We start from the raw sequence: 56,632 nt of genomic DNA on the forward strand, positions 1-56,632 counted from the left end.
CCGTGATGTCGGTGATGTTGACGAAACGGCAGTTCGGGTCATCGCGGAGGTATTTGACCACCTCGACGATCCTGGCGGCTTCGACGTCCACGGTGAGCTGGTTGAAGGCCACCGAGTGACCGGTCGCGGCGCCCGGAAGCGCGCTAACGATCGTCTGCCCCAGGGCGTCGAGCTTGGCGTCGTCCATGACGTAAAACCTTAGCGTTCGATGGTGCCGGTGCGCCGGATCTTCTTCTGCAGCAGCAGCACGCCGTAGAGCAGCGCTTCCGCCGTGGGCGGGCAGCCCGGCACGTAGATGTCGATCGGCACGATGCGGTCGCAGCCGCGCACGACCGAATAGGAATAGTGATAGTAGCCGCCGCCATTGGCGCACGAGCCCATCGAGATGACGTAGCGCGGCTCGGGCATCTGGTCGTAGACCTTGCGCAGCGCCGGCGCCATCTTGTTGGTCAGCGTTCCCGCAACGATCATCACGTCGGACTGGCGCGGCGAGGCACGCGGCGCGAAGCCGAAGCGCTCGACGTCGTAGCGCGGCATCGAGACCTGCATCATCTCGACCGCGCAGCAGGCAAGACCGAAGGTCATCCACATCAGGGAGCCGGTGCGCGCCCAGGTGATGAGGTCGTCGGTCGCGGCCACGAAGAAGCCCTTGTCGGACAGCTCCGAATTGACCTCGAGGAAGAACGGATCATTGGCCCCGACCGGCTTGCCGGTGGACGGGTCCAGAATGCCCTTCGGGGCCGGCGCGATCACCGGACCTGCGGACTGCGTAGCTGGGTTCAATCCCATTCCAGTGCTCCCTTCTTCCATTCATAGGCGAACCCGACCGTCAGCACGGCGAGGAACACCACCATGGACCAGAAGCCGGTCGCGCCAAGCTTGCCGAACGCCACCGCCCAGGGAAACAGAAACGCCACCTCGAGGTCGAAGATGATGAAGAGGATGGCGACCAGATAGAAGCGGACGTCGAACTTCATGCGGGCGTCGTCGAAGGCGTTGAAACCGCACTCATAGGCCGACAGCTTTTCCGGGTCCGGCTGCTGGAACGCCACGATGAAGGGCGCGATCAGCAGCACGAGGCCGATGAGGCCCGCTACCCCTATGAAGACGACGAGTGGAAGATAGTTCTGCAGAATGCCGCTCATTGGCGAGCCCTTTTTCCCGCAGCCTCGGGACAGCCACGGATTCGTCCGATTTGGAATTATTCTGAGCCTTAGCGCAGTGCACCAATGGGCGCAAGACACGCTCTTTTCAGGCCCTTTGCCGCCCCCAGAACGGTGAAAATCCCGGAATCACCCCGCGGCTGGTATGGAGCAGATCGCCATGGCCAGCAAGGGCCGCCACGGCCTCGCAGGTCAGCCGTTCGGAGATTGCGGCGCTCGGGCCGAGCCAGTTATTTGCTGCGCGATGACCGACCAAAATGCTCAGGTTTTTGGTGCGGCAGCGCACTCAGCCCCGGCAATCGCCGCCGCAGGGGCTGCGACCGTCGTTCCGGCGACATAATTTGCCGACGCTCCCTCCCAAATCGGCGCGGCCGGAGGCCAACGATGGTATCGCCTCATCAGGCGCAGGAAAGACACCTTTCCACAGCCGCGAGTGATCAGAACAGCCATGCCGCACGACGGGACCGCTGGTCTGACGAATGCGCCGGCGGTCGGCTTCAAGCCGGCCGCGAGCGCGGCGGCGGCGACCTGCTGGTCGCGCGCGCCGCGCTCGGATGAGCTTCGGGCCGGGGGGCATGGCCCGCGAGCTCATCGTGACGGCGGATCAGCGGTCGTCCGGGCGGAGGCGACCGAACATCACGATCAATTGCTCCAAGCCCCGGAGCCTTCCGGCCCTGCCCTCGCCTGTCCTCACCATTTGTAGGAGACGCTGGCGGTGACGCGGCGGCGGTCGCCGTAGAAGCAGGACGTGGCCGACGCGCAGCTTGCGACATAGATCTTGTCGGTCAGGTTGATCACGTTCAGCGCCGTGCGCCAGTTCTGCCATTCGTAGTGGAGCGCGAGATCGCCGAGCACGACTGCGGGAACCTCGAGCGTGTTGGCAGTATCGGCCCAGGACGGGCCGATATAGCGGACGCCACCGCCGAAGCCGAACCCTGCGAGCGGTCCGTCCTTGAAGGTGTAGTCCGCCCACCCCGACACCAGGAGTTCGGGCGTGTTGGTCGGTGTCTTGCCGACCAGCGCCGGATCCAGGTCCTTGCTGTTGAAGAGATGATAGGCCGTGAAGGCGCCGATGAACTTCAGCTCCTTCGTGGCATTGGCCACCGCTTCCAGCTCGATGCCGCGCGACGTTACCTCGCCGGTCTGGTTCTGCAGCACCGGAACGATGCCCGCGCCCGTGGTCGTCGTCACGTTCTGGCGAACCAGATCGAAGACCGAGACGGTGAAATAGCCGTCGAAGCCGACCGGCGCGACCTTCACGCCGATTTCGGCCTGCTTGCCGGTCTCCGGCAGGAACAGCCGGTTCGCCGCATTGAGGCCGATGATCGGATTGTAGCTCGTCGAGTAGGAGACGTAGGGCGCGATGCCGTTGTCGAAATTGTAGATCAGCCCGGCGCGACCGCTGAACCTGCTGTCGTCGCGGCTGGCGACGGTCGCCCCGGTGTCACGAGCTTCCTGCGTCGTCTCGACCCAATCATTGCGGCCGCTTAGCACCAGCGTGAAATTGCCGAGCTTCATCTGGTCCTGAAGATAGGTGCCGGCCTGCTTCTGCGTGATCAGGAAGTTGCGGAACGGCGAGCCCGGCAACGGAACCTCAGCTCCCCCATAGGCCGGATTGAAGACGTTGATCGAGGGCACACCGAACCCGAAGGCCTGATAATCGTCGATCTGATAGCCCCGCAGATCGACACCGAACAGCATCGTGTGCCTGACTGGACCGGTGTTGAAGCGATACTCGAGCTGATTATCGAGATTGGCCTGATTGGCCGTGTTCTTCGCGTACCAATTGTAGCGATTGAGCGTGGCCGTATTGATGCTGGCCCAATCGTTGCCGACATAGCCGCGGTAGCTGATGTCGACATGCGCGAAGCGAGCGTTCTGACGGAACGTCACATCGTCGGTGAGATGGCGCTCGAACTGATAGCCGAGCATCTCCTGCTCGCGCGTGAACTTGTCGACGCTGGGATCACCGACGAAGAAGCTGGTCGGAATCTTCCCGAACGGCGCGTTGGTCACCGTGCCTTGGTAGGGCAGGAAGTTGATGCCGCGGGTATCCTGCTTCGAGGCCGAGGCCAGCACCGTGAAGGTGGTGTCGGAATCCGGCTTCCACGTGAATGACGGCGCAATGAAGTAGTTGTTGTCAGGTGTGAAGTTGACCTGCGTGCCGCCGTTCTGGACCTGGCCGACAACGCGCGCGAACAGCTTGCCGTTCTCAGGACTGGTCGCGACCGGGCCGCCCATGTCGAAGCTGACATAGGCGTTGCCGAAATTGTTGACGGCGGCCTCGATGTAGCGGATCGGCTCTGCCGGCGGCATCTTGCTGATGACGTTGACGATGCCGCTCGGGCTCGATCCGCCGTAAAGCACGGCTGACGGACCGCGCAACACCTCGACCCGCTCCATGTTGGGAGTCTGCAGCTTCCAACTGGCATAGGACGTGTAGAATAGCTGCATGCCGTCGAGGAACAGACCGATATCCTCGGACTTGAAGCCGCGGATCAGCCACCAATCGTTGCGGGTGTCCGTGCCGAAAGTCCCTGCCCGGACGCCGGCGGTGTAGCGCAGGACCTCGTCGAGCTTGTTCGGCTTCTGGTCGCGGATCTGCTCGGCACCGATGACGGACACCGCCTGAGGTGTCTCCATGATCGGCGTGTTGGTCTTGGTGCCTGATGAGCTGCGGCCGGCGACATAGCCGTTCACCGGCCCGCGCGGCGTCTCCACGAAGCCGACTTCGCGCCGTGGCTGCGGCTTGTTGCGCTCGGCGGTCTGCACCGACGATCGCGTCGCGCGGCGCTGTGGGGCCGCGGCAGCACGTCTGCGTGTTTCCGGCGCGGTGACGGTCACGGAGGGCAGATTTTGCGCGCCACTCTGCGCGGAAGATTGTGCAAGCGATGCCTGCGGCATCAAGACCCAAGCGGATGCGGTCGCCAACACGGCCGACCGCAGCATTCCAAGACTGTTCAACGCGCCACCCCAAAGCTGCATCTTCGATGCGTCATGCCGCCTGTCCCCGGAACGGCATGCGCTTGGGGTGACGCTTATGTGAGGGCGCGCGATTTCCCTAATTGAAAGCTTCTTAGAACGAGTCTTAGAAGCGATCCACAAATCGGCAGGTGCGTATGAGCTTAGCTTCCTCAGGTCGCATTCGGATTTCCCGAGCTTGCGCCACTGGTCGTCGCAATTGGCCCCCGCCGGCTCACCGGGCTCCGCGCCAATCCGGATCGACATCCTCGTCTTGGAAAAGCCGGCCGCCTCCACTCCCTCCAAAGGGGAGATGAAACCATTTTGCGGAACCCGCGAAACCATCCGGAAACAGATGGCCCCTAGAAGATGAGCCCATAGACGGCGGCAAAGCCCGCCCGGAGGCTCAGATGAACCACTCAATTCATTCTGCTGATCGTGCGACCCACCTGAAGATCGTGGTGGTGGCGCTGGTGGCCGGCATTGCCGTGGCCGGCTTCGGGATCGCGGCCCGCACCAATGCCGATTACAGCCAGACCGCCCAGTCCGCCCATGTGATCAAGGCTGGCAAGCCGGTGGTGGTGACCAGCGCGGGCACGTCCGAGATTCGCTGATTCATGCCCTTTGGGCTGACCATTGGCCGCCGCCGGGCGGCCTTTTTCGTTTTCCAGAGCAATGCTTAGCGGGGACGCCCGGGGGAAGCGCAACGTCCTTGACTTCACCATGTCCCCCCTTTAAGTCCCCCCTCGTTCCGCGCGCCTTCAGCGAACCACGCGGGAGTAGCTCAGTTGGTTAGAGCGCCGGCCTGTCACGCCGGAGGTCGCGGGTTCGAGCCCCGTCTCTCGCGCCATTTTTGGCAATCCCCTCATAAGCTTAGCCCGAACGCTTTTCGCGGCTCTGCGCGCAATTTCAGGCGGCTGCCGGGAACTCTCGGCATAGTCAGCCCGCGTCCGAATCGTCTACGCCTAGAAGGGCTTGGAGGGACCCCACATATTCTCGGCTTTTTTCGGGACTCCCTGTCATTGGACGATGAGGAGGCCAGACATGGCTAAGAAGGATCCGGCCAAGAGGGATTCGGCGAAGAAGACAGCCGTGCCCGCCACGATCACGCTCAAGCACCTCGCTGCCGACATTGCCGACCGCCAGGATGTCTCCAAAAAGCACGCCGAGGCGGTCCTGACCGACATGGTCGATCTGATCGCCAAGCACCTCAAGAAGGGCGACCGGGTCCGCATCGTCGGCCTTGGCATCCTCCAGGTCCGCAAGCGCGCCGCCCGCACCGGCCGCAATCCGACCACCGGCGAAGCGATCCACATCAAGGCCAGCAGGAAGGTCGCGTTCCGCCCGGTCAAGGAACTGAAGGAGGCGATCTGAGGCCACCAAAGCCTGGCCCGAGCCCGTTCCGGCCGCTTCACGGCCCGCTTTTCTGATATACCGCCTGCTTCCCGAACCCGGCGGTTTGACCAGAAATGTCCTCCCTCTCCTTTTCGCATACCGTGACCGAGCGCTTCCTGCGCTACGTCACCATCGACACCCAGTCCGATCCGGCATCGCCTCACTCGCCCTCGACCGAGAAACAGAAGGATCTCGGCCGCGTGCTCGCTGCCGAGCTGAAGGCCATGGGCGTTGCGGACGCGCATCTCGACGAATACGGCTACGTCTACGGAACGATCCCGGCCAACACCGACAAGAAGGTGCCGGTGATCTGCTTCTGCTCGCACATGGACACCTCGCCCGACGTCACGGGCAAGGGCGTCAAGCCGCAAGTCGTGAAGAACTATCGCGGCGGCGACATCATCCTGCCCGGCGACACCAGCCAGGTGATCCGCTTCAATGAGCACCCCGCGCTGAAGAACCAGATCGGCAACGACATCATCACCACCGATGGCACCACGCTGTTGGGGGCCGACAACAAGGCCGGCGTCGCCGAGATCATGGATGCCGCGCATTTCTTCCTCAACAACCCCGACGTGAAGCACGGTACCATCAAGATCCTGTTCACGCCGGACGAGGAGATCGGCCGCGGCGTCGACAATGTCGACCTGAAGAAGCTGGGGGCCGATTTCGGCTACACCATGGACGGCGAGAGCGCCGGCTGTGTCGAGGACGAGACCTTCTCGGCCGATGGTGCCACCATCACCATCAACGGCGTCAGCGCCCATCCCGGCTACGCCAAAGGCAAGATGGAGCACGCGATCAAGATCGCCGCCGCCATCGTCGAGCGTCTGCCGAAGGAGGGCTGCTCGCCCGAGACCACCTCGGGCAAGCAGGGCTTTCTGCATCCGATCGGCATCGAGGGCGCGCTGGAGCAGGCGACGCTCTCCTTCATCGTCCGCGACTTCACCGAGGAAGGGCTGAAGGAGAAGGAGGCGCTGCTCGAGGACATCGTCAAGGACGTGATGAAGGACTATCCGCGCTCGACCTACGCGTTCGAGGTCAAGGAGCAGTACCGCAACATGAAGCAGGTGATCGATCGTCACCCGCACGTGCTCGAATACGCCATCGAGGCGATCCGCCGCGCCGGCCTGCGGCCGATGCGCACCGCGATCCGCGGCGGCACCGACGGCTCGCGCCTGTCCTTCATGGGCCTGCCCTGCCCCAACATCTTCGCCGGCGAGCACGCGTTTCATTCGCGGCTCGAATGGGTCAGCCGGCAGGATATGGAAAAGGCGGTGGAGACCATCGTGCATCTGGCGATGATCTGGGAAGAAAAGGCCTGAGCCTTCCTGCAGACGTCGACGATGGCCGGGCTTCCGCCCGGCCATTTTCATTTGATTGAGAGCCTACGGCACCGGCATTGCGCGCGGATTGCGATGGAAGCGGTTGGCGCTCGCCATCCAGTTCGGCAACGGTGCGCCGTCACGATGCCGGCCGCCGGCAACGGCTGCAGCCCAGGCCACTGCGGCGCCGATCAGGGTCGCGGCTGCGACCGAGAACGCCACGATGATCGAGTTACGCCGCGCGCGGTTGATGGCCGTCTTCGAGTCTGCGATCAGCGCATCGACCCGCCGCTCGGATTCAGGGGCCGCCAGTCCGGTGACAGCGGCGACCTGCTGCACGAGGTAGGCGCGATCGTCGGTGCTGACGCCGCTGTGGCTGGACGAGGTCATCAGGATACGTCCAGCTTCGGCGCGCGGTTCCCTCAGGTCAGCGTTCGGCGCGCGGCGCGGCGCGCGGAACAGCTTGTCGAGCTCATAGCTCAACAAGGGCTCGGCCGCCGAGGTGTTGCTCGCCGAGCTGCGCATCGGCGAACGGTCGATCGCGGCAGCGCCGAGGAGCGCGAGCAGAGCTGCGCCGGCCAGGACCGCCAGCGCCCAGGCGGTCAGGCCATGGAGTCCGTCCCGCCGCTCGCCGTCATCCTCGATCGTTACAAGCACGGGCTCGGGCCGGGTCGTTCGGCCGGCGATGTAGCCGCCGAAGCCGAAGCTGACGATCGCCTGGATGATCAGATAGAGCCCGGAGAGTAGCGCCAGCGCTGCCGAGGCATCGCGCCAGGTCGGCGAGGCCGAACTGACACCGAGGCCGACCGCGACACCAAAACCGATCAGGATGAACGACATTGCGCTCGCAGCAAGCGCGCCCGCGAACACCGAGCTCCACTGGATCGTTCGAGGCGCCTCGACTGCCAGGCCGCTTTCCATGACCTCTTCCCGCATGAGAGTTTCCACGGTCATTGCCGCGCTCTCAGCGCAGGCCGAAGAACGACAGGATCGCCATGATGACGACGATCAAGCCGATCAGATAAATCAATCCGTCCATTGTCCGTCCTCCTCAGATCTTCTGATCGCTAATCGCGAGGTATGAGGAACGTTCCTAATTGGACAGATCGGATGGAACGAACTTGGAAGATGCGGGTTATCCGCCCAAGTCCTAAGGATATAGATTGTGAGCACATGAGGCCTCAGCCGGCTCGTCCGGCTGGGGCCTTTCCGCGTTGCGGCCGGCGCGTCTCCTCCTGTCGTATGTTAACGACGCCGGGGCCGGGATCATCAATGATGCGATCAGGCGGAACCTGCAGATCAGGAGAGGCGCGTGGACCGCAGAACGGCGTGCCTGCATCAGGCGAATGCATTCCGGGAGAAAGCCCTCGCCGATCCCGAGCACCACGACCAATGGATCGACGAGGCCATCAAGTGGCTGGAACGGGCGATGGAAGCGAGCTGTCGGGCCGCCATCACCATGGAAGGTGACGACGGCAGCGGAGCTTCGGCCCCCACGATCAAAGCCATGGTGCCACTTCGGCGCGCCATCGTTCGCCAGTGAGAGGCGCTGGCACCGCATACGCTGCTGCGGCAATTGTTCCAGGGACGTAACAATGTTGCGGGTCGACACTGTTCCCGCGCCCATGCTAGGCCGAGCACAGACCGCAACCAGAGTGACGTCGTGCTCGCAAACCGCCAGCCCTCAGGATCCTGCCGCTCGCGCGCCCGGCGCGGGCTGCTGTCCGTGCTGATCGCGGCTGTCTATCTGCTCGCGGGCGTGCTGCACGGCGCACACGATATCGACGTCACCACGCCCCGCGGTGGCTCGGAGATCGCCGCGGTCCTCGATGGCGCCGGCGGTAGCGACCACAAGGCCATCGGGGGACATCATTGCCACGGCTGCTTCTCGCTGACCGTGGCACAGCCGATGCCATCGACGGCAGCGACCGCGCTTGCGTCGGCGCCGAGCCCGCAACGGGCCCCCCGGCTCGCCGGAATTATTCCCGATACCGACTCTCCCCCTCCCAGACCTATTGCCTGAACGGATTGGTCGGGCGCCCCGCGCCCATTAAGCTTCATCCTTCACAGGTCGGTTTCATGTTTCGCAGGGGAATGGCCGCGCGCCTGGCGTGCGCGGCGGCGTGTCTGATTGCAGCATCGGCGCTTGCACCATCGCACGCCCAGACTTTGACGATGCGGAGCGCCCTGGCGCGCGCGCTGGCGGCGAGCCCGCGGCTGACGGCGGCGGAGCGCGACGTCGGCATCGCCACGGGCCAGCGCATCCAGGCGGGCGCCCTGCTCAATCCGGAGCTGTCCTATGAACAGGACGATTCATTCGGCTCCGGCAGATATCGCGGAACGCGCTCGGCCGAGACCACGCTGCAGATCAGCCAGGCCTTCGAGCTGTTCGGCAAGCGCGAGGCGCGGATTGCCGCAGGCGCAGCCGGCATCGAGGTCGCCGCGATCCAGCGCAAAGCCGTCAGGCTCGAGGTGCTGTCGGAGACCGCGATCGCCTTTCTCAGCGTGCTCGGCGCGCAGCGGCGCATCCAGATCCTCGACGAGCAGATTGGCGCCATCGATCGCCTCACGCCGCTCCTGCGCCGCCGGGTCGAAGCCGGCGCCTCGTCGCCGGCCGAGACCGGCCGCGCCGAGGTCGCCTCCGCCCTGGTGAAGGCCGACCGCGAGCGCTTCAAGGCGACCTTGGCGAGCGCCCGGCGCGAGCTTGCAGTGCTGATGGGCGATGCGTCCGCAAAATTCGGCGAGGTCTCCGGCCGGCTCGAGACCACCGGACGCCCGCCGACGTTCCAGGCGGTTGTCGCCGCCATCGACGCCAATCCGCAGCTGGTGCGCTGGACCGCGGTCCATGCCCAGCGCAATGCCGAGCTCCTGCTGGCGCGGCTCAAGCCCTATCCGGACGTGCGGATCGCGGCCGGATGGCGTCACTATAACGAGACCAATGACGACGCGGTGCGTCTGTCCGTCTCGGTGCCGATCCCCGTGTTCGACCAGAACCAGGGCAACATCCTTTCGGCCCAGGAAAGCCTCGCCAAGACCAAAGCCGAGCGCGAGGCCAATCGCAACGCGCTGATCGTGATCGCCGGACGCGCCTACGATTCGCTCCAGGGCTCGCTGCGCGAGCTCGCGGTGCTGCGCGAGACCGCGATCCCCAAGGCCGTCGAAGCGTCCGAGGCGATCTCGCAAGGCTATGGCCAGGGCCGCTTCACCCTGCTCGAAGTGCTGGACGCCCAGGCCAGCGTGACCCAGGCGCGGCTGCGCGAGCAGGAGGCGCTGCAGAATTTCCACGCGGGCGTCGCGACCATCGAAGGCCTCGTCGGCAATCCCTTCACGCTGGCGCGGGAGAGCGCACGATGAAAACGTCCTCGACCATCCTGATAGCCATCGTTGCCGCCGCGCTCGGCGCTTACGGCTATTCCCTGCTCGCGCCCGGCAAGGTCGCGCCGGCCGAGCACGCTGCGCATTCCGAGCCGAAGAAGCCGAACGACCATGTCGAGCAGGACGAGCACGGCGCCGACCGCATCCGCATCTCCGACGTGAAGCTGGCCGCCGCGGGCGTCACCCTGGCGGAAGCCGCCAGCGCCACACTGACCGACACGCTCGCCTTCAACGGCATCCTGCGCGCCAACCAGGAAACCGTGGTACAGGTGACGCCACGCTTTCCGGGCCTCGCCAAATCCATCCAGAAGCGGATCGGCGACAAGGTCGGCAAGGACGATCTGCTCGCCGCGATCGAAAGCAACCAGAGCCTCACCGTCTATGAACTGAAGGCGCCGATTGCCGGCACCATCATCGAGCGACAGATCTCGCTCGGCGAATACGCCTCCGAGCAGAAGCCGGCCTTCGTCGTCGCCGATCTCTCCACCATCTGGGTCGATCTGTCGATCTACCGCCAGGACTTAAGGCGCGTCCGCATCAATGACGAGGTGCTGATCGATCCAGACGACGGCCGCGGCGAGATCAAGGGCACGATCTCCTACATGGCGCCGATCGGCAGTAGCGAGACCCAGACCGCGCTGGCGCGCGTGGTGCTGCCCAATCCGGACGGCCGCCTGCGGCCCGGCCTGTTCGTCACGGCACGGCTGATCCTCGCGGCGCGCAATGTCGCGGTCGCGGTGCGCCGGAGCGCGATCCAGACGCTGGAGAACAGGACCATCGTGTTCGTGCGCGAGGACGGCGACAAGATCGAAGCCCGCCCGGTCGAGCTTGGCGATTCCGATCCGCGCCACGTCGAGATCAAGGCCGGCCTTGCGGCAGGCGAGCATTACGTCGCCGAGAACAGCTTCGTCGTGAAGGCGGAGATGGGCAAGGGCGAGGCCGAGCATGATTGAGCGTGTCATCGCCGTCTCGCTGCATCAGCGCTGGCTGGTGCTGGTACTCGCACTCGGCGCCGTCGCCTTCGGAGTTTGGAATTTCCAGCGCCTGCCGATCGACGCGGTGCCCGACATCACCAACGTCCAGGTCCAGATCAACACCCGCGCCCCCGGCTATTCGCCGCTGGAGACCGAGCAGCGCATCACCTTCCCGGTCGAGACCGCGATGGGCGGCCTGCCCAAGCTCGACTACACCCGCTCGCTGTCGCGCTACGGCCTCAGCCAGGTGACAATCGTCTTCAAGGATGGCACCGACATCTACTTCGCCCGGCAGCTCGTCGGGGAACGCATCCAGCAGGTGAAGGACCAGCTGCCGGCGGGCGTCGAGGTCGCGATGGGTCCGGTCTCGACCGGCCTCGGCGAGATCTTCATGTACACCGTGGAGACCAAGGCAGGCGCAAAGACGCAGGGCGGCCGCGACTATTCGCTGACCGATCTACGCACCGTGCAGGACTGGATCATCCGGCCGCAGCTTCGCAACGTGCCTGGTGTGATCGAGGTCAACACCATCGGCGGCTTCGAGCGGCAATTCCACGTGCTGCCCGACCCCGGCAAGCTGATGGCCTACCGGCTCGGCTTTCGCGACGTGATGACCGCGCTCGCCGCCAACAACGCCAATGTCGGCGCCGGCTATATCGAGCGCAACGGCGAGCAGTACCTGGTTCGCTCGCCTGGCCAGGTCGGCAATATCGGCGAGATCCAGGACATCGTGATCGGCTCGCGCGGCGGAAATCCCGTGCGGATCAGGGATGTCGCGACCGTTATCGAGGGGCGCGATCTGCGCACGGGTGCCGCGACACGCAACGGCGAGGAGACCGTGCTCGGCACCGCCATGCTGCTGATCGGCGAGAACAGCCGCAGCGTCGCCCGCCGTGTCGCGGCCCGTCTCGAGGAGATCGCAAAATCGCTGCCCGAGGGCGTCGTGACGCGGACCGTCTACGACCGCACCGACCTGGTCGAAGCCACCATCCGCACGGTCAAGAACAACCTGCTTGAGGGCGCGGCACTGGTGGTGGCCGTGCTGTTCCTGATCCTCGGCAACATCCGTGCCGCGCTGGTCACAGCCTGCGTCATTCCGCTGTCGATGGCGATGACCATCACCGGCATGGTCGAAACCAAGGTCAGCGCGAACCTGATGTCTCTCGGCGCAATCGACTTCGGCATCATTGTCGACGGTGCCGTCATCATCGTCGAGAATTGCCTGCGCATGCTGGCCGCGGCCCAGCGCGAGAAAGGCGGCCTGCTCACGACTCCGGAACGGCTGCGCGCGATCCTGCACGGGTCCAGCGAAGTGATCAAGCCGAGCCTGTTCGGAACGCTGATCATCGCCGTGGTCTATCTGCCGGTGCTGACGCTGACCGGCGTCGAGGGCAAGATGTTCACGCCGATGGCGCTGACGGTGCTGATGGCGCTCGGCGCGGCCGTGCTGTTCTCCATCACCTTTGTGCCGGCATCCGTTGCCATCTTCGTCACCGGCAAGGTGTCCGAGCACGAAAACCTGTTCATGCGGGCAGCAAAGCGCGGCTATCTCCCCCTGCTCCGTTTTGCCATCGACAATCGGGCCGCGGTCGCGATCATGGCCGCTGTCATCGTGGTCGCAAGCGGCATCGCCGCTTCGCGGATGGGAGGCGAGTTCATTCCGAGCCTCGACGAAGGCGACGTCGCGCTGGCTTCGATCCGGATTCCCGGCACCAGCCTCACCCAGTCGCTGGACCTGCAGAAAGCGCTGGAAAAGCGCATCAAGCAGGTTCCGGAGGTGAAGGAGTTCTTCACCCGCATCGGCACCGCGGAGATCGCCACCGATCCGATGTCGCCGGCGCAGACCGACGGCTACATCATGCTGAAGCCGCGTGCCGAATGGCCCGACCCGGGCAAGTCGAAATCGGAGCTGGTCGAGGCCATCGAGCATGCTGCAGACGAGATTCCCGGCAGCGCCTATGAAATCTCCCAGCCGATCCAGTTTCGCGTCAACGAGCTGATCTCCGGCGTACGCACCGATGTCGGCGTCAAGATCTTCGGCGACGATCTCGACATCCTGCAAGGCGCCGCCAAGCAGGTGGAGGCCGCGATCCGCGGCATCCGCGGCGCCAGCGACGTCAAGATCGAGCAGGTCGCGGGCCTGCCGATCCTCACCGTCCGCCTCGACCGCCAGGCGCTCGCCCGCTATGGCCTCAGCGTCGCCGAAGTGCAGGGCATCGTCGAGATCGCGGTCGGCGGCAAGTCGGCGGGCAAGCTGTTCGAAGGCGATCGGCGCTTCGACATCGTGGTCCGCCTGCCCGAGCATTTGCGCGGCAATCTCGAGGCGATCCGCGCGATCCCGATTCCACTGCCGCCCGCCGAGGAGGCCGGCTCCGGCACGGCCGTTCGAACGGCGCTGGCCAGCTCTTCCCTCGCCCAGATGCGTTACGTGCCGCTCTCGTCGGTCGCCACCGTCGATGCGACGCCGGGGCCGAACCAGATCAGCCGCGAGAACGGCAAGCGGCGGATCGTCGTCACCGCCAATGTCCGCGCGCGCGACCTCGGCTCCTTCGTGGCCGAGGCCGAGGCGGCAGTGGCGGAGAAGGTCAAGCTGCCGGCGGGTTACTTCATCGGCTGGGGCGGCCAGTTCGAGCAGCTTGTCTCGGCCACCAAGCGGCTGACGATCGTGGTGCCCGTGGCCCTGCTCCTGGTGTTCCTGCTGCTGTTCATGGGCATGGGATCGGCGGCCGATGCGGCGCTGGTGTTCTCCGGCGTGCCGCTGGCGCTGACCGGAGGCGTCGCCGCGCTGCTGCTGCGCGACATTCCCTTGTCGATCAGCGCCGGCGTCGGCTTCATCGCACTGTCGGGCGTCGCCGTTCTCAATGGCCTCGTCATCATCGCCTTCATCGAGCGTCTGCGCAGCGAGGGACACTCGGTCGCGGAGGCCGTGCGCGAAGGTGCGCTGACGCGGCTGCGCCCGGTGCTGATGACGGCCCTCGTTGCCTCGCTCGGCTTCGTGCCGATGGCACTCGCCACCGGCGCCGGCGCCGAGGTGCAGCGGCCGCTCGCGACCGTGGTGATCGGGGGCATCATCTCCTCGACCATCCTGACGCTGCTGGTGCTGCCGGCGCTCTACGTGCTGTTCCGCCGTGACGTGGCAAATGAAAGGCCTACAATGGCGTCTGATTTGGCGGCGTCCGCGGAGCGCTAGAATTGGGCAGCCACGACCACCACGGTCATCACCACCATGATCATGCGGGCCACTCGCATGCGCATGGCCACGATCACGGTCACGGGCACGGCCATGTCCATGCGCCCGCCAATTTCGGCAAGGCGTTCGCGCTCGGCATTACGCTCAACACCGCGCTCGTCGTGGCCGAGGCGATTTACGGCTATGTCGGCAACTCCACCGCCCTGCTCGCCGATGCCGGCCATAACCTGTCCGACGTGCTCGGCCTCGTCATTGCCTGGGGCGCCTCGATCGCAGCCCGCCGCGCACCCAGCGGCCGCTTCACCTACGGTTTTCGCGCCTCCACCATCCTGGCGGCGCTGGCCAATGCGGTGTTCCTGCTGGTCGCAACCGGCGCCATCGGCTGGGAGGCGATCCTGCGCCTGCGCGAGCCGGAGCCGGTCGCAGGTGTCACCGTGATGGTGGTCGCGGGCATCGGCATCCTCGTCAACGGTTTCACCGCCCTGCTGTTCGCGAGCGGCCGCAAGGACGACATCAACATCGAAGGCGCGTATCTGCACATGGCGGCCGACGCCGCGGTCTCGCTCGGCGTCGTCGTCTCAGCCGCGCTGATCATCTGGACCGGCTGGCTCTGGCTCGACCCCATCACCAGCCTCGTCATCTGCGCCACCATCCTCTGGAGCACGACCAGCCTCTTGCGCGGCTCCATCGACATGTCGATGGCGGCCGCGCCCAAGGGCACCGACCTCGCCGCAATCAGGGCATTCCTGCTGGCGCGGCCGGGCGTCTCAGGGATTCACGATCTCCACGTCTGGCCGATCTCGACCACCGAGACGGCGCTGACCTGCCATCTCGTGATGCCGGCCGGCAGCGACGACGCATTCCTGATGCAGACGACGCAGCTCCTCAAGACATCCTTCCGCATCGGCCACACCACGCTTCAGGTCGAGACGCATCCCGACAATGGCTGCGCGCTCGCGCCGGATGATGTGGTGTGAAAACCTCCTGGCGTCATGACCGAGCCGCGGCGTCAGTCACGCGCCCGCCTTGCCCCTTGCCGCTATCGGACTTGCCGTCGTGGCCCCTGATGCTTTCGAACAGCAGCCAAAGCAGCACGGCACTCGAGCCGCCGAGGAAGGGAATGGCGTAGTAGCCGTAGCGATTGAAGCCATAGACGAGGAAGGCCGGAAACGCGGCGCTGACCAGCGCGAGCAGGATCATCAGGGCGCCGACCGCAACAAGGCCGCGCGGAAGGCGGCGAACGAAGCCCGCATAGCTCGCGGGGACGCCGATCAGCAGAACGAGTGCCAGCCCGAGTGTCGCCGAGGACAGCCACACGATCGGTCCCGCGCGGTCATCGTATTCGGTGGAGACTTTCACGCCGCAGCAAACCGGCACCAGGTCCGAACTCGGCGCGTAGCCATGCCGCATGACTTCGCTCAGGTAGCCCTGCAGCCGATCCGCAGTCGGCAAGAACCGCGCTAGCGGCCAGCCGGGCTTGTAATAGTCCTGAATCAGCTGGCCGCGTTTGAAGCCGGTGGGACTGCCAAAAAATGGATAGGGCTCGCGCTGAACGAAGGCCTCGTAGCCCTGCGGGCTCGGCGCCCGCCGCGCAACCGAATTCGCATCGAACAGCAGGAAATGCATTTCCCGCAGGAAGTGCCTGGTCAGATGCCGATACAGCGTCGAAGGCGTCGTCAGCGTCTCGATGAAGATGTCACGTGCGATCCTCTCGAGATCCGCATCGTTCTCCCCGGCCATCTTCAACCGGTGCACTGCGCCGAACGGCCATTGATATTCACCGACGTCGGGCCAACCAAGGCTGGTGTCGGCGGCCCGCATCTTCGCAACGTACTCGCGTGCCTGTGCCTTATGCTCGAGATGGATGCCGTGATCGAAATCTCCGGAATAGCCGATCACGAAGGAGATCACGGCAAGGATCTCGTTGCCGGTGGACCGCTTCCCTATCACGGCGTTGATGGCCGTTGGGGTGAGGTAGACCGCCGAAGCCAGGACGGCTGCCAGTCCAAGCGCGCCGAGGCGACGCAGCAAGCGGGCATCGAGCACAAAAAGCAACCACAGCAGAATGACGACGGCCTGGCCTATCGCCGCCGACCGGCACACCATGAGCGCCCCGAGCGTCAAGCCCACGCACGCCGAAGCGAGAAATGGCGGCCAGTTCCTGAACGCTGCGCCAGCGGCAATGAAGGCCGCAAGGCTCACCAGGAAGTTGGAAATCGTCTCGGCGCCCACCGTATTGTCGTAGTGGATGATGCGGCCATGCAGCGCCGCGAAAAAAAAGGCCAGGAGCGCGAAGAAGCGGGGCGCACCGGCCAGGCGTACGGTCGCGGCAACGAGAAGAGCGGTGCCGACGCTCATCAGGTGCTGGGCGATGACGAAGACCAGGATGTGTGGGCCAAACAGCTTCGAAAGCAGCACAAGGAAGACCGCCACACCGTACGGCCGCTTGATCGCATCCTCGATATATTGCCCCTTCAGGATCGATTCCGCCTGAATGATGTAGGCGCCGCCATCCTCATGGATGAAGTGATCAGGCCAGGCCACCAGGAAGGCGAGGTGAACGGTCAAGACAAAGCCGATCGCACCGACCCAGATCCAGAACCACGCGATGGAATTTGCCCATCCCAGCAATGCAGGCAACAATCCAGGGCGACCGGCGCGTGCCTCGTTCATCTTCAATGCAAGCCCTTGGTATGTTCGGTCGCGGATTGAGCGTGCGGCCCCGCCGGGCGGGTGCCGGACACCGTCCAGCTATAACCATGCCGGTGATAGAGCTGAACATCCGCAAATCCCGCATCGGACAGCAACGCCTCCGCCTCGGCGCGGGTATAGTATTTCGCATAGGCGGGGTTGAGCTGATCGTAGATGGTCAGGCGGCGAACCGAGCGCGGAAACTTCGCCAGGACGGAACGCATGTAGCTGCGCATCGGAAGCGGAATAATCCGGCAGAGCCAGATATAGCCAGTCAGGGCGAACTCCAGCAGATGCGACAGCGCCACGAGCATCCGGTGCGGCATCCGCACCGTGAGCTTGCGCAGCGGGATTGCGATCGACAAATAGGTCTCGTTGCCTTCAACGCCGTAGAGCCACACGATGCAGCGTCCGCCCGGCCGAAGCGCTGCGAACGCGGCGCGGACGACCGGCTCCGGCTCGGGGATATGGTGTAATACGCCCATCGAGACGACGTAGTCGAGCCCAAGACCGGGCGGCAGTTGATCGCCTGGCACCTGGAGATACTCGATGCGGTCCGCCTTGGCGGTGGTGTTGGCCTTCAAGACCTCGAATGCAGCCGATGGTTCGACCGCAACGACGCGATCGGCCCCCGCATCGAGCAGCATGTTGACGATACGTCCGGTGCCGCTGCCTATGTCGGCGACCCTCGCGCCCTTGATATCGTCGAGCGTCAACAGCGGGCCGAACAGGTCGCCGAGCAGATCAGCCGACCCGTAATAGCCGGGGTTGTCCCGGAAAGCAGTCCACTGCTCTCCGAAATCGCTGATCGTCTGTCCCTTCAGATCCGGCATGCGCGCGTCCAGCTCGCTCAACGCGGCCGGGGGGCCGCGAGCCCCGTCAGCCATATCCCCAACGTCAGAATGGGCCATAGTGCGAAGGCGTTGTCGCTGCGCCGCTCCAGATGTTCGTTCCACAGCATCCGGATCGCATCCGGCTTGAGATAAGGCACGAAAACGTCCGGCTCCTTGTTGAAGACGCGATCGCAAATCGCTTGCAGGCCACCGCGCCTCATCAGTTGCGCAATGGGCACGTTGAACCCGCGCTTGCGCGACCATGCGGCTTCCCTCGGCATACCCAGGCGCTCGGCGAGCTTGCGGAGCACGTATTTCGGGGCGCCCTTCGGCCAGGGATTGAGAAGCGCGACATCGATCGTACCCGCGAGGTCCATCACCCGCCGATCGAGGATCGGAACGCGTACCTCGAGCGAATGCGCCATGCTCATCGCATCGACCTTCGTGAGCACGCTTTGGAGATGAAAACGCTGGTCGGCGATCAGTGCCCGATCCAGCACGTTTTCGTGCGGCTCCGCATAATATTCCGCATATTCCGCGAACGGATCGGCCGCGGCGACATCGACCATCTCCGGCGCGTAGATCTTCGCGGCAAGGAATCGGGGGACCAGCCGCCGCCATTGCAGATGCGGGCTGTCGCCCTCCTCACTGAGCCCCAGCGCAAAACGGGCCAGTTGTGCCGCCGCGGGAAGACGTCTCTCGTTGCCGCGGACGGCGGCATAGGCAAACCGGCCGGTCATGCCCGCAACGCCGCGCGGCACGACGCGGCGCAAGGGCTCCGCCATGGCAGTTGCGGCGTAGGTCTCGTATCCGGCGAAGAACTCGTCGCCGCCATCGCCGGACAGAACGACGCTGCAATGCTGCCGGACTGCGCCGGCCAGACGGTAGAAGCCAAGCGCACCCGTATCGGCGCACTGCCCGTCGAAATGATGGACGACCGCGCGAAGGGCCGTCTCGGCATCCTCGCCCCCTTCCCCATCGACCACTCTGACCGACAGGCCCGCAGCTGCGGCGATCTCTTTTGCCGCGGCGGATTCATCATGGCTCTTCTCGGTGAAGCCTGCCGTGAACAACGGCGGCTTCAATCCGAGCTGCTTCAGCGTGAGCGTGATGAGCGAGCTGTCAACGCCTCCGCTTTGCAGCACGCCCAGCGGCACGTCACTCACCATCTGGCTCTCGACGACCGTTTGAATCGTCGACCGCAGGCGGTCGACCGCTTCATCCAACCGGTCGACCCTCGGCGCGCGAACCGGACGCCAGAACCGGCGCTCGGTCCGTTCGCTGGCGGCAAAGCTGATCACCGTGCCTGGAGGCACCTGCCTGATCTCGCGGAAAAGACTCTGTCGGGTCCCGGTGTGCCCGGCGGCCAGGAACGTGTGCAGAGCAGCGGGATCGATATGCGCCGCCACGAGCCCGCTCGCCAGGATTCCCTTCACCTCGCTCGCGAACACGACATCGCTGCGGTCATCGAAGTAATAGAGCGGCTTGATGCCGATGCCGTCACGCGCGAGGATCAGGCGACGCTCCTGACGGTCCCAGAGACCGACGGCGAAGAAACCCTCCAGCCGTTCGAACATCGCCTCTCCCCATGCGAGATAGGCATAGGGCAGAATTTCCGTATCGCAGTGCCCGCGGAACTGGAAGCCGAAGGAGCGTTCGAGCTCCCGGCGCAGCTCGCCATCGTTGTAGATCTCGCCATTGTAGGTCACAACGATGCGTCCGGAAGGATCGAGCATCGGCTGGTGGCCGGCATCCGACAGATCCCGGATGGCGAGCCGACGGTGAGCGAAGCCGACGGACTGGTCCAGCCAGAAACCGTCTCCGTCCGGCCCGCGATGGATCAACGCCGCAGACATCGCCGCGACCGTGCCGCGATCAGCCGGGCGGCCGTCGCGATGGAAGATTCCGGCTATGCCGCACATCGCGCTATGGCATGATCGATGGTCATGGTCGCTGGTTCATGATCTGCTTCAGAAGCACCGCCAGCAGCCCCATCGCCACGACGAGAATGCTGAGGAGGATGGCTCCGACCCCGAGGACGAAACCGCTGACGAGCTGAAGAATGATGCCGCCGACCAGCGAAACCACGGCGAGCAGCATGCACAACATCGCCAGCAGCACGAAGATCTTCAGCGGATTGTAGTAGGTGCAGGCTTCGAGGACGTATTGAAGCGTACGAAGGGAATCGCGGAACAGATTGACCTTGGACCGTCCGATCCGCTCGGCGTAATTGATGGGAATGTAATCGACGAACTTCGCGTTCATCATGTACGCGAGGGTCAGGGAGGTGGTGAAGCTGAAGAGGTCGCTGACGTGGTCGAAATAGGAAATGGCCACCTGGCGGCGGAAGGCGCGGAGACCGGAATTGATGTCCGGGATCTCGCGGTTGGCGGTGAACTCGACGATGACCTTGAGCACCGCGCGCAGCGGCGACTTCAGCATCGACTCCCGGTAGTTCGGACCGGTCCGGGCGCCGACCACCATGTCGAAGCCTTCATTGAGGCGTGCGATCAGTGCCGGTATGGCCTCGATCGGATAGGAGCCGTCGGCATCGCTGATGACGATCACTTCAAAGGACGCCATGCGAATGCCGTCCTTGAGCGAGCGCCCGTAGCCGATGTTGTGGGCGTGCCTCAGAACCTTTGCGCCGGCCTGCTCGGCCAGGGCACCGGTCCCGTCGGTCGATCCGTCGTCGACGACGATGATTTCATAAGGAGTGAGCTGGGCTCCGTCGAGAACCGCCTTCGCGCGCGTGATCGTGTCGACGATGCCATTACGCTCGTTCAGCGCTGGAATGACGACCGAAATCATACGCGCCGTGCGATGCAGGTGACGGATTGCCCGAAAAAGCTTCGCGACAGCGGATCGAGTGCCCGCGACAGGGGAACCATGTACCTGTCGAACAGCGCGATCTGTCCATTCACGGCGTCGTCGTTCAACGAGTCGTGCCGCTTCAACCGGTTAGCCAGCCACCCCAGTCCGCCGATCGGGTTGAAATAGCTCAACCGGACGAGCTCGACAGGCTGGCCCGCCAGGATATCGCGCAACCGCGCGGTGCTGTAGCGACGGAAGTGCCCCGCAAGCCGGTCGAGATCGTTGTAGAGCAGCATGAGAGCCGGAACGCTGATGAGAAGATGTCCACCCGGCTTGAGCACGTCGACGAGATTGGCGACCGCCTTGGCATCGTCTTCGATGTGCTCGAGCACGTTGACGGTGAACACCGCATCGATCCCGTCGGGAAACAGCGCGTGGAGCTGTTCGGCAACCAGAATGTCGCAGACGGCGAAGCTGCGGTCCGGCATGGCCCGACTGGCCTGCTCGACGCTGTCGCGGTCGTGGTCCACCCCGCAATAGTCACCGAGTTCCCCGAGCACCCTGCTGTAGAGCCCATGACCAAACCCGACTTCGACGATCCGTCCCTTCAGATACGGGCGGAATTGCTCGATGACCCAGTTCATGTAGTTCTGCGCATCGGCGATGCCGCTCGAATACGTCGCCGCTCCCGTCTTGAGACGGTCGGCCTGCACCGGCTGCGGCAATCGAGAGACCTGAGCCATGAATCCTGAACCTCTGTTCGGCTCGGGATTAGCAGCAAGAGCGGGGTTTCTCAAGCCGTTCGGCGTCCGTTCACCCATCAGTTGCAATCAGGCTGCGAGGTTATTTCCTCGCATGCCGCGCGTCCTACCGAGCCGGTGCGGTACGCATCTGATCGCCGATCGCAGCTCTAGCCTCTCACATCGGAGCTTGCGGCGCCGGCCACGACGGCCGTCTTCGAACGTCGCGCCAACCAACCCGCCGCCCAGCGGTTGATCGGGCGCTCGAACCAGATCCACGACGCGGACGCGACGAGGACGAGAATCAAGAGCAGACACCAGCGCCAGATCTCGCCGCTTCCGGTGTCGAGCCGCAGCCAACGCGCCAGCCATGGCGAGAGCATGAAGAGGGGCCAGTGCCACACGTAAAGGCCGTAAGAGATGTCGCCAAGCCATTCGACCGGGCGCGGCGCAGATGGCAGGAGCGCCATACCGGATACGGCCAGGCAGCACGCCACGGGCGTCATCCAGGGTGTCAGTCGCAGCCCATACACGTAGGCTCCAATCGCGGCAGCCAGCAGCACCAGACTGAAGCTCCAGCGGGGCGAAAGTCGCGAGACCATCATGTAGGCGAATACGCCAGCGGCAAAGTTCGCATAGTGTCCGTGCACGAAACGCGCAATCATCGGAGGCTGCGGGTCGATCTCCGCCCCGATCGCAGCGGCAGCAACGCACCAGAGCAGCAGCAATCGGACACCACCGAGGGGAATCAGGATGGCGGAGACGAGGTAGAAAATCACCTCGTATTCGAGCGTCCAGCCGACCGCATTCATCGGAGCCTTTTGCGGCAAGATCAGGAGCGAACGTAGCACACGGTCCAGCTCGATCTCATGCGGCGGCCCGCCAATGCTGCGGCTGAACAACACGACCATGACGATGGTCGCCACTGCATTGAGGGGATAGATGCGAAAGAAGCGCTTGGCGAGGAAGTTGAAGGGCGTATAGCCCGGCGCCGATGAGACGTAGCAAACGATGAAACCGGAAATTGCGAAGAAGAGATCCACTCCGGCAGCACCGCGGTCCGCCAGAAACTGCCAGGTGTGAAGCCGTGCTGGATCGAAATAGCCGAGCGCAAGGTGCGTGTGAAAGTAGAAAACCGCGAGAGCGGCGACAGCACGCCCGACCTGAACGCCGGGCAATCGGCCATGAAGTTGATTTTGTGTCATTCCGTGCTCGGGCGAGGACTGTAGATGGCAAGGGCATATCGCGCAACTTCGACTGTTTGCACCGGAAGCCCGGTTCCAACCAGATAGACTTGCGCTGCGGCTGCGACCGTGCGGCACGGGAGCACCAAGCTTTGGCGTCTGCCGATGGGGCAACGTATCTCGCCTCTACGTTACCCTTGCCGTCACGATCCAGATCGCGCCCTGCAGAACCACGCTCTGCCCCTTCAGGAACGGCGTGAGCATCTCGCGGATCGAGGCTTTGGCGGCCTCGTACGTTTGCGGCGGATGGCCCTGCAGCGCGCGGCTGGCCGGGCCGATCTGCAGCGCGCCGTCGACGGCGGCATCGAGGCCGCCGCCGATCGCGACGTCCATCGCAAGATCATGCGGCTCCATCGCCACGTCGACGAAGCCCGCGCCTTTGAGGATGCGCGTCACGCGCTCTTCCGAGGCGAAGGCGAACGGGCCCGGCTCCTCCGGCCCGACCGGCGGCATCTTCGGCACGTGCTTGTAGACCGCCATCAGCGGCGCCATCATCCACGGGTTCTCCTTCGGCTCGCGCCAGCAGGCGAAGGCGAGCCGTCCGGTCGGCTTCAACGCACGCCGCAGATTGACGAAGGACGCAATCGGATCGGCGAAGAACATCACGCCGAAGCGTGAAGCGAGCAGATCGAAGCTCGCCGGCTCGAACGGATGCACGGTCGCATCCGCCTGCACGAAATCGAGCGGCAGTCCCTTTGGCGCAAGCGCCCGCGCCTGCGACAGCATCGGCTCGGAGACGTCGAGGCCGAGCGCAAAGCCATCAGGCGCGACAGCCTTCGCGAACGCAAAAGTCGTGGCACCGGAGCCGCAGCCGACATCGATCACGCGCTCGCCCGGCCTCGGTTTGGCGCGGTCGATCAGCACGTCGGCAATGGGTCCGAGCAGGTTCTCTTGCGCCGCATGGCGATCGGCCCAGCGCTGCCCGCTCGGGCCGTTCCAATAAGCGATCTGGTCGGCATTTTCTGCGTGTCCACCCGGCTGCTGCATCAACCTCTCCGCGACCATGCCGATCGCTCCCATCGGCCCAAAGAGGCTTAGCCGCATGTCCTTCGCCGCCGCAAGGCCGATTTCGGCACGATGCGGGATCGGCTGCCGGGCCATGCTACCCCAGGTTGACACAAGCGTCGGGTGCTGTGTTAAGTAGCCCGGAGAGGAGAAAGCCCCTTGAAATCGGAACGATCGGTCGGCATCGATTGCCTGCGCGCCATTTCCATCATCTGGGTGCTGCTCTATCACTTCGTCCCGGTGCAGGCGTTCAACCGGGGCACGTTCGGCGTCCTGCTATTCTTCATCATCAGCGGCTACTGCATCGCATTCAGTGTCGAGACGTCGCAAACGGCCTGGCATTTCTCCGCGAAACGGCTCGGCCGCCTTCTTCCCGCGCTGATCGTCTGCGGCCTGCTGACAACGCTGTTCAAGAACTTGATGCCCGAGCTGGTCGAACACGGCCGCGAGGTGAAATGGGTCCACTACGTCTATACGTTGATAGCCCTTCCGACGCTCAACGTCCTCCAGGCCAACTATAATCTGCCCGATGGCGCCTATTGGTCATTGCAGATCGAGTTTCAGTTTTACTTCTTCTGCTTCCTGACGATGGCATTGGGCCTCAAGCAGCGCCTGCTGGCGTTGCTGTGCGCGATGACCGTCTTCCGGACGCTGACGACCAGCACCGATTACTACACCTCAAACGATTTCTTCCCATTCTTCATCGCCGGTGTGAGCGTAGCGGCTCTCGTCAGGGGACGCACCGGCAAGGGGATAGCGGGAATCCTCGTGGCGTTCGCCGTCGAGCTCTATCATCTGAAGTTCAACGTCAAGCAGCCCTCGGTCCCGATCGAGATGTACCGGTCCCTGCTGCTCTGGTCCGGCACGGCCGCCGTCTACCTGGCAGCGCGGTATGACCACGTCCTGCCGCGCTCCTTCCGCGCCCTCGCCTTCATCGGCGTCATCAGCTATCCGCTCTATCTGCTCCATCAAGACGTCGGGAACATGATCTTGCGCTGGGCGCAGATCGGCCGTGACACGACGTCGGACTTGCTTGTTCGGACCTTCGTGCTGCCGGCCTTCCTCGCCGCGATCGCCTGGCTCGTCTATGCCTTCGTGGAGAAGCCTACCATCAAGCCGCTCACCGTGCTGATAGCCGATCCGCTCGCCTGGTTCCGACAATGGCGGCCACAAGGGTCGGACCGCGGCTATCCTGCCGCCGAGCGCAGCGGCGAAATCGCGCGCCAGTAGCCGGCCGGATGAGCCCGATCCGCATGCTACGCAAACGCGTGACCCAGATGCAGGTTGGTGGGCGGTCACGGATTCGAACCGCGGACCCTCTCGGTGTAAACGAGATGCTCTAACCAGCTGAGCTAACCGCCCTCGCCGCCTCTTTAGCCCTAGGGGCCCCGGACGGGCAAGACCCCAGCCCAACGACATGAGCCCAACGACTTGGACCGACTTGGACCGACTTGGGCCTCAATCCTGCGGCCGCCCCGGCAGCAGCGGCACGGCGTCGATCCACACCGCCGCAGACTGGCACCAGATCTGTCGCGTGGGCCTCAGCGCGTCGCGCTGGCGGATCGAACCCCAGCGGATGCCCCAATCGTCGGCCTGGTCGCCCTCGCCGCTGGTGAACAGCGGGGAACCGCAGTCGGCGCAGAAATGCTGGAAGCGCATCCGGCCGTTGTCGCCGCGCTTGCCGTAGATTTTGGGCGTACCGCGGGTCAGGCGGACATCAGCCTTGGTGCAGATGGCCGTCACCCGGAACGGCGAGCCGGTCAGCGACTGGCAATCGGTGCAGTGACAGACCGAGATTGCCTCAGGATCGACCTCGGCCTCGAAGGTGATCGCCGCGCAATGGCATTGCCCTTCGATGTGCATTGCCTCCTCCCTATCCCCCCAAACAAAAACGGCGCCCGAAGGCGCCGTTTTATCATCATTCCGAGCTGCGATCTCAGTGAGCGGTCAGGCCGCCGGCGGCTTCGTCGCCGTCCGGCTTCACCGTCACCTTGGTGTCCTCTTCCCAGACGATCGGCACCGGCTTCTTCACCAGCGCCTTGGCGACGACGTCGTCGAGGCGGGAGACCGGGATGATCTCCATGCCGCCCTTGATCGCATCGGAAATCTCCGTGAGATCCTTGGCGTTGTCCTCGGGGATCAGCACCGTCTTGATGCCGCCGCGGGCCGCAGCCAGCAGCTTCTCCTTCAGGCCGCCGATCGGCAGCACGCGGCCGCGCAGCGTGATCTCGCCGGTCATCGCGACATCATGGCGGACCGGGATGCCGGTCATGACCGAGATGATCGCAGTGGCCATGGCAACGCCTGCGGACGGACCATCCTTCGGCGTCGCGCCCTCCGGCACGTGCACGTGGATGTCGCGCTTGTCGAACAGCGGCGGCTCGACGCCGTAGTTGATCGCGCGCGAGCGGACGTAGGACGCCGCCGCGGAGATCGACTCCTTCATGACGTCGCGCAGATTGCCCGTGACCGTCATCTTGCCCTTGCCGGGCATCATGACGCCTTCGATCGTCAGCAGCTCGCCGCCGACATCGGTCCAGGCAAGGCCGGTGACGATGCCGACCTGCGGCTCGCTCTCGATCTCGCCGAAGCGGTACTTCGGCACGCCGAGCAGCTCTTCCAGCGTCTTCTCGGTGACCTTGACCGACTTCTTCTTGGAGATCATCAGCTCCTTCACCGCCTTGCGGGCAAGTGTGGAGAGCTCACGCTCCAAATTGCGCACGCCCGCTTCGCGGGTGTAGCGGCGGATCAGAAGCAGCAGCGCCTCGTCGTCGATCGAGAACTCCTTGGAGTCCAGGCCGTGCTTGGACACCGCGTTCGGGATCAGGTGCTTGCGCGAGATCTCGACCTTCTCGTTCTCGGTGTAGCCCGCGATCCGGATGATCTCCATGCGGTCCATCAGCGGCCCCGGAATATTGAGCGTATTCGCGGTGGTGATGAACATCACGTTGGACAGATCGTAGTCGACCTCGAGATAGTGGTCGTTGAAGGTCCCGTTCTGCTCGGGATCGAGCACCTCGAGCAGCGCCGAGGACGGATCGCCGCGGAAATCGGCGCCCATCTTGTCGATCTCGTCCAGGAGGAACAGCGGATTGGACGACTTGGCCTTGCGCATCGACTGGATGATCTTGCCGGGCATCGAGCCGATATAGGTGCGGCGGTGACCGCGGATCTCGGCCTCGTCGCGCACGCCGCCGAGCGAGACGCGCACGAATTCGCGCCCCGTCGCCTTCGCGATCGACTTGCCGAGCGAGGTCTTGCCGACGCCGGGAGGTCCGACGAGGCACAGGATCGGCCCGGTCAGCTTGTTGGCGCGCGACTGCACCGCGAGGTACTCGACGATGCGCTCCTTGACCTTCTCGAGCCCATAGTGATCGGAGTCCAGGATGGCTTGCGCCTGCTCCAGGTCCTTCTTCACCTTGGACTTCTTGTTCCACGGGATCGACAGCAGCCAATCCAGATAGTTGCGCACGACGGTCGCTTCCGCGGACATCGGCGACATCTGGCGCAGCTTCTTCAATTCATGCTGCGCCTTCTCGCGCGCTTCCTTGGAGAGCTTGGTCTTGGAGATCTTCTCTTCGAGGTCGGCGAGCTCGTCGCGACCATCGTCGTCGCCGAGTTCCTTCTGGATCGCCTTCATCTGCTCGTTGAGGTAATACTCGCGCTGGGTCTTCTCCATCTGGCGCTTGACACGCGAGCGGATGCGCTTCTCGACCTGCAGCACCGAGATCTCGCTCTCCATCAGGCCCAGCACCTTCTCCAGGCGCGTGGTGACGGACAGCGTCTCCAGGATGCCCTGGCGATCGGCGATCTTGACGGCGAGATGCGAGGCAACGGTGTCGGCGAGCTTGGCGAAATCGGTGATCGCCTGCACGACGCCGACGACCTCGGCCGAGATCTTCTTGTTGAGCTTCACATAGCTCTCGAAGTCGGACACGACCGAGCGCGCCAGCGCTTCCGCCTCGACCGATTTCGCATCGGTGTCGGCGAGCGCGACGGCGGTCGCCTCGTAATAGTCGGCGCGATCGGTGTACTTCGCCACGCGCGCACGCTCGAGCCCTTCGACCAGCACCTTCACGGTGCCGTCGGGGAGCTTCAAGAGCTGGAGCACGCTGGCAAGCGTCCCGGTCTCGTAAATGGCATCGGGCGCCGGATCATCGTCGGACGCGTTCTTCTGCGTCGCGAGCATGATCAGCGCATCGTTCTTCATCACCTCTTCGAGCGCGCGGATCGACTTCTCGCGACCGACGAAGAGCGGAACGATCATGTGCGGGAAGACGACGATGTCGCGCAGCGGCAGCACGGGATAAGCGTGCGCTTCGCCATGGACGATGGTTGGCCGGGGTTTGGGATTGGTCATGGCCTTTTCCTTTTGCTTTGCCCCCTTGCACGCAGCCCGCTGATCATGCGCAACCGCCACAAGGTGCCGAGGTGATCCGCAGAACCGGTCGGTCCTCTACAAGTTGGACCGGCTCGCCGGAACGGAACAGAGGCGAATCTTGAAGAGAATTTTCGCTCGCCGCCGACATTAGGTGGCTATCGACCCAGGGGGTGTCAAGTCATTGAAAGACGCGCGCCATCAGGCGCTTACGCACGCAATAAGCGATGCAACACCGGCTGCGGAAATATCAGTTCCGCAGCCCACTTTGAGAAGACGATTGGAGCGTTCCAGCGCCGTCAGATCAGGCGCTGGCGTTCTCGACGGCGCGATCGGACCGATCAGCGTAGATGTAGAGCGGACGCGCCGTTCCTTCCACGACCTCGCGGGAAATCACGACCTCTTCCACACCTTCCAGACCCGGCAGGTCGAACATGGTCTCGAGCAGGATCGCCTCGAGGATCGAACGCAGGCCCCGCGCGCCGGTCTTGCGCTCGATCGCCTTGCGGGCGACCGCGCCAAGCGCCTCGTCGGCGAAGGTCAGCTCGATGTTCTCCATCTCGAACAGCCGCTGGTACTGTTTCACCAGCGCGTTCTTCGGCTCGGTCAGGATCTTCTTCAGCGAGGTCTCGTCGAGGTCCTCGAGCGTCGCCACGACGGGCAGACGGCCGACGAACTCGGGGATGAGGCCGTACTTCAGGAGGTCCTCAGGCTCGACGTGACGGAAGATCTCGCCGGTGCGGCGATCCTCCGGCGCGAGCACCTGGGCGCCGAAGCCGATCGAGGTCGACCGACCGCGTGCCGAGATGATCTTCTCGAGGCCGGCGAAAGCGCCGCCGCAGATGAACAGGATGTTGGTGGTATCCACCTGCAGGAACTCCTGCTGCGGATGCTTGCGGCCGCCTTGCGGCGGGACCGAAGCCACCGTGCCTTCCATGATCTTCAAGAGCGCCTGCTGCACGCCCTCACCCGACACGTCGCGCGTGATCGAGGGGTTGTCGGACTTGCGGCTGATCTTGTCGATTTCGTCGATGTAGACGATGCCGCGCTGGGCGCGCTCGACGTTGTAATCGGCGGCCTGGAGCAGCTTCAGGATGATGTTCTCGACGTCCTCGCCGACATAGCCGGCTTCGGTCAGCGTCGTCGCATCGGCCATCGTGAACGGCACGTCCAGGATGCGGGCGAGCGTCTGCGCGAGCAGCGTCTTGCCCGAGCCGGTCGGACCGATCAGCAGGATGTTCGACTTCGCGAGCTCGACGTCGTTGTGCTTGGTCTGATGGTTGAGGCGCTTGTAGTGATTGTGCACCGCGACCGACAGGACCTTCTTCGCATGGCTCTGGCCGATGACGTAATCGTCCAGCACCTTGCAGATTTCCTTCGGCGTCGGAATACCGTCGCGCGACTTGACCAGCGAGGACTTGTTCTCCTCGCGGATGATGTCCATGCAGAGCTCGACGCACTCGTCGCAGATGAAGACCGTGGGACCCGCGATCAGTTTGCGGACTTCGTGCTGGCTCTTGCCGCAGAACGAGCAATATAGCGTGTTCTTGGAGTCGCTCGTGCCGACCTTACTCATTCATGTCTCCGTCCGCGGTTCGATCCCGTTCCGCTCGATCGCTCCATTCCGACACGATGGTCGGCATGAAGCTTAAGTAGAGCAAATTCCGTACCAAAAAAGACCCTACGCTTTACTACATCCCGTGCGAATCACGGTCACTCGATTCCCCCGCGATCATAGCCGACCAATCGTAGCCAACCATGCTGTCACCCGACTATCAAGAATTCGCTAATCGGGGGTCGCCGGCTACCCGTGACAATACCGTGATTTCCGGTCTTGGCACGAGCGAAGTGATCGAAAACACCCCGGCGTTGCTGGATTGCCACGAAAAACAAGCACGAAAGCGGAACTTTCTGCTTGCCGCAGGGCGCAAAACCGCGTTTTGCGCCGCGCGCACGCGCACCTAACGTGAACGCCGCCCTGACGGGTCCACGGCAAACTGAGGGGTCGTCTTGACGCCCCAGTAGTGCTACGGGGCCTTCGCCGGCGCCGGCTCCTCGGCGCGCTTGTCGATCACCTTGTCGACAAGGCCGAACTCCTTGGCGTCGTTCGCGGTCAGGAACTTGTCGCGTTCCAACGCATCCTCGATCGACTTGTAGGTCTGGCCGGTGTGCTTGACGTAGATCTCGTTGAGCCGCTTCTTCAGGTTCAGTATTTCCTGGGCGTGCAGCATGATGTCGGTGGCCTGGCCCTGGAAGCCGCCGGAGGGCTGGTGCACCATGATGCGTGCGTTCGGCAGCGAGAAGCGCATGTCCTTCTCGCCGGCGGCGAGCAGCAGCGAGCCCATCGAAGCCGCCTGACCGGTGCACAGCGTCGAGACCGGCGGGCGGATGAACTGCATGGTGTCGTAGATCGCAAGGCCCGACGTCACCACGCCGCCCGGCGAGTTGATGTACATCGAGATTTCCTTCTTCGGATTTTCCGCCTCGAGGAACAATAGCTGCGCGACGATCAGCGTCGACATGCCGTCCTCGACCGGGCCGGTCACGAAGATGATGCGCTCCTTCAAGAGACGCGAGAAAATGTCGTAGGCGCGCTCGCCACGGTTGGTCTGCTCGACCACCATGGGCACGAGGTTCATGTAGGTTTCAACCGGATCGCGCATGAGTCACCTAGTGTTTCGGAGACGGACATCGCCGGGCAGGCTTGCCACTTTGGCTGAATTTGCCGGAAGGCGAATGGACGTCCTGTGATGCAGGAACTTGGGTAAGAAGTAGAAGGCGTAGCGACAGATATAGCCCAATTCGCTTCTGACAAGTGCGGAGCGCATTAAGGCTTAACCCGAGGGGCAGTTGAAGCTGATTCGCGCAAAGAGGCCCAGCCGGCCACCTGGCTAGCTGGGCCTCTTCGCTGATCATCATTAATGGAAGGCTGCCTCAAACCCTTCAGGCTGCGGTCTTTTCCGCCTCGTCGTCCTTGTAGAGGTCCTCGCGCGAGACCTTCTTCTCGGTCACGTTGGCGAGCTCGAGGATGAAGTCGACCACCTTGTCCTCATAGATCGGCGCACGAAGCTGGGCCAACGCCTGGGCATTGTTGCGGTAAAAGTCCCAGACCTCCTTCTCGCGGCCAGGCATCGAGCGCGCACGCTCGATCACGGCACGGCCGACCTCGTCGTCGGTCACGGTGATCTTGTTCTTCTCGCCGATCTCGGAGAGCACGAGGCCGAGCCGCACGCGGCGATCGGCGATCTTGCGATACTCCTCCTTCGCCTTGTCCTCGGTGGTGTCCTCGTCGGCGAAGGTCTTGCCCGCGGAGTCCATCTCGGCCTTGACCGAGTTCCACATCAGGCTGAACTCCTCGTCCACCAGCGAGGGCGGCGCCTCGAAGCGATGCGCCTCGTCGAGGCGGTCGAGCAGCGCGCGCTTGACGCGCTGGCGCGTGGCGGTGGCGAACTCGGCGGTCAGCCGCTCGCGTGCGGCCTCCTTCAGCTTGTCCAGCGATTCCAGGCCGAGCGACTTGGCGAACTCGTCGTCGATCGCGAGGTCCTGCGGCGCCTCGATCAGCGTCGCGGTGGTCTCGAACTCTGCCGGCTGGCCGGCGAGCTTGTCGTTCATGTAGTTCTTCGGGAACGACACTTTCAGCGTGCGCGTCTCACCCGCGCCGATGCCGATCAGTTGCTCCTCGAAGCCCGGGATGAAGGTGTTGGAGCCGATGACGACCTGGATGCCCTCGCCGGTGCCGCCCTCGAAGACTTCGCCGTTGATGGTGCCCTTGAAGTTGATGGTGACGCGATCGCCCGACTCCGCCTTGGTGCCCTCGCCCTTGGCGGCATAGGTGCGGTTGGAATCGGCGATGCGCTTGATCGCCTCGTCGACGTCGGCGTCGGTGACCTCGGCAACGGGCTTCTCGACCTGGAAGGTCTTGAAGTCGGCGAGCGCGATCGCCGGCACCACCTCGATCGCGACCGTGTAGGTCAGATCCGTCTTGCCGCTCAGCAGCTCCTCGACGTCCTTCTGCTCCGTCGGCATGGTGATCTTCGGCTCGGTCGCGAGACGGAAGCCGCGCTCGGAGAACAGTTGCGTGTTGGTGTCGCGGATGGTCTGGTCGATGGTTTCGGCCATGACCGAGCGGCCATAGACCTTCTTCAGGTGCGAGACCGGCACCTTGCCCGGACGGAAGCCGTTGATGCGGACCTTGTCCTTGAGGTCGACGAGCTTGGCACCGGCCTTGGCGTCGAGATCAGACGCGGGAACGCTGATCTTGAACTCGTGCTTCAAACCTTCCGAGAGGGTTTCTGTGACCTGCATGGCGTCCAATCTTCTTTTCGTTCGGCCCCGGCACGTCGCGCGTCGGGACGCTGTCGTTAATCGATCCGGCGCGAGGCAAACGCCTCCACGCCGGTGGTTCATCGGACCCGCTCCAGGCGGATGATCATCCGCTTGGAAGCAGGCCTCGTAATCCGTGCAAACGCGATAAGCGCTTGGTGCGGGCGGAGGGACTCGAACCCCCACAACTTTCGTCACTGGAACCTAAATCCAGCGCGTCTACCAGTTCCGCCACGCCCGCGTGAATTTGCATCAAGACCGGCCGCGATGCCGCGGGCGGCCGGGCTTATAGCATGCGCCTGACTGTTCGCAGCAAAAAAATGGCCTGATGGAGGCAGGCTTCAAATAGGCACGATGGCTGGACTTATCCAGCACGGCGTGGTCCGGATCGTGCCATGACAACGCGGATTTCTGACCCTACCCGGCGCGAGGTTTTGGCAGGCCTCGGAGCCTCGGCAGCCGGGCTGATCGCAGGGGGTGCGGGCCCGTCCGTGACGGCCCAGCTCGCGCTGCAGGCGAGGCTGGCAACGCTGGTTCTAAGATCGGGTCAGCCGGCTACCCCGATCTGGGAGCTGGCCGCCGTAAGCCATCTCAGGGATGTCCGTCTCAAGCGCGGCGACCGCTGCGAGGTGGTGTTCCGGAACGATCTGCCTGTGCCGCTTGCGCCGGTCTGGTACGGCCTCCAAGGCCCGGCCGCTTCCGATCCCCTCCGGGGGCGCGCGCCGGCAGCGCCAGCTACAACAGAAATATCAAATATTTCAATGCCAAGCGCGGGAACCCTGCTGGCGGACTTCCGCCTCTTCGAGGGCAGCTTGAAGCAGCCCGCGCGCCCGCTGCCGATCATTGCGGCCGAGACCAGCCACGTTGCCGTCGACCGTGACGAGATCCTGTTGATCGAGGAATGGCGCCTGCGGCCGGATGGCACCGCGGTCCCGGCGGGCCAGGACCCGAAGGACACGACGCCGCTCTACACCGTCAACGGCAAGACTTCATTCGAACTCTCAGCCGCAGCTCGTGAGCGGCTGCGGCTGCGCTTCATCAACGGCTCCCAACGTACTGTTCTGGCAATCAAATTGGAGAGCCACGAGGTCCGTGTGATGGCCTTGGACGGCCAACCGGCCGAGCCGTTCCCCGCGCGCAACGGCGCGTTGGTGCTGGCGCCCGGCGCACGGGCCGACGCCTTCGTAGATGCGGCCGCCTCGGCCCCATTCCTGCTCCATGACGGCAAGGAGGCGCGCCAGGTCGGAAATCTGACCATCTCCGGGAAGCTGGAGCGCGCCCCGCTGTCGCCTCCCCAACCGCTCCCGTCGAACGATCTCCCCGAGAAGCTCGATCTGAGAGGCGCCCTGCGGTTCGATGTCGCGCTCGGCGCCGCCGATTCCGGCTGGGCACGGCCGGCGACATTCTCCACCGAATCTGCCCCCGCCTTCCGCGCCAGGACCGGCCGCACCGTGGTGCTGGCCCTGCAGAACCCCGCCCCGATTCCCACGGTGTTTCACCTGCACGGCCACCCGTTCCGCCTGCTCGACAAGCTCGACGACGGCTGGAAGCCCTATTGGCTCGACACGCTCGCGATCGAGCCCGGCCAGACCCAGCGCATCGCCTTCGCCGCCACCTCGCCCGGACGCTGGCTGATCGAATCCGTCGTGACCGACTGGGCCGCGCCGCGCCTGGTGCGCTGGTATGGGGCGGAGTGAGATTTTGTAGGCTGGGTGGAGCGCAGCGAAACCCATCCTGCCCCCGTAGCGAACAGCTCAATACTCCACGCCGAGCGCATCGTAGATCCGCCGATGCACGGCCGGCAGCGTCTCGGTCAGGTCTTCCGCGATCAGACCCGGCCCGGCTTCGCTTGCCGCCTCGCCATGCATCCAGACGCCGATGCTGGCGGCCTCGAACGCCGGCACGCCTTGCGCGAGAAGACCGGCAATGATTCCGGACAGGACGTCGCCGGCACCCGCCGTGGCGAGCCACGGCGGCGCGTTGGCGGCAATGGTGGCGCGGCCATCGGGCGCGGCGATTGTGGTGTCCGGGCCCTTCAGCAGCACGACGGCGCCGCAGCGCTCGGCGGCGGCGCGGACGCGCTCGAGCTTGGAGCGGCCGGGATGCTTGTTGCTGAGGTCGGAGAACAGGCGCGGAAACTCGCCTTCATGCGGGGTCAGCACCACCGCATTGTCCTGCGAGGACTTGATCGACTCGAACAGGCGCTCGGGGGTTGCGGCAAAGCTGGTCAGCGCATCCGCATCGAGCACCAGATGCCGCTGCGCGGCAAGCGCGGTATGGACGAAATCGCAGGTGCGTTCACCGATGCCCGCACCGGGACCGATGATGCAGGTGTTATAGCGCTTGTCGCCGAGCAGCTCGCCGAACTCGATCGCGCTGTCGACGGGGCGCACCATGACCGCGGTGAGCGCGCTCGCATTGATCGCGAGCGCATCGCGCGGGCTCGCCAGCGTCACCAGGCCAGCGCCGGCGCGCAGCGCGCCGCGCGCGGCGAGCCGTGCCGCGCCGGTCGCGGCCGCATCGCCCGAGACCGCGAGCACGTGCCCTCGCGCATATTTGTGGCCGTCGATGCGCGGCACCGGAAAGGCTGCGCCCCAGACATCGGGATCGTTTTCGAAAATCTGCGGCGCGATCTCGTCCAGCACCTGCGCATCGATGCCGATGTCGGCAACGCGGACGCGGCCACAATGCACACGTCCCGGCAGCAGCAGGTGCGCCGGTTTCTTGCGGAAGAAGGTGACGGTCTCGGTGGCGTTCACCGCCACGCCCATCACGGCCGCGCTGGTGCCGTTGATGCCGCTCGGCAAATCGACCGCGAGCACCGGGGCCCCGTTGACGTTGATCGCCTCGATCATCTCCCGCGCCTCGCCGTCCACGGTACGACTGAGGCCCGCACCGAACAGCGCATCGATGATCAGCGCAGGTCTGCCGATCGCCTGCGGGTTGAACGGCAGCACCGGATGCTTCCAGCCGCGCGCGGCGGAGGCGGCATCGCCCTGGAGCTGGTCGCGCTCGCACATCAGGATCACCGAGACCTCACGCCCCTGCGCGGCGAGCTCGGCGGCGGCGACGAAACCGTCGCCGCCATTGTTACCGGGTCCGGCCACGATCAGGATCGGCCCCTCCTCCACCAAGCCCTGGGCGGCCTCGGCGACCGCCTGGCCGGCGCTGAGCATCAGCTTGAAACCGGGCGTGCCGGCCGCGATGGCGAGCTGGTCGGCGCGCTGCATTTCGGCGTTGGTCAGAACTTCCATGCCACTTCCTAGTACAAACGCCTCTTGAACAGGCATCTTTGGCGCCGATCCGGCGGCGGGAACGTCGATCTGCACACATATTGAACCGTTTGCCTATTCTGTAGTCTTCGGTATTTTGTGCAGGTCGGCACACCACTCAGAGATGCTCGTTAAAAGGCTGATAACGCTCCGATAATCAGGGCATTTGCAACTTGGCATAGACCCTGCTTTCGAGGAAGCCGCTTCGGTTCGTCGTGCTCACTGGCGTCTTCAAGGGTGTGGCTGGCCGTTGTTGCCGGACCGGTCAGGGATCCCGGCATAGAGAAGACAAGATCGTGCGTTGAGAAATGCGCGCCCTGACGAAGACGTTGCTATTGGATCGAAAGGCCGGGAGTCGCGCAGTGAAGAAAATCGAAGCCATCATCAAGCCATTCAAGCTCGACGAGGTGAAGGAAGCGCTTCAGGAAGTCGGTCTCCAGGGCATCACCGTCACCGAGGCCAAGGGCTTTGGCCGGCAGAAGGGTCACGCCGAGCTTTACCGCGGCGCAGAATACATCGTCGACTTCCTGCCGAAGGTCAAAATCGAGATCGTGATCGGCGACGATCTGGTCGAGCGCGCCATCGACGCGATCCGCCGCGCCGCGCAGACCGGCCGCATCGGCGACGGCAAGATTTTCGTCTCCAACATCGAAGAGGCGATCCGCATCCGAACCGGCGAATCCGGGCTGGACGCTATCTGAGCCGGGTGCTATCCCGCATTTTGCGACACTCTGACAAGAAATAAGGCTGCTTCGGCGGCCTGATTTCGTTTGTGCGGTCGCGCGCGAACTCGCCAAAAGCGAGAACAATCTTGCTCACCTGGAAACCGACCCGCAGAGCCATAAGGGGTATGCATGAAGACCGCCAAAGACGTCCTGAAATCGATCAAGGACAACGACGTGAAGTACGTCGACCTGCGCTTCACCGATCCGCGCGGCAAGTGGCAGCACGTCACGTTCGACGTCAGCATGATCGATGAAGACATCTTCGCCGAAGGGACGATGTTCGACGGCTCCTCGATCGCCGGCTGGAAGGCGATCAACGAGTCCGACATGTGCCTGATGCCCGATCCGGTGACCGCGACGATCGATCCGTTCTTCGCCGAGACCACCATGGTCATCACCTGCGACGTGCTCGAGCCGACCACCGGCGAGCCCTACAACCGCGACCCCCGCGGCATCGCCAAGAAGGCCGAGGCGATGGTGAAGTCGATGGGCGTGGGCGACGCCGTGTTCGTCGGGCCCGAAGCCGAGTTCTTCGTGTTCGACGACGTGCGCTTTTCCTCCTCCCCCTACAACACCGGCTTCCGCCTCGACTCCTCGGAACTGCCGACCAACACCGACACCGAATATGAAGGCGGCAACCTCGGCCACCGCATCCGCACCAAGGCCGGCTACTTCCCCGTCCCGCCGCAGGACTCCGTGCAGGACATGCGCTCCGAGATGTTAGGGGCCATGGCCAAGATGGGCGTCAAGGTCGAGAAGCATCACCACGAGGTCGCTTCCGCCCAGCACGAGCTCGGCATGAAGTTCGACACGCTGACGCTGATGGCCGACCACCTGCAGATCTACAAATACTGCATCCATCAGGTCGCCCACATCTACGGCAAGACCGCCACCTTCATGCCGAAGCCGGTCTACGGCGACAACGGCTCGGGCATGCACGTGCACCAGTCGATTTGGAAGGACGGCAAGCCGGTGTTCGCCGGCAACAAGTATGCCGACCTGTCGGAGACCTGCCTCCACTATATCGGCGGCATCATCAAGCACGCCAAGGCGATCAACGCCTTCACCAACCCGTCGACCAACTCCTACAAGCGTCTGGTCCCGGGCTATGAGGCCCCCGTGCTGCTCGCCTATTCCGCGCGCAACCGCTCGGCCTCCTGCCGCATCCCCTACACCGCTTCGCCCAAGGCCAAGCGCGTCGAGGTGCGCTTCCCCGATCCGCTCGCCAATCCCTATCTCGGCTTCGCCGCGATGCTGATGGCCGGCCTCGACGGCATCAAGAACAAGATCGATCCGGGTCCGGCGATGGACAAGGACCTCTACGATCTGCCGAAGGAAGAGCTGAAGCAGATCCCGACGGTGTGCGGCTCGCTTCGCGAGGCGCTCGAAAACCTCGACAAGGACCGCGCCTTCCTCAAGGCCGGCGGCGTGTTCGACGACGACTTCATCGACGCCTATATCGAGCTGAAGATGACCGAGGTCGAGCGCTTCGAGATGACCCCGCACCCGATCGAGTTCGACATGTACTATTCGGGCTGATCGGCCTGAACCGTCTGCGACAAGCTAAAGGCGCTTCCGGAAGGAGGCGCCTTTTCGTTTGCAACTGTAAGATCGTCCGCCCGCCTGCGGCTCACTTGCGCATGCGAATATCGGACGGGGACGCACCGTAAGCACGCCGAAAGCTGCGGTTGAAGTACGAGATGTCGTTGAAGCCTGACCGGTGTGCGATTTCGCTGATCGAGCGGCCTGCGAGGCTTGGATCCGTCAGCATCTTGTAGGCAGAGGCCAGGCGCTGGTTGAGGACGAACTCGGTAAAGCTCGTGCCTTCGGCTTCGAAGAGCCTGCGGACGTAGGACTTCGAGATGCCCTGCTTGGCTGCGACGGAATCCAGGCTCAAGCCAGGATTGCCGAACTGGGCGCGAATGTGGGTCTTGATGCTCCGCATTCGGGCGGCTGCAACGCCGCGCATGTTCGCCAGCTCGACGGCATCCGGAGTCGCGCCGAGGACCAGGGCGCCGAGATCGATCATGTGGTTCACAACCGCCCGCCGCATGGCGGCGTTCGCAAGCGTCTGTCTCTCATTGACGATGCCGAGATAATCCAGAAACAGCGAAAGCGCGGGATTGCCTCTGTCGAGTGGTCTGCCGATCGCGTCGTCGAAATTCCTGACCAAGGGCGCAATCAGGGCGCGGCTGATCCGCCAGGTGACGACACGCCTCGTCGTGGGATTGGTTGCCGTCCCCGGCAATCCATTCGTGGTCAAAACCGCCTCCCCGGGGCCGAGGCACGTCTCGTGACCATTTTGATTGTGGATCGCCGTACCATCGAGGTTGAACACGAGCACGGGATCGTCGTTGTCGATCATCGCTTCGGTGTGCCGACAGAAAATCGGAGAAGCGGTCGCGGCCGCGACGGACATTCCAGGCAACGCACGCAGCTTGATGTCGATCTGGAGCGCCGTATCGGGCAACGGCTCGATTTCCAGCTTGAGAATTTCGCGGCCGTAGATCTGGTGAAATGCTTCGGTCCTCTCGCGATCGGCAAATGCGGAGCTGGACAGTTCCAGCGCAATCAATTCGTCGCCAGTATCCAACACACCTCTCCATAAAAGTGAGATTGCCCGGCACTCTTTTGTCGCAGGAAACTGGCGGCGTTCAAAGGCCTTTCATTGCAAGGTCCAACTCGGATCACACGCCACTTCAACTGCGGCTCGATACGACGTTGGCGCTGGACCAGCGCGCCGGCTGATGTGGCAATGCGATCACAGGTGATGGCAATCGCCAGATTTGTGGTGATCCGTCCAAGTAGGTGTGGCGCGTGCCCCAAGCCGAAGCAGCGCCGCTCCCAGTATAGCTACCTGACGTCGCTTTCGAATACGCGCGCCGGTTGCAGGGGGCTCAATGGCAATCACGGGAAGATTTCTTTCGACCGCTGCGTTCGGTCTTGCACTGACGCAGGCGGCCTCAGCCGCGGATCTGCCCGTCAAGGCAGTTGCGCTTGCGCCTGCCGCTGTCGACTGGAGCGGCGTCTATGTCGGCGTGCATGCCGGCTATGGTGGCGGCATGAAGGACTGGTGGGTCGGTAACGTGTTTGGACCGAACAATGATTATGCCGCGAGCGGCTTCCTCGCGGGCGGACAGATCGGCATCAACAAGCAGATCGCAAGTCTGGTTTTCGGTCTTGAGCTGGACGGGTCATGGGCCAATATCCGCGGCTCTCAGAACATGCGCCTTGAAGAGCCATTCTTTATCGATACGACCGCCACGGTCACTTCGAGAATCGAGGCATTGGCAACGGCGGCGGGCCGCGTCGGCTTGGCGGCCGATCGCTGGCTGGTGTTCGCAAAGGGTGGCATCGCCGGCGCGTGGGAAAAGCACAGTAGCAACGCAGCGAGCAACGACCTCTTCGCCGGCACCGCGTCATCGAGCTTCAGCGGGAATGAATACCGTTGGGCACCGATGATCGGCTTTGGCGCCGAATATGCATTGGAGGGGAATTGGTCGGTCAAAGCCGAATACGACTACTTGCACTTCGGCACGCGGTCGGTGCGGATGAGCGGTAGCTCCACAGCTCTTCCGACTCCTTTCTCGGTTGATGTACCGATCACGCAGGATTCCATCCACCTGATCAAGGTGGGCGCGAACTACCGAATTTCTGATCCTGCGGTCGATCCCAAATATCCGCCCGTCAGGGCGGTGCCCGGCACGAACTGGACCGGCGGCTTTGTCGGCGTGCAGGGTGGCTATGGCTTTGGTCGCGAGTGGCGGAGCCAAGCTCCCGCACCCCTGCCGGGCAGTGGCAGTTTTGATGTCAGCGGATGGCTTGGAGGCTTTGACGGCGGCGTCAACGTTCAGTCCGGCGTGTTCGTGCTCGGCGTGGAAGGCGAATGGATGTGGACGGGGATCAAGGGCAGCCGATCCTCCACGTTCCCGCTGGGCGGATCGACGGTAACGTCCAGTCTGAACACCTCGACAGACTGGCTTGCGATCGCCAGCGGCCGCGCCGGCTTTGTCGTCGGCGATCGCCTGCTTGTCTATGGCAAGGCTGGTCTTGCGCTCGCCAATGAAAGCCACGCAATGAATGGCGTAGAAGTCTTTGGAGCCCTCAGCGAATCTCTCGCAGCCAGCGGCAAGGCCCTACACTCAGGCGCCGTGATCGGAACCGGGCTTGAATATGCATTGGCGGGCAATTGGTCGGTCAAAGGCGAGTACAATTACATCCGCATGTTCAACCAGCAGACGAGTCAGAGCGGCACTTGCAGTCAGCCCCTGTTGGCCCCGGCAGCGGCCGCGGTCAACAGCGCGATCACGCAGGATCTGCAGCTGTTCAAGCTAGGCGTGAACTATCACTTCAATCCGCTGCCCGGAGCCATCACCGCACGCTACTGATTCGATGACCGGGCTTCGATGCGCCCGCCAGCTTTCGTTCTGCATCTGACTCCAGTTCGTTCTCAAAGAACAAATCAGAGCCGCAAAAATCGCATCGGAGCAATTCCTACCGATTGGTTTATTCGGATCGAGATTTGGAATGCGCACGTCACTTGTCCGGAAAGTTGACGCCGATCTCGGTCACCATGGGCGCCCATTTCACCAGCGTCGCGTTGTCGGAGGCGATCTTCGCGCCGTCACCGGAGAGCGACCCCGGCGCTCCGGCCTTCTTGCCGAAGCGGATGGTCACGGTGCAGCGTCCCGCAAAGGCCGGCCTCGACGGCATCAAGAACAAGGCGCCCGCTCGCGATCAGCACCTCGCCGCCTTCTGTTACGGGTTGTTAGGTCGCGGCATCAAATGGTCGAGCAGGCCGGTGGGGAGCGGAAACACCACGGTCGACGAGCGTTCACCGGCGATGTCGTGCAGAGCCGCGAAGTAACGCAGCTGCATTGCCTGAGGCTCCTGCGCCAGGATCCGGCCGGCTTCGACGAGCTTTTCGGCGGCCTGCTGCTCGCCCATCGCATTGATCACCTTGGCCCGCCGCAGGCGCTCCGCCTCGGCCTGTTTGGCAATCGCGCGAACCATGGTTTCGTTGATATCGACGTCCTTGATCTCTATGCCGGTGACCTTGATGCCCCAGACGTCGGTCTGCTTGTCGAGGATCTCCTGGATATCGGCGTTCAACCTGTCGCGCTCGGCAAGCATCTCGTCGAGCTCATGCTTGCCGAGCACCGAACGCAACGTGGTCTGGGCGAGCTGGCTGGTCGCCGCCATGTAGTCACCGACCTTGATGATGGCGCGCTCGGGGTCGACGATGCGGAAGTACAGGACGGCGTTGACCTTGACGGAGACGTTGTCCCGCGAGATTACGTCCTGCGGCGGCACCACCTGCACCATCACCCGTAGATCGACCTTGACGAGTTGCTGCACGATCGGGACGAGCAGGATGAGGCCTGGGCCCTTCACACCGGTAAAGCGGCCGAGCGTGAAGACGACGCCGCGCTCGTACTCGCGCAGGATTCGAATAGCCTGGGATAGAAACACGATGACAAGCAGCGCAAGCGCCGCATACGTCAGATATTCCAGCATCATGATGAACCTCCCTCGCCTGTCCGGGCGGGTGTGCGGCGTATCAGCAGCGTCAGGTCGACGACATTGGCGACTCCACCGTCTCTCCGGGCTTGAAGGTTTCGGCGCCGCGCGCCTGCCAGCGCTCACCATGGGCGAAGACATGACCTTCGTTCCCGTTCCAGTCGAGAACCTCGGCGGGCAAGCCGCGCATGGCCTGCGCGCCGACCAGCGCAGGAGCTCTGCGGACGCGCCGAAGCGAACCAAGCACGACCAGAGCAAAGCCGCTGAACACGACCGCCGTGACACCGATCACCCACCACGACAATTGGTACCCAGGCGCCTCGCTCCTGAACAGCATCATTGCTCCGAGCACGAAGGCGATGATCCCGCCAATGCCGACCACCACGGTCGGGTTGAAGGCTTCGACGGTGAGAAGCACGAGTCCCACCAGCATCAGGGCGAGGCCGGCATAGTTGATCGGCAGCAAATTGAGCGCATAGAGGCCGATCAGCAGGCAGATCGCGCCGACGACTCCCGGGGCGACGGCTCCGGGAGACATGAACTCGAAGATCAGGCCGTAGATGCCGACCATCAGCAGAATGAACGCCACGTTGGGGTCGGTGATGACCGCCAGGAACCGGGATATCCGTCCGGGCTCGACCGCTTCGACGACAGCATCCTTCGTTGCGAGGCGTTGCGTCCTGCCGCCTGCGAGCTCCACCACGCGGCCATCAACCTGCCGCAATAATTCAGCCTGATCGCGCGCGACGAGATCAATGGCATGTGCCTCCAGCGCGCCGTTGGCAGAGAGTGTTGCAGCCTCGCGGACCGCCTTCTCTGCCCAGTCCACATTGCGGTTGCGCAGCTCGGCGAGGCTTCGGATGAAGGCGACGGCATCGTTCGTGGCCTTCGCCGTCATCGCGTCCTTCGGCTCATGCTTCTTGTCTTTGCCCTCCTTGTCGGGTGTGCCGCTCGGCAGGCCCGGAAGCGGCCCGCCAATCTGGACCGGCGTCGCCGCACCTATGTTGGTGCCTGGTGCCATCGCCGCGATGTGGGTCGCATAAAGGATATAGGTCCCCGCACTCGCCGCGTGGGCGCCGGAGGGAGCGACGTAGCCAATGACAGGGACAGGCGAGGCGAGCACATCCGCGATGATCTCGCGCATGCTGGAATTGAGCCCGCCGGGCGTGTTCATCCTCAGAAGCACGACCTCGGCGCGCCGTTTGCTCGCGCTGGCCAAGGCCTCCCGCACGTAGCTGGCTGACGCCGGGCCAATCGCCCCGTCGATCGAAACAACGAGGGCTACGCGCTTGCTCTCCTCCGCTGAGCTGGGAAGGAGGCAGCAGATCAAAGCCACGACGGTGATCGCCGCAACGAGGGCCGCCTTCATGGTCTGCACGGCACGGGCTCCCTTGCAGAGCATATGGTATTCTTCTCATGAACCTCAATGCTGCGCGTGGAGATCAACGTTGCGATTGTGCAACGCAATGGGAATGCCCATGCAGGATTGCCGACGCGCTCGCGGCGAGGTTCTATCCACCTTCTGCCTGGCCGAGCAGCGGCTTCAACCATTCGCGCGTCAGGCCAATGTCGTCTTCCGTGATCGAGTGCCCCGTCGGCAGCACGTGATGCGTTACGTCGGCGCCCATGTGCGCCAGCCGTTGTGCCAGGCGAGCCCCGTCGCCGCGCAGCCGCCGCTCGTCATTGTCACCATCGATCAGGAGAGCCGGGATGCGCGAGAGGCTCGTATCCGGATCGATCGCGAACGGCGACAGCGGCCTGAGAAGAACGGCACCAGAGAGACAGCGAGGATAAAGCATGAGCAGCGGAGCGGCCATGATGGCGCCGTTCGAAAAGCCGATCGCAACCGGCGGCCTCCGGAAGCGATAGTTTTTCCCGATCCGGACTACCTCGCCGGCCAGCACATCGGCTCGGGCAAGTAGATCGCGTTCATCGATCGAGCGATTCTCGAACCGGCGAAAGAAAGCGAAGCCGGCCTCCCAGGGCACGGCGCCTCGAAGCGCAACGGCCATCGAGCCCGGGGCGAGCCGGCCAGCCAGCGGCACCATGTCCCGCTCCGTACCGCTCGAACGTGAAGCATCAGCAACGGGGTGTGATCCGGCGCCGCACCCTCGATGAAACAATGGTCATGAGCCGACAATGGCAATTCCTCACCTTCAGCCGCGCAACTAAGATGGGATCTACCTCCACTATACCACGTCGCCGTGAAAGCCTTCTGCAGCTCGCAAGGCTTTCCGCAAGCCGATACTGATGTCAGCTTTCGTTCTGCATCTGACTCCAGTTCGTTCTCAAAGAACAAATCAGAGCCGCGATTATCGCGGCGGACCAATTCCTACTGATTGGTTTATCGCGGGCGGAATTTCGAACGCACCATGATTGCATAACGCGGGTCGCGAGCACGCAACGTCAGGCCTCGGGCAAAAGCCGCCGGGAGATCGTCAACGCGTGTTTGCAAGTTGAGCTGAGAACTGGAGAATACCGGCAATGCCGCGTATTCCGTCATTGCGAGCGCAGCGAAGCAATCCAGACTGCCTCCGCTGGAAGATCCTGGATTGCTTCGTCGCAAGAGCTCCTCGCAATGACGAGGACAGAGCGAGACTCGCGCCCGCGTGGCCTAGGCCGCCGCCTTCTGCCTTGTCACCAGCGCCTCGCCGAAGGCCTCGAACAGCTTGCGGTTGATCGGATTGTGCTGCGGGTCGTACTCGGCGTGCCATTGCACGCCGAGAGCAAAGCTCGGGGCTTCGGCGATGCGGATCGCCTCGATGGTGCCGTCCTCGGCGATGCCTTCGATCAGCACGCGCTTGCCGGGATCGAGGATGCCCTGCCCGTGCAGCGAATTGACCCGGATCTTCTCGCAGCCGAGAATCGTCGCGAAGGCGCCACCAGGCGTCAAGTCGACGTCGTGACGATCGGCGAACACCACGGTCGGATCGGGATGGATATCGCCGTTCTCGAGCCTGGGCATGCGGTGGTTCATGCGGCCGGGGATCTCGCGGATCTCGGGATGCAGCGAGCCGCCGAAGGCGACGTTCATCTCCTGCAGGCCGCGGCAAATGCCGAACAGCGGAATGCCGCGGGCCACACAGGCGACCGAAAGGGCCAGCGCAACCTCGTCGCGGTGGATGTCGTAGGGCTCGTGCTTCTCGCAGGGATCGACGTTGAAGCGTGTCGGGTGAACGTTGGCCCGGGCCCCGGTCAGGATGATGCCGTCCACGGTATCGAGCAGCGCCGGGATATCGGTGATGTCGGGCGAGCCCGCGAACATCAGCGGCAAGCCGCCGGAGACTTCGGCCACGGCGCGCAGGTTTCGCTCGCCAACCATCTGGACCTGAAATCGATTTTCGACGCGATAGGAATTCCCGATCACGCCGACGACCGGCTTTCTCATCTGTCGTTCCGCGCCTCCCGATAAGAAGATTCCCCAAACATGCCCCTCCGATGGAACAAATTCAACAGAAGGGATCGCGGGACGGCAATGCTATTTTCGCGCAAATGCCTCCCGGGCTTCCATCCCGCCGGCCACGGGCAGACCGGCCGCCTTCAGCGCAATTGCCGCTGTCTCGCCCGGCGCGGCCAGCCAGGGAAGCTTGGCCTCGATTCCGCGCGTCACGGGCTCTCCGAGCGCGCCCCCGAAATCGATGGGCCAGAACCCGTTGGGCACCACCTCGGCGGAGAAGCCGCGGATCGCGTAGCCGTCGCCCAGGATTGCCTCTGCATGGTCGCTGTCGACAAGGCGCGCGGTCTTGGGATCCCTAGGATCGCCAAAGCTCACAAGCACGGGGATGAGCTCCCCTTGCACCGGGACAACGCCGGTCTGCCGGCTCATGTCCTTGAACGACACCCGGCTGCCGCGCGCGATTCCATAGGCGCGGAGCGCCACATAGTTGATGTCGTCGAGGTCGAGCTTGGCGCCCTGCTGATGCGCCAGCAAGACCACGATGTTCTTGCCTTGGCCGAGATCGACGAACACAGCCTCCCCACGCATCGTGGTGCGGCCACTGCGGTTATAGTTGCGATCGGGCACGACAGCCAGAATGCCCGAGGCGGTCTTGATCCCAGTTGGCGTCGTCACCTCGACCGTCAGGCGGAATTTATGGTCCGGCCGGTTGATGCGGATCTGGTCGCCACCGACGAGCAAAGCCAAGAGCCCGAGCAGACCGGCCCACTTGCTGATAGTGCCCAAGCGCCCCTCACTTCTGTTTCCTCACCGCTCTGCACCGTTCGCGCGGGGGCGTCAAACGGGCGCGTTGCCGCTCTTGATCGGAGGCGCGTTTGTCGAAAGAGTGCCCCGATTGCAGCTACCAAAGACAGGATACGATGTGACCTTTCCCGCAGATGAACGACCCCGCGCCCGTGCCGACCTCGCGCGGGATCAGGCCTGGGCGATCGCGGTCGGCGGCATCGGCGTGGTGCTGTTCACCGCGCTGCTCGCCTTCACCTGGTTTTTCGCGACCACCCTGCTGCTGATCTTCACCGGCATGCTGCTCGGCCTCGGCCTCAACGCGCTGGTCAATGCGCTCGGTCGGCGGGTCCACCTGCCTCACACAATGCGGCTTGCAATCGTCTGCGTCGCGCTCGCTCTGCTGCTTGCGGGCGTCGCCTATCTCGGTGGCGCCACCATTGCCGAACAGGCCTCGCTCCTGAGCAAGACCATCAAGTCGCAGATCACCAATGTCAGGTCCTTGCTCGAGAACTACGGCATCGACACCAGCTTCTTCGATCTCGGCAACGCTGCGCCGGACTCCGCGACCAACGCGTCCTCGGAGGCGACGCCCGCGCCGGTAACACCCTCGCGCGCTCCCCTGCCTAGCGCCGGCGCGCTCGCCTCCAGCGGCGGCGCGATCGTGAGCCAGACCCTCAAGCTGCTGCTCGGCACCATTCACGGCGTGGGCAACATCTTCATCGTGCTGTTCCTGGGCCTTGCCTTCGCTGCCCAGCCCAAAGTCTATCATGACGGCCTGCTGTTCCTGGCGCCGGCGCGGCACCGTACCCGTGTCGCCCTCGTCATCGACCGTATCGCGGAGACGCTGGAGCGCTGGCTGATCGCCCAGATCATCGTCATGATCGCGGTCGGTGCCGTGACCTGGATCGGACTTGCCGTCATCGGCATCCCCGGCGCGTTCATCTTAGGGATTCAGGCAGGCCTGCTCGCCTTCATCCCCACGGTGGGAGCCATCATTGCCGGCGTCATCGTGGTGCTGGCGAGCCTCGCCTCGGGATGGATCCCCGCCTTGTCGGCGTTTCTGCTCTTCATGGGCGTGCACACCATGGAAAGCTACGTGCTGACGCCGATCCTGCAGCGGCAAGCGCTCGACATCCCGCCGGCCACGCTGTTCGCGTTCCAGATCCTGCTCGGCGTCGTCTTCGGCATCTGGGGCCTCGCGCTGGCGCTCCCGCTGGTCGCCATCGCCAAGGTCATGATCGACCATGTCAAGACGTATGAGGCGCCGCCTCTGGCGGAGGCGGCCTGACACTCATTCCGTGGTCAGCACGGTCTCGGTGTGCTCGACCTCGGGGGCCGCGGCAAAATACTGGCCGACCAGGCCGCGCCATTCCGCGAAATTCTCCGAGCCGCGGAAGTCCACGGTGTGGTTCTCCAGCGTCGCCCATTTCACCATCAGCCGGTAACGCTGCGGCTTCTCGATCGACTTGTGCAGCTCGAAGCCGTGAAAGCCCTTGGAGCGTCCGAAAGCGGCCTTGGCCTTGGCGACGGCCGCCTCGAAATCCTTCTCGCTGCCCGGCTTGACGTCGATTTGCGCGATCTCGGTGATCATCGGCTTTCCACCCTGTTTGTTCGATGCCCGTGTCTAGCGCAGCCGGAGCCAAAGAAAAAGGCGCCGGAGCGGCGCCCTGCCCCAGCCGAATTGCGGGTGCGTCAGGCGAACAGCAGAACGGTGCCGGTCACGATCAGCGCACACCCCACGAACAGCACGAACGGCCAGTAGCTACGGTGCTGCGTGTAGCGTCCTTGCGCGCGGCGCTCGGTGATCAGCGCGGTCTCGTATTCGTCCGCAGTCGAGAACAGACAGGCGAAGCCGCCGCGGGCCGAGGCCTCGGCTTCGAGCGACATCAGGGCGGCTTGCGGATTTTGTCGGCGGATCGATTCCATGACCACGATGGTAGGGATCGAATGGTAAACAGAGATTTACCGCAAGCCCGCCCTGCATTCTCACGCGGTGACCGGACGCGCCTGCGATGCGCCGATCCGCGCCGCGCTCTGGCGCCGCCAGTTCTCCAGCGACAGCGGCAGCTCCTCGGCCGCCTCGACGCGGTTGCGGCCGCCGCGCTTGGCCTGGTAGAGCGCGGTGTCGGCCGAGGCCAGCAGCACCTCGAGCTCGGTTCCGGCCGGACCGCCGGCGACGCCGATGCTGACGGTGGTGTCGACCGGGCCTTCGTCGACCACGACGCCGGAGGTCTCGAACGCCTCGCGCACGCGCTCGGCGACCAGCACGCCCTCCTCCAGCGCGCACGGCAACAGCGCGGCGAACTCCTCGCCGCCGATGCGGCCCGAAAGGTCGGAGATGCGCAAATTGCTGACCACGACGGTGGAGAACAGTTTGAGCATCTCGTCGCCGGCGGGATGGCCAAAACGGTCATTGATCGACTTGAAGTGGTCGATGTCGAAGATCATCACGGTCACGGGCCGCCCGGCCTTGGCCTCGCGCTCGATCACGCGCGCACAGGCCTCCGAGAAGCCGCGGCGGTTGAGCATGCCGGTCAAAGGATCGGTCGATGCCGCAGTCCGGTGCGCGGTGACGGTGCGTTCCGACACCAGCATGAAGATCACGAACACCGTACCGACGGCATAGAGGATGAGCTCGACCGCGAACACCGTAACCCAGATGCTCGAGGAGAAGCCGGCATCATGCGGACGCAGGACGCTGCCGATCACGATCGGCAGCATCAACACGCAGCCGTGCATCACCGGCATCACGAGGGCCGGCCAGCGCCGTTGCACGCTCTTGCGCCGTTCGGTCCAGAGCTCGCTCGCAGTCAGTGCCGCGTACACCGAGACGATGCCGGCACCGACGAGCATGCGCAGCATCGATGCCGTGGGATCGAGCAGCGTCGCAGCCGCGACCCAGGCGAGCGCGCCGAGCACGAGCCCGGGCCAGTTCGGCTTGCGGCCGTGGAAGACGCGCGCCGCGTTCCAGACCATGCCGCAGGCGACGAAACCGACGGCGTTCAGTGCGAGGTACAAGTGCGGCCCCAGCCTGTCGCCCGCCGCGGTCCATAGCGCGACGGAGGCGGCACCGAGCAGATAGGCGGTGCCCCACCATTTCAGCGCCGGGCTGTTCTCCTGCTTTCCGAAAAACACCATCATGGCGCCGAGCAGTGCGGCGACCATGGTGGCGACCAAATAGAGCGTGATGCTATCGAGCGACATCATGTCGGCCCCCTTTAGAAAATAGCAGTTACGCGATCGGCCCCGCCGATTTGCGCGCCCTTCCGAAGGCGACGCTAGGTCGCGCGGGTTCCATTCAGGTTTTCGCGGATCCCTAAGTTTTCGGGAAACACGCCATCAATTTGCATACAAACGAACAACAAAAAGGGCGCTGAAATCAGCGCCCTTTTGCATCTCTTTGAAGCCGCTTTCGCGGCGAATGCGACCGAAGCGATTAACGCTTCGAGAACTGGAAGGACCGGCGGGCCTTGGCCTTGCCGTACTTCTTGCGCTCGACCACGCGCGAGTCGCGGGTGAGGAAGCCGCCCTTCTTGAGCACAGAGCGCAGCTCCGGCTCGAAATAGGTGAGCGCCTTGGAGATACCGTGACGGACCGCGCCGGCCTGGCCGGACAGACCGCCGCCGGCGACGGTGCAGATCACGTCGTACTGGCCCGAACGCTGGGCCACCGAGAACGGCTGCTCGATCATCATGCGCAGCACGGGACGGGCGAAATAGACCTCGACCTCGCGCGAGTTGACGGTGACCTTGCCGGCGCCCGGCTTGATCCAGACGCGGGCGACCGCGTCCTTGCGCTTGCCGGTCGCATAGGCGCGGTTGAACTTGTCGACCTTCTTCTCGTGCTTGGGCGCCTCGGGCGCGGCCGCCGTCTTGAGCTGCGAGAGCTGGTCGAGCGACTGAATGGATTCGGCCATGTTATGCGGCCCTCGTGTTCTTGCGGTTCAACTTGGCGATGTCGATCTTCTCGGGCTGCTGCGCCTCGTGCGGATGATCAGCCCCGCCGTAGACGCGGAGGTTGCCCATCTGGACGCGACCGAGCGGACCACGCGGGATCATGCGCTCGACGGCCTTCTCGAGCACGCGCTCGGGATGCTTGCCTTCTAGGATCTGGCGCGCGGTGCGCTCCTTGACGTGGCCGACATAGCCGGTGTGCTTGTAGTAGGTCTTCTGCTCGCGCTTGCGACCGGTGAGGACCGCATGCTGCGCATTGATGATGATGACGTTGTCGCCGCAATCGACGTGCGGGGTGTAGGTCGGGAGGTGCTTGCCGCGCAGGCGCATGGCGACGATGGTGGCGAGACGGCCGACGACCAGACCCTTGGCGTCGATCAGCACCCACTTCTTCGTCACCTCAGCCGGCTTTGCCGAAAAGGTTTTCATGTCGGAGTTTCCGTGGACGGGAGATATCGGCGCGAACACCGCGCCGGACTGCGCGGGTTTCTAGAGAAGAGCGGCGCAACGGTCAATGCCCCAGAGTGCAAATTAGCAACGTAAAATCAATGGCTTAAAAATATGGTGTGATATTACCTGCAAAAAGCTCAAACATTTGGAATGGAATAGGTCGAGGTGACGTGGGCGATCGGATCGGGTGAGGTCCCGGACAGGAGGTTCACCTCCCCCACAGCAAGGCGCTTGCCAAGCTTGAGCAGCCGCGCCTCGGCCAGCACGTCCTGCCCGGGCTGGCCCTTGCGCAGGAAGTTGATGTTGAGATTGGTGGTGACGGCGAGCCCGATCGGACCGATCGCGGACAGCAGCACCACGTACATCGCGAAATCCGCGAGCGCCATCAGGGTCGGGCCCGACACGGTTCCGCCCGGCCGCAGCATCCGTTCGCTGTAGCGCTGGCGCAAGAGGCTGGTCTGGCCGTCCGCGCTCTCGATCGTGATGTCGTCACCGCTGAAGGCCTGGGGAAACTCGTCACGGAGGAACTGCTCCAGCTCCGCCACGCTCATTTTCGCTAACGCCATGCCGTCCCCACCCTCGCTTCGCCTGCCCTGTTACATTAAGTTATCGGTGTCATCCAATTGCAATCATTTAGGGGAAATCGCGTCAATGTCCTCCCAGGCCGCCCGCGCCCCCTCACCGCAACCGCCGATCCTGCTGCGCGAGATCGTCGGCAGCGTCGCCGTGCTCACGCTGAACCGACCAGCCGCGCGCAACAGCCTTTCGGAGGCAATGATCGGCCAGCTGCATGCGAGCCTCAATGCGATCGCGGAACACAAGCACATCCGTGCGGTCGTGATCGCAGCCAACGGCCCGGCTTTTTCCGCCGGCCACGACCTGAAGGAACTGACCGCGCGCCGCACCGATGCGGATCGCGGCCGGGCTTATTTTGCGCAGATCATGACGGCATGCAGTGCCATGATGCAGGCGATCGTGCGCCTGCCCAAGCCCGTGGTCGCTGCCGTCCAGGGCATCGCCACCGCGGCGGGCTGCCAGCTGGTGGCAAGCTGCGATCTGGCGATCGCATCGGAGGCGGCGAAGTTCGCTACGCCCGGCATCGACATCGGACTGTTCTGCTCGACGCCGATGGTGGCGCTGTCGCGCAACGTGACGCGCAAGCAGGCCATGGAGATGCTGCTGACGGGCGAGCCTGTCACGGCCGACCGCGCCCGCGAGATCGGTCTCGTCAACCGCGTGGTGCCTGCCGGCACCGAGCTCGGCGCCGCGATCGAGCTCGCGCAACAGGTCGCGCTGAAATCCGCCTACACGATCAAGCTTGGCAAGGAGGCGTTCTACCGCCAGGCCGAGATGAGCCTTGCGGACGCCTATCGCTATGCCGCAGAGGTGATGACCGAGAACATGATGGCGCGCGATGCCGAGGAAGGCATCGGCGCGTTCATCGAGAAGCGCGCGCCGACATGGCGGGATGAGTGAAATTCGTCATTGCGAGCGAAGCGAAGCAATCCAGGAATCCCTCCGCGGAAACAGCCTGGATTGCTTCGTCGCTTCGCTCCTCGCAATGACAAGAAAGAAGAACGACAAATGAACCATGACGCCTATCCCGACAATTACATCCGCGGGATCCTCAACAGCGTGAAGTCGATCGCGATGGTCGGCGCCTCGCCGGTCAATGTGCGGCCGAGCTATTTCGCGTTCAAATATCTGGCGCAGCGCGGCTACGACATGATCCCGATCAATCCCGGCCATGTCGGCAAGGAGTTGCTCGGCAAGCCGTTCGTCGCGTCCCTGTCGGACATCGGCCGTCCCGTCGACATGATCGACATCTTTCGCAACTCCAGCCACATCATGCCCGTCGTCGACGAGGCGCTCACGCTCGACCCGCTGCCGAAGGTGATCTGGATGCAACTCGGCGCGCGCGACGATGCCGCTGCGGCGAAAGCGGAATCAGTCGGCATCAAGGTGGTCATGAACCGCTGCCCCAAGATCGAATATGGCCGCCTGTCGTCCGAAATCTCGTGGATGGGCGTGAATTCGCGCACGCTCAGCTCCAAGCGCGCGCCGGCGCCGACGCAGGGCATGCGGCTATCCCTCAATCGGATGAGTGTCGGCGGTGGCAACACCGCCGCATCGGATCGTGCTGCGAAGAACAAGAGCGAGCAAAGCTGACGCACTTGCGAAGGCTTCGTTTCTCGAACGCGACAATGCGTAGCACGATCATTCCCAAAATGATCCTGATGTGAAGCCGCGCCTTGACGTGGAACGCGGCGCCGATCAGCATGCCGCGCGATTTTCAGGCCACAAGAACAGGACGCCCTCAATGAGCGATCGCCTTCCGGGATTTTCAACGCTTGCCGTGCATGCCGGAGCACAGCCCGACCCCACCACCGGCGCGCGCGCAACTCCGATTTATCAAACGACCTCTTTCGTCTTCAACGATGCCGACCACGCCGCCTCGCTGTTCGGCCTGCAGGCGTTCGGCAACATCTATACCCGCATCGGCAATCCCACCAACGCCGTGCTGGAAGAACGCGTCGCCGCGCTCGAAGGCGGCACGGCCGCGCTCGCGGTGGCCTCCGGGCATGCCGCGCAGGTCGTGGTGCTGCAGCAGCTGCTTCAGCCCGGCGACGAGTTCATCGCCGCGCGAAAACTCTATGGCGGCTCGATCAACCAGTTCACGCACGCCTTCAAGAGCTTCGGCTGGAACGTGGTGTGGGCCGATCCCGACGACATCGCAAGCTTCGAGCGCGCGGTGACGCCGCGCACCAAGGCGATCTTCATCGAGTCCATCGCCAACCCCGGCGGCAGCATCACCGACATCGAGGCGGTCTCGACCGTGGCACGCAAGGCGGGCGTGCCGCTGATCGTCGACAACACGCTGGCCTCGCCGTACCTGATCCGCCCGATCGATCACGGCGCCGACATCGTCGTGCACTCGTTGACGAAATTTTTGGGCGGCCACGGCAACTCGCTCGGCGGCATCATCGTTGATGCCGGCACCTTCGACTGGTCGACCGGCGGCAAATATCCGATGCTGTCGGAGCCGCGCCCCGAATATCACGGCATCCGCCTGCAGGAGACCTTTGGCAATTTCGCCTTCGCGATCGCCTGCCGCGTGCTCGGCCTGCGCGATCTCGGCCCCGCGCTGTCGCCGTTCAATGCCTTCATGATCCTGACCGGCATCGAGACGCTGCCGCTGCGCATGCAGAAGCACTGCGACAATGCCAAGGCCATTGCCGAATACCTCGCGGGACATCCTGCGGTGGCCTCGGTGAGCTATGCTGGCCTGCCGAACGACAAGTACAACCAGCTCGCGCGCAAATACGCGCCAAGGGGCGCCGGCGCGGTGTTCACCTTCAGCCTGAAGGGCGGCTATGATGCCGGCGTCAGCCTGGTGTCGAAGCTGCAGCTGTTCTCGCACCTCGCCAATGTCGGCGATACCCGCTCGCTGGTGATCCATCCGGCCTCGACCACGCACAGCCAGCTCGACGACGCCGCCAAGGTGAAGTCCGGCGCCGGGCCCGACGTGGTCCGGCTCTCGATCGGCATCGAGGACAAGGAAGACCTGATCGCAGATCTGGAGCAGGCGCTGGGGGCGTAGCGCCCCGGAACGACGGCGGCCGTTTCGGCCGCCGCCGGTTAACCCTCATTAACCATATCTGCCCCATACATCGTCCTTGGATCGCCCCTTTGATTCGGAGCCGACGATGCTGCGCTGGATGGTGCCCGCCCTGGCAGTGATGCTGACGGTCTCGGCTGCCGTTGCCGCCGATCTGCCGGCGACGCCGAAGCGGCGCGCGGCCGGGCCGCCGCAGGACCCGCCACAGGTCTATGTCGAGACCGATCCGGATGCACTGATCTCGCCGGCCTATGGCATCGGCAGCTATATCCGCAACCTGCCTGGTACGCCGCTGCTGCCGGGCTCGCACACCCTGCCGGGCTATTACGGCCGCCCCTGGAGCTACGATTATCAAGGCGCGTATTACGGCGGGAAGCAGGTCGATTATTTCTGGCGCCTGCCCTATGCGTGCGGCGTCTACGGCTATTGCTGATCAGCCGGGCTGATGGTGATCAGCCGGGCTGACCCACGGGGACCGCGCGCGGCTGCGCTTGCGCGGATTGTCGTGAGGCGAGGCGCTCGACCTGCATCACCGCCAGCGTCAACACCGCGATCGCAACCGCCTGGTGCGCCAGCGCGAGACCGATCGGCACCTGGTTGAGCAGCGTGAGGATGCCGAGCACCGCCTGCACGCTCACCGCCGCGAACAGCCACAGCGCGCCGCTCGCAGCCGCGCCTGCGCGCAATCGCACCGCGTCGATCGCGTGCAGCAGCGCGAGCACGAACAGCACATAGGCGGTCATGCGGTGCTCGAACTGTACCGTCAGCACATTGTCGAACATATTGCGCCACCACGGCGTCTCGAACCACAGCCGCTCCGCCGACGGGATGAGCGCCCCGTCGATCTCAGGCCAGGTGTTGTAGGCCCGCCCGGCACGCAGGCCCGCGACCAGTGCGCCGAAATAGATCTGCACGAAGGTCACCACGAGCAGCAGCGCGCTTGTGAACCGCAGCCGCGCCGGCGCGGTGATCTGCGGCCGCTCCTTGAGCCGCCGCACCGTCCAGACGATGCCGGCGAAGATCAGGAGCGCGAGCGAAAGATGCGTCGCCAACCGATATTGCGACACCTCGACCCGCTCCGTGAGGCCCGAGGCCACCATCCACCAGCCGACCGCCCCCTGCAGCCCGCCGAGCGCGAACAGCAGCCACAGTCTGCGCTTCAGCTCACCCGACAATCCGCCGCGCCAGAGGAAGAACAGGAACGGCAAGAGATAGGCGACGCCGATGAAGCGGCCGAGCAGCCGGTGGCTCCACTCCCACCAGAAGATCTCCTTGAACTCGGACAGGCTCATGCCGGAATTGAGCTCGCGATATTGCGGAATCTGCTTGTAGGCCTCGAACGCCTCCGCCCATGCCGCCTCCGACAGCGGCGGAACACTGCCCGTGACCGGCTTCCATTCGACGATCGAGAGGCCGGATTCCGTCAGCCGTGTCGCGCCGCCGACCAGCACCATCAGCGCGATCAGCGCGGCCACGCAGATCAGCCACCAGCGCACGGCGCGATGCGGCTCGGATGGGGCGGAAATCGTCGTCATTTCAGAGACAAAACCAAGCCTGTGGCTAAGAGACTTGAACCGGATTGCGTGCCCCTTATAGTCCCCCGCTCCCGCAGCGCAAGTTACGCGAAAGCCTTAAAGTCCCAGCCATGACGATCCGCACCCGCAAGTTCCTCGGCGCCATTCTGCTCCTGGTGCTGGCCACCGTCTGGGCCCTGCTCGGCATGGCGGCGGCGCAGATGCCGTGGATCGCCGAATCCGGCTGGCGGCAGGCGATCTACTATGTCGTGGTCGGCATGGGCTGGGTGCTGCCGGCGATGCCGATCGTGAGCTGGATGCAGCGGCCCGACCGCGTCAAGTCCGGCTCGTAGCGCTCCCGGTCGGCCTCACCGGCGCAAAGGCGACGCCCGAGACCAGCACGCGCAGCATCCGCAGCGAGCGCACGCGCCCGTCCCAGGGGATCCGCGGCAGCGCGCGCAAGTTTGTGCGTCCCTCCGCCTCAACGATGCCCGGGATCGTCGAGGCCGCGCTGGCGAAGCCCGCCTCCTCCGCCATCACGACGTGGCTGCGCCGGAACGAAGCGCGGTCGCCGAACGGGAACGCGAAATGCCTAATCTCGCGCTGGAAAGCCGATTCCGCCACGGCCTTGCCCATCGTCATCTCACGCAGTGCAGCTGCATCCTTCAGGTTGGCCAGGACCGGATAGTTCACCGTTGCGCTGCCGATCGTCACGAGCGGATCGGCGGCGAGCCTGGCGAGGTCTTCCCAATCCATCGACGCCTCGCGGGAGAGCGCGGCGAGGTCGATCCGGTAGCGCGTGCAGAGATCGGCGATCGCGGCCGACAGATCCGCCGGCGGCAGCGAGCGCAGCCAGCTCTCCAGATACGAAAACAGCGCCCGCTTCCCGGCCTTGTCGGCGACGGTGAAGCGCTGCTCCTTCTCGCCCATCATCAGGCTGATGCGGCTCTCGCGTGCGATCACCTGCTCCAGCCCGAGCCACCAG

At 64.1% G+C, this 56,632-nt stretch carries 53 protein-coding genes, 3 tRNA genes and 1 pseudogene (2 of these 57 only partly in view); 22 read left to right on the plus strand and 35 right to left on the minus strand.

Translation table 11 applies throughout. From position 1 onward, the window contains the following. The 4 genes from XI05_RS03600 to XI05_RS03615 all read right to left on the minus strand — a co-directional run. Positions 1 to 187 carry the 5' portion of an NADH-quinone oxidoreductase subunit C gene (locus XI05_RS03600; protein ID WP_271498686.1) on the minus strand. The gene continues 428 nt to the left of window position 1, outside the view, so 187 of the gene's 615 nt are visible here — the first part of the coding sequence; it begins with the start codon at positions 185 to 187; the stop codon falls past the left edge of the window. An 11-nt stretch (positions 188 to 198) separates the two neighbouring features. After that, on the minus strand, positions 199 to 789 hold the full coding sequence (locus tag XI05_RS03605) for a NuoB/complex I 20 kDa subunit family protein (protein ID WP_036025347.1): 591 nt from the start codon (positions 787 to 789) through the stop codon (positions 199 to 201). Continuing rightward, positions 780 to 1,145, minus strand: a complete 366-nt coding sequence (locus XI05_RS03610; protein ID WP_008136158.1) for an NADH-quinone oxidoreductase subunit A — start codon at positions 1,143 to 1,145, stop codon at positions 780 to 782. The genes XI05_RS03605 and XI05_RS03610 overlap by 10 nt, the downstream gene beginning before the upstream one ends. A 708-nt stretch (positions 1,146 to 1,853) precedes the next feature. After that, entirely contained in the window at positions 1,854 to 4,112 is a 2,259-nt protein-coding gene (locus tag XI05_RS03615) for a TonB-dependent siderophore receptor (protein WP_271498689.1), read from the minus strand. 422 nt (positions 4,113 to 4,534) lie between these two features. Between XI05_RS03615 and XI05_RS03620 the strand changes: the two genes are divergently transcribed. The 4 genes from XI05_RS03620 to pepT all read left to right on the plus strand — a co-directional run bounded on the left by XI05_RS03620 (position 4,535) and on the right by pepT (position 6,844). Then, complete coding sequence (locus tag XI05_RS03620) at positions 4,535 to 4,738, plus strand: hypothetical protein (protein WP_085384802.1); 204 nt, start codon at positions 4,535 to 4,537, stop codon at positions 4,736 to 4,738. A gap of 159 nt (positions 4,739 to 4,897) precedes the next feature. Beyond that, positions 4,898 to 4,974, plus strand: a tRNA-Asp gene (locus XI05_RS03625). Between the two features lie 194 nt (positions 4,975 to 5,168). After that, complete coding sequence (locus tag XI05_RS03630; RefSeq protein ID WP_271498692.1) at positions 5,169 to 5,498, plus strand: HU family DNA-binding protein; 330 nt, start codon at positions 5,169 to 5,171, stop codon at positions 5,496 to 5,498. Between the two features lie 95 nt (positions 5,499 to 5,593). Then, entirely contained in the window at positions 5,594 to 6,844 is a 1,251-nt protein-coding gene (gene pepT, locus XI05_RS03635; RefSeq protein WP_172783521.1) for a peptidase T, read from the plus strand. 63 nt (positions 6,845 to 6,907) lie between these two features. Here the strand turns inward: pepT and XI05_RS03640 are convergent, their stop codons facing one another. After that, positions 6,908 to 7,798, minus strand: coding sequence for a hypothetical protein (locus tag XI05_RS03640; protein ID WP_271498694.1), 891 nt, complete (start codon positions 7,796 to 7,798; stop codon positions 6,908 to 6,910). Positions 7,799 to 8,156: 358 nt separating this feature from the next. Here XI05_RS03640 and XI05_RS03645 point away from each other — a divergent pair, with 358 nt between their 5' ends. From XI05_RS03645 to XI05_RS03670, 6 genes are all read left to right on the plus strand, one after another. Further along, the gene (locus tag XI05_RS03645) at positions 8,157 to 8,387 is read left to right on the plus strand and encodes a hypothetical protein (RefSeq protein ID WP_271498697.1); all 231 of its coding nucleotides are present in this window, start codon (positions 8,157 to 8,159) and stop codon (positions 8,385 to 8,387) included. A 120-nt stretch (positions 8,388 to 8,507) separates the two neighbouring features. Beyond that, on the plus strand, positions 8,508 to 8,867 hold the full coding sequence (locus XI05_RS03650; RefSeq protein ID WP_271498699.1) for a hypothetical protein: 360 nt from the start codon (positions 8,508 to 8,510) through the stop codon (positions 8,865 to 8,867). A 56-nt stretch (positions 8,868 to 8,923) separates the two neighbouring features. Beyond that, positions 8,924 to 10,198 carry a divalent metal ion exporter subunit IhpA gene (gene ihpA / locus XI05_RS03655; RefSeq protein ID WP_271498702.1) on the plus strand — a complete coding sequence of 425 codons (1,275 nt, stop codon included), beginning with the start codon at positions 8,924 to 8,926 and terminating at the stop codon, positions 10,196 to 10,198. Continuing rightward, the gene (gene ihpB, locus XI05_RS03660; RefSeq protein ID WP_271498705.1) at positions 10,195 to 11,172 is read left to right on the plus strand and encodes a divalent metal ion exporter adaptor subunit IhpB; all 978 of its coding nucleotides are present in this window, start codon (positions 10,195 to 10,197) and stop codon (positions 11,170 to 11,172) included. Before ihpA ends, ihpB begins: the two co-directional genes overlap by 4 nt. After that, positions 11,165 to 14,383 (plus strand): efflux RND transporter permease subunit, encoded by a 3,219-nt coding sequence (locus tag XI05_RS03665; protein WP_271498708.1) that lies wholly within the window; start codon positions 11,165 to 11,167, stop codon positions 14,381 to 14,383. Before ihpB ends, XI05_RS03665 begins: the two co-directional genes overlap by 8 nt. Before the next feature lie 2 nt (positions 14,384 to 14,385). Beyond that, the gene (locus tag XI05_RS03670) at positions 14,386 to 15,360 is read left to right on the plus strand and encodes a cation diffusion facilitator family transporter (protein WP_271498710.1); all 975 of its coding nucleotides are present in this window, start codon (positions 14,386 to 14,388) and stop codon (positions 15,358 to 15,360) included. A gap of 13 nt (positions 15,361 to 15,373) precedes the next feature. Here XI05_RS03670 and XI05_RS03675 read toward each other — a convergent pair whose 3' ends face one another. The 7 genes from XI05_RS03675 to XI05_RS03705 form a co-directional block, all read right to left on the minus strand. After that, complete coding sequence (locus tag XI05_RS03675) at positions 15,374 to 17,062, minus strand: hypothetical protein (protein WP_271498711.1); 1,689 nt, start codon at positions 17,060 to 17,062, stop codon at positions 15,374 to 15,376. Continuing rightward, a complete protein-coding gene (locus XI05_RS03680) occupies positions 17,059 to 17,907 on the minus strand; it encodes a class I SAM-dependent methyltransferase (protein ID WP_271498713.1) in 849 nt (282 codons plus the stop codon). The genes XI05_RS03675 and XI05_RS03680 overlap by 4 nt, the downstream gene beginning before the upstream one ends. A gap of 17 nt (positions 17,908 to 17,924) precedes the next feature. After that, entirely contained in the window at positions 17,925 to 19,829 is a 1,905-nt protein-coding gene (gene asnB / locus XI05_RS03685; protein ID WP_271498715.1) for an asparagine synthase (glutamine-hydrolyzing), read from the minus strand. A gap of 22 nt (positions 19,830 to 19,851) precedes the next feature. Continuing rightward, positions 19,852 to 20,718 carry a glycosyltransferase family 2 protein gene (locus XI05_RS03690; protein ID WP_271498718.1) on the minus strand — a complete coding sequence of 289 codons (867 nt, stop codon included), beginning with the start codon at positions 20,716 to 20,718 and terminating at the stop codon, positions 19,852 to 19,854. Continuing rightward, positions 20,715 to 21,464: a class I SAM-dependent methyltransferase gene (locus XI05_RS03695; protein ID WP_271498719.1), complete on the minus strand. Its 750-nt coding sequence runs from the start codon at positions 21,462 to 21,464 to the stop codon at positions 20,715 to 20,717. Before XI05_RS03695 ends, XI05_RS03690 begins: the two co-directional genes overlap by 4 nt. A 167-nt stretch (positions 21,465 to 21,631) precedes the next feature. Continuing rightward, positions 21,632 to 22,666 (minus strand): acyltransferase family protein, encoded by a 1,035-nt coding sequence (locus tag XI05_RS03700; RefSeq protein ID WP_271498720.1) that lies wholly within the window; start codon positions 22,664 to 22,666, stop codon positions 21,632 to 21,634. Positions 22,667 to 22,831: 165 nt separating this feature from the next. Continuing rightward, positions 22,832 to 23,692, minus strand: coding sequence for a class I SAM-dependent methyltransferase (locus XI05_RS03705; protein ID WP_271499218.1), 861 nt, complete (start codon positions 23,690 to 23,692; stop codon positions 22,832 to 22,834). A gap of 177 nt (positions 23,693 to 23,869) precedes the next feature. On the opposite strand from XI05_RS03705, the gene XI05_RS03710 reads away from it, so the two are divergent. Further along, complete coding sequence (locus XI05_RS03710) at positions 23,870 to 24,940, plus strand: acyltransferase family protein (RefSeq protein ID WP_271498723.1); 1,071 nt, start codon at positions 23,870 to 23,872, stop codon at positions 24,938 to 24,940. A 55-nt stretch (positions 24,941 to 24,995) separates the two neighbouring features. On the opposite strand, the gene XI05_RS03715 is transcribed toward XI05_RS03710, so the two are convergent. From XI05_RS03715 to clpX, 4 genes are all read right to left on the minus strand, one after another. After that, positions 24,996 to 25,072 (minus strand) — tRNA-Val (locus XI05_RS03715). Positions 25,073 to 25,168: 96 nt separating this feature from the next. Further along, entirely contained in the window at positions 25,169 to 25,573 is a 405-nt protein-coding gene (locus tag XI05_RS03720; protein WP_271498726.1) for a GFA family protein, read from the minus strand. A 73-nt stretch (positions 25,574 to 25,646) separates the two neighbouring features. After that, the gene (gene lon, locus XI05_RS03725; protein ID WP_172783507.1) at positions 25,647 to 28,070 is read right to left on the minus strand and encodes an endopeptidase La; all 2,424 of its coding nucleotides are present in this window, start codon (positions 28,068 to 28,070) and stop codon (positions 25,647 to 25,649) included. Between the two features lie 322 nt (positions 28,071 to 28,392). Beyond that, positions 28,393 to 29,664: an ATP-dependent Clp protease ATP-binding subunit ClpX gene (clpX, locus tag XI05_RS03730; protein ID WP_008547851.1), complete on the minus strand. Its 1,272-nt coding sequence runs from the start codon at positions 29,662 to 29,664 to the stop codon at positions 28,393 to 28,395. 182 nt (positions 29,665 to 29,846) lie between these two features. Here clpX and XI05_RS03735 point away from each other — a divergent pair, with 182 nt between their 5' ends. Then, entirely contained in the window at positions 29,847 to 30,053 is a 207-nt protein-coding gene (locus XI05_RS03735; RefSeq protein ID WP_172783506.1) for a hypothetical protein, read from the plus strand. Positions 30,054 to 30,115: 62 nt separating this feature from the next. Here XI05_RS03735 and XI05_RS03740 read toward each other — a convergent pair whose 3' ends face one another. The 3 genes from XI05_RS03740 to XI05_RS03750 form a co-directional block, all read right to left on the minus strand. Beyond that, the gene (locus tag XI05_RS03740) at positions 30,116 to 30,751 is read right to left on the minus strand and encodes an ATP-dependent Clp protease proteolytic subunit (protein ID WP_027559514.1); all 636 of its coding nucleotides are present in this window, start codon (positions 30,749 to 30,751) and stop codon (positions 30,116 to 30,118) included. A gap of 280 nt (positions 30,752 to 31,031) precedes the next feature. Then, on the minus strand, positions 31,032 to 32,393 hold the full coding sequence (tig, locus tag XI05_RS03745) for a trigger factor (RefSeq protein ID WP_212255170.1): 1,362 nt from the start codon (positions 32,391 to 32,393) through the stop codon (positions 31,032 to 31,034). Between the two features lie 174 nt (positions 32,394 to 32,567). Then, positions 32,568 to 32,652 (minus strand) — tRNA-Leu (locus tag XI05_RS03750). 154 nt (positions 32,653 to 32,806) lie between these two features. On the opposite strand from XI05_RS03750, the gene XI05_RS03755 reads away from it, so the two are divergent. Continuing rightward, complete coding sequence (locus tag XI05_RS03755) at positions 32,807 to 34,108, plus strand: multicopper oxidase family protein (protein WP_271498729.1); 1,302 nt, start codon at positions 32,807 to 32,809, stop codon at positions 34,106 to 34,108. A gap of 57 nt (positions 34,109 to 34,165) precedes the next feature. On the opposite strand, the gene XI05_RS03760 is transcribed toward XI05_RS03755, so the two are convergent. Continuing rightward, positions 34,166 to 35,665, minus strand: a complete 1,500-nt coding sequence (locus tag XI05_RS03760; protein WP_271498731.1) for an NAD(P)H-hydrate dehydratase — start codon at positions 35,663 to 35,665, stop codon at positions 34,166 to 34,168. Positions 35,666 to 36,045: 380 nt separating this feature from the next. On the opposite strand from XI05_RS03760, the gene XI05_RS03765 reads away from it, so the two are divergent. Together XI05_RS03765 and glnA are read left to right on the plus strand one after the other, a co-directional pair. Continuing rightward, positions 36,046 to 36,384, plus strand: a complete 339-nt coding sequence (locus XI05_RS03765; protein ID WP_007603495.1) for a P-II family nitrogen regulator — start codon at positions 36,046 to 36,048, stop codon at positions 36,382 to 36,384. A 153-nt stretch (positions 36,385 to 36,537) separates the two neighbouring features. Then, positions 36,538 to 37,947 (plus strand): type I glutamate--ammonia ligase, encoded by a 1,410-nt coding sequence (gene glnA, locus XI05_RS03770; RefSeq protein ID WP_172783502.1) that lies wholly within the window; start codon positions 36,538 to 36,540, stop codon positions 37,945 to 37,947. Between the two features lie 91 nt (positions 37,948 to 38,038). On the opposite strand, the gene XI05_RS03775 is transcribed toward glnA, so the two are convergent. Beyond that, the gene (locus tag XI05_RS03775; protein WP_271498734.1) at positions 38,039 to 39,001 is read right to left on the minus strand and encodes an AraC family transcriptional regulator; all 963 of its coding nucleotides are present in this window, start codon (positions 38,999 to 39,001) and stop codon (positions 38,039 to 38,041) included. A gap of 307 nt (positions 39,002 to 39,308) precedes the next feature. Here XI05_RS03775 and XI05_RS03780 point away from each other — a divergent pair, with 307 nt between their 5' ends. Further along, positions 39,309 to 40,796, plus strand: a complete 1,488-nt coding sequence (locus XI05_RS03780; protein WP_271498736.1) for an outer membrane protein — start codon at positions 39,309 to 39,311, stop codon at positions 40,794 to 40,796. A gap of 148 nt (positions 40,797 to 40,944) precedes the next feature. Here the strand turns inward: XI05_RS03780 and XI05_RS03785 are convergent, their stop codons facing one another. The 6 genes and pseudogenes from XI05_RS03785 to XI05_RS03810 form a co-directional block, all read right to left on the minus strand. Further along, on the minus strand, positions 40,945 to 41,085 hold the full coding sequence (locus XI05_RS03785) for a hypothetical protein (RefSeq protein WP_271498740.1): 141 nt from the start codon (positions 41,083 to 41,085) through the stop codon (positions 40,945 to 40,947). 81 nt (positions 41,086 to 41,166) lie between these two features. Beyond that, on the minus strand, positions 41,167 to 41,928 hold the full coding sequence (locus XI05_RS03790) for a slipin family protein (RefSeq protein ID WP_172783499.1): 762 nt from the start codon (positions 41,926 to 41,928) through the stop codon (positions 41,167 to 41,169). Next, positions 41,925 to 43,306 (minus strand): annotated as a pseudogene (locus tag XI05_RS03795) (NfeD family protein). The gene XI05_RS03790 and the pseudogene XI05_RS03795 overlap by 4 nt, the downstream one beginning before the upstream one ends. Positions 43,307 to 43,439: 133 nt before the next feature. Further along, complete coding sequence (locus XI05_RS03800) at positions 43,440 to 43,916, minus strand: alpha/beta hydrolase (RefSeq protein WP_271498743.1); 477 nt, start codon at positions 43,914 to 43,916, stop codon at positions 43,440 to 43,442. A gap of 626 nt (positions 43,917 to 44,542) precedes the next feature. Continuing rightward, complete coding sequence (locus XI05_RS03805; protein ID WP_172783496.1) at positions 44,543 to 45,316, minus strand: gamma-glutamyl-gamma-aminobutyrate hydrolase family protein; 774 nt, start codon at positions 45,314 to 45,316, stop codon at positions 44,543 to 44,545. 90 nt (positions 45,317 to 45,406) lie between these two features. Next, a complete protein-coding gene (locus XI05_RS03810) occupies positions 45,407 to 46,111 on the minus strand; it encodes a hypothetical protein (protein WP_271498745.1) in 705 nt (234 codons plus the stop codon). 136 nt (positions 46,112 to 46,247) lie between these two features. On the opposite strand from XI05_RS03810, the gene XI05_RS03815 reads away from it, so the two are divergent. Next, complete coding sequence (locus tag XI05_RS03815) at positions 46,248 to 47,399, plus strand: AI-2E family transporter (RefSeq protein WP_271498747.1); 1,152 nt, start codon at positions 46,248 to 46,250, stop codon at positions 47,397 to 47,399. A gap of 3 nt (positions 47,400 to 47,402) precedes the next feature. On the opposite strand, the gene XI05_RS03820 is transcribed toward XI05_RS03815, so the two are convergent. From XI05_RS03820 to XI05_RS03845, 6 genes are all read right to left on the minus strand, one after another. After that, positions 47,403 to 47,702 carry an antibiotic biosynthesis monooxygenase family protein gene (locus XI05_RS03820; protein ID WP_271498750.1) on the minus strand — a complete coding sequence of 100 codons (300 nt, stop codon included), beginning with the start codon at positions 47,700 to 47,702 and terminating at the stop codon, positions 47,403 to 47,405. A gap of 101 nt (positions 47,703 to 47,803) precedes the next feature. Next, on the minus strand, positions 47,804 to 48,037 hold the full coding sequence (locus tag XI05_RS03825; RefSeq protein ID WP_271498752.1) for a hypothetical protein: 234 nt from the start codon (positions 48,035 to 48,037) through the stop codon (positions 47,804 to 47,806). 60 nt (positions 48,038 to 48,097) lie between these two features. Beyond that, a complete protein-coding gene (locus XI05_RS03830) occupies positions 48,098 to 49,318 on the minus strand; it encodes a GGDEF domain-containing protein (RefSeq protein WP_172783491.1) in 1,221 nt (406 codons plus the stop codon). A 229-nt stretch (positions 49,319 to 49,547) separates the two neighbouring features. Beyond that, positions 49,548 to 50,027 carry a 30S ribosomal protein S9 gene (gene rpsI, locus XI05_RS03835; protein WP_018642439.1) on the minus strand — a complete coding sequence of 160 codons (480 nt, stop codon included), beginning with the start codon at positions 50,025 to 50,027 and terminating at the stop codon, positions 49,548 to 49,550. Position 50,028: 1 nt separating this feature from the next. Beyond that, complete coding sequence (rplM, locus tag XI05_RS03840) at positions 50,029 to 50,493, minus strand: 50S ribosomal protein L13 (RefSeq protein ID WP_011087726.1); 465 nt, start codon at positions 50,491 to 50,493, stop codon at positions 50,029 to 50,031. A gap of 158 nt (positions 50,494 to 50,651) precedes the next feature. Next, positions 50,652 to 51,080, minus strand: a complete 429-nt coding sequence (locus XI05_RS03845; RefSeq protein WP_025036650.1) for a PaaI family thioesterase — start codon at positions 51,078 to 51,080, stop codon at positions 50,652 to 50,654. Between the two features lie 85 nt (positions 51,081 to 51,165). Here XI05_RS03845 and XI05_RS03850 point away from each other — a divergent pair, with 85 nt between their 5' ends. The 4 genes from XI05_RS03850 to XI05_RS03865 all read left to right on the plus strand — a co-directional run bounded on the left by XI05_RS03850 (position 51,166) and on the right by XI05_RS03865 (position 54,566). Then, positions 51,166 to 51,990, plus strand: coding sequence for an enoyl-CoA hydratase (locus tag XI05_RS03850; protein WP_271498755.1), 825 nt, complete (start codon positions 51,166 to 51,168; stop codon positions 51,988 to 51,990). A 108-nt stretch (positions 51,991 to 52,098) separates the two neighbouring features. Further along, entirely contained in the window at positions 52,099 to 52,683 is a 585-nt protein-coding gene (locus tag XI05_RS03855; protein ID WP_271498759.1) for a CoA-binding protein, read from the plus strand. 151 nt (positions 52,684 to 52,834) lie between these two features. After that, on the plus strand, positions 52,835 to 54,115 hold the full coding sequence (locus XI05_RS03860; RefSeq protein ID WP_271498762.1) for an O-acetylhomoserine aminocarboxypropyltransferase: 1,281 nt from the start codon (positions 52,835 to 52,837) through the stop codon (positions 54,113 to 54,115). 106 nt (positions 54,116 to 54,221) lie between these two features. After that, positions 54,222 to 54,566, plus strand: a complete 345-nt coding sequence (locus tag XI05_RS03865) for a hypothetical protein (RefSeq protein ID WP_271498765.1) — start codon at positions 54,222 to 54,224, stop codon at positions 54,564 to 54,566. Positions 54,567 to 54,585: 19 nt separating this feature from the next. Here XI05_RS03865 and XI05_RS03870 read toward each other — a convergent pair whose 3' ends face one another. After that, positions 54,586 to 55,668, minus strand: a complete 1,083-nt coding sequence (locus tag XI05_RS03870; RefSeq protein ID WP_271498767.1) for a COX15/CtaA family protein — start codon at positions 55,666 to 55,668, stop codon at positions 54,586 to 54,588. A gap of 110 nt (positions 55,669 to 55,778) precedes the next feature. Between XI05_RS03870 and XI05_RS03875 the strand changes: the two genes are divergently transcribed. Beyond that, a complete protein-coding gene (locus tag XI05_RS03875; RefSeq protein WP_018320088.1) occupies positions 55,779 to 56,000 on the plus strand; it encodes a DUF2842 domain-containing protein in 222 nt (73 codons plus the stop codon). Here the strand turns inward: XI05_RS03875 and XI05_RS03880 are convergent. Beyond that, a protein-coding gene (locus XI05_RS03880; protein WP_271498770.1) for a polysaccharide deacetylase family protein crosses the window boundary here: on the minus strand, positions 55,984 to 56,632 show its 3' portion. It continues 398 nt past the right edge of the window; the window shows 649 of its 1,047 coding nt (coding positions 399–1,047); its start codon lies beyond the right edge, outside the window; the stop codon is at positions 55,984 to 55,986. The two genes, XI05_RS03875 and XI05_RS03880, sit on opposite strands and share 17 nt — an antisense overlap.

It is taken from the genome of Bradyrhizobium sp. CCBAU 11357 (assembly GCF_028128865.1).
In the GTDB taxonomy this organism is placed as follows: Bacteria; Pseudomonadota; Alphaproteobacteria; order Rhizobiales; family Xanthobacteraceae; genus Bradyrhizobium.

What these genes read in the sequence shown, in the direction of transcription:
- XI05_RS03610 (WP_008136158.1), bottom strand. Translation starts at nt 1,145, where the DNA reads ATGAGCGGCATTCTGCAGAACTATCTTCCACTCGTCGTCTTCATAGGG.
- asnB (WP_271498715.1), bottom strand. Translation starts at nt 19,829, where the DNA reads ATGTGCGGCATAGCCGGAATCTTCCATCGCGACGGCCGCCCGGCTGAT.
- XI05_RS03615 (WP_271498689.1), bottom strand. Translation starts at nt 4,112, where the DNA reads ATGCTGCGGTCGGCCGTGTTGGCGACCGCATCCGCTTGGGTCTTGATG.
- XI05_RS03755 (WP_271498729.1), top strand. Translation starts at nt 32,807, where the DNA reads ATGACAACGCGGATTTCTGACCCTACCCGGCGCGAGGTTTTGGCAGGC.
- XI05_RS03790 (WP_172783499.1), bottom strand. Translation starts at nt 41,928, where the DNA reads ATGATGCTGGAATATCTGACGTATGCGGCGCTTGCGCTGCTTGTCATC.
- rpsI (WP_018642439.1), bottom strand. Translation starts at nt 50,027, where the DNA reads ATGGCCGAATCCATTCAGTCGCTCGACCAGCTCTCGCAGCTCAAGACG.
- XI05_RS03740 (WP_027559514.1), bottom strand. Translation starts at nt 30,751, where the DNA reads ATGCGCGATCCGGTTGAAACCTACATGAACCTCGTGCCCATGGTGGTC.
- XI05_RS03690 (WP_271498718.1), bottom strand. Translation starts at nt 20,718, where the DNA reads ATGATTTCGGTCGTCATTCCAGCGCTGAACGAGCGTAATGGCATCGTC.
- XI05_RS03700 (WP_271498720.1), bottom strand. Translation starts at nt 22,666, where the DNA reads ATGACACAAAATCAACTTCATGGCCGATTGCCCGGCGTTCAGGTCGGG.
- lon (WP_172783507.1), bottom strand. Translation starts at nt 28,070, where the DNA reads ATGACCAATCCCAAACCCCGGCCAACCATCGTCCATGGCGAAGCGCAC.
- XI05_RS03780 (WP_271498736.1), top strand. Translation starts at nt 39,309, where the DNA reads ATGGCAATCACGGGAAGATTTCTTTCGACCGCTGCGTTCGGTCTTGCA.
- XI05_RS03695 (WP_271498719.1), bottom strand. Translation starts at nt 21,464, where the DNA reads ATGGCTCAGGTCTCTCGATTGCCGCAGCCGGTGCAGGCCGACCGTCTC.
- XI05_RS03705 (WP_271499218.1), bottom strand. Translation starts at nt 23,692, where the DNA reads ATGCAGCAGCCGGGTGGACACGCAGAAAATGCCGACCAGATCGCTTAT.
- XI05_RS03665 (WP_271498708.1), top strand. Translation starts at nt 11,165, where the DNA reads ATGATTGAGCGTGTCATCGCCGTCTCGCTGCATCAGCGCTGGCTGGTG.
- XI05_RS03620 (WP_085384802.1), top strand. Translation starts at nt 4,535, where the DNA reads ATGAACCACTCAATTCATTCTGCTGATCGTGCGACCCACCTGAAGATC.
- XI05_RS03845 (WP_025036650.1), bottom strand. Translation starts at nt 51,080, where the DNA reads ATGGCGTTAGCGAAAATGAGCGTGGCGGAGCTGGAGCAGTTCCTCCGT.
- clpX (WP_008547851.1), bottom strand. Translation starts at nt 29,664, where the DNA reads ATGAGTAAGGTCGGCACGAGCGACTCCAAGAACACGCTATATTGCTCG.
- rplM (WP_011087726.1), bottom strand. Translation starts at nt 50,493, where the DNA reads ATGAAAACCTTTTCGGCAAAGCCGGCTGAGGTGACGAAGAAGTGGGTG.
- XI05_RS03680 (WP_271498713.1), bottom strand. Translation starts at nt 17,907, where the DNA reads ATGCCGGATCTGAAGGGACAGACGATCAGCGATTTCGGAGAGCAGTGG.
- ihpB (WP_271498705.1), top strand. Translation starts at nt 10,195, where the DNA reads ATGAAAACGTCCTCGACCATCCTGATAGCCATCGTTGCCGCCGCGCTC.
- tig (WP_212255170.1), bottom strand. Translation starts at nt 32,393, where the DNA reads ATGCAGGTCACAGAAACCCTCTCGGAAGGTTTGAAGCACGAGTTCAAG.
- XI05_RS03805 (WP_172783496.1), bottom strand. Translation starts at nt 45,316, where the DNA reads ATGAGAAAGCCGGTCGTCGGCGTGATCGGGAATTCCTATCGCGTCGAA.
- XI05_RS03640 (WP_271498694.1), bottom strand. Translation starts at nt 7,798, where the DNA reads ATGACCGTGGAAACTCTCATGCGGGAAGAGGTCATGGAAAGCGGCCTG.
- pepT (WP_172783521.1), top strand. Translation starts at nt 5,594, where the DNA reads ATGTCCTCCCTCTCCTTTTCGCATACCGTGACCGAGCGCTTCCTGCGC.
- XI05_RS03870 (WP_271498767.1), bottom strand. Translation starts at nt 55,668, where the DNA reads ATGACGACGATTTCCGCCCCATCCGAGCCGCATCGCGCCGTGCGCTGG.
- XI05_RS03605 (WP_036025347.1), bottom strand. Translation starts at nt 789, where the DNA reads ATGGGATTGAACCCAGCTACGCAGTCCGCAGGTCCGGTGATCGCGCCG.
- ihpA (WP_271498702.1), top strand. Translation starts at nt 8,924, where the DNA reads ATGTTTCGCAGGGGAATGGCCGCGCGCCTGGCGTGCGCGGCGGCGTGT.
- XI05_RS03830 (WP_172783491.1), bottom strand. Translation starts at nt 49,318, where the DNA reads ATGATGTCGCTCGATAGCATCACGCTCTATTTGGTCGCCACCATGGTC.
- XI05_RS03735 (WP_172783506.1), top strand. Translation starts at nt 29,847, where the DNA reads ATGCTGTCACCCGACTATCAAGAATTCGCTAATCGGGGGTCGCCGGCT.
- XI05_RS03865 (WP_271498765.1), top strand. Translation starts at nt 54,222, where the DNA reads ATGCTGCGCTGGATGGTGCCCGCCCTGGCAGTGATGCTGACGGTCTCG.
- XI05_RS03720 (WP_271498726.1), bottom strand. Translation starts at nt 25,573, where the DNA reads ATGCACATCGAAGGGCAATGCCATTGCGCGGCGATCACCTTCGAGGCC.
- XI05_RS03875 (WP_018320088.1), top strand. Translation starts at nt 55,779, where the DNA reads ATGACGATCCGCACCCGCAAGTTCCTCGGCGCCATTCTGCTCCTGGTG.
- XI05_RS03820 (WP_271498750.1), bottom strand. Translation starts at nt 47,702, where the DNA reads ATGATCACCGAGATCGCGCAAATCGACGTCAAGCCGGGCAGCGAGAAG.
- XI05_RS03825 (WP_271498752.1), bottom strand. Translation starts at nt 48,037, where the DNA reads ATGGAATCGATCCGCCGACAAAATCCGCAAGCCGCCCTGATGTCGCTC.
- XI05_RS03860 (WP_271498762.1), top strand. Translation starts at nt 52,835, where the DNA reads ATGAGCGATCGCCTTCCGGGATTTTCAACGCTTGCCGTGCATGCCGGA.
- XI05_RS03855 (WP_271498759.1), top strand. Translation starts at nt 52,099, where the DNA reads ATGAACCATGACGCCTATCCCGACAATTACATCCGCGGGATCCTCAAC.
- XI05_RS03630 (WP_271498692.1), top strand. Translation starts at nt 5,169, where the DNA reads ATGGCTAAGAAGGATCCGGCCAAGAGGGATTCGGCGAAGAAGACAGCC.
- XI05_RS03850 (WP_271498755.1), top strand. Translation starts at nt 51,166, where the DNA reads ATGTCCTCCCAGGCCGCCCGCGCCCCCTCACCGCAACCGCCGATCCTG.
- glnA (WP_172783502.1), top strand. Translation starts at nt 36,538, where the DNA reads ATGAAGACCGCCAAAGACGTCCTGAAATCGATCAAGGACAACGACGTG.
- XI05_RS03760 (WP_271498731.1), bottom strand. Translation starts at nt 35,665, where the DNA reads ATGGAAGTTCTGACCAACGCCGAAATGCAGCGCGCCGACCAGCTCGCC.